The following is a 57671-nucleotide window of genomic DNA, read 5'->3' as shown; positions in this document are numbered from 1 at the left end:
GCTCCCAGGGCCGTGCCCAGACGGGTGATCTCGGCCAGTCCCCGGGTGATGAGCATGGCCGAGGTGTTGTCGCCGTAACCCATCCCCTGGGCCATCCCCACGGCCAGGGCCACCACGTTCTTCACCGCACCGCCCACCTCGGCGCCCAGCACGTCGGAGGAGGTGTAGGGGCGGAAGTAGGGCGCGTCGCACGCCTCGGCGACGGCGTCCGCGCGTGCCGCGTCCGTGCAGGCCACGACGCTGGCCGAGGGCTGCCGCTGCACGATCTCGCGCGCCAGGTTGGGGCCGGAGAGCACCGCCACCCGCTCCGGGTCGATGCCGGCGGCCTGGCTGACGACCTGACTCATCCGCAGGCCGGAGCCCAGCTCGATTCCCTTCATGAGCGAGACCACGGTCGCGTCGGCCGGGATGAGCGGCGCCCACTCCACGAGGTTGTCGCGGAGGGTCTGCGAGGGCACCGCGAGCACCACGACGTCCGCCCCGCGGCACGCCTCGGCGGCGTCGGCCGTGGCCCGCAGCGACTCCGGCAGGGTGTGCCCGGGCAGGTACTGCTCGTTGCGGTGGTCGGCGTTCACCGCCTCCACGAGCTCGGCGCGACGCCCCCAGAGCACCACCTCGGTGCCAGCATCGGCGAGCACCTGGGCGAAGGCCGTGCCCCAGCTGCCAGCTCCAAGGACGGCGGCGCGCGTCATCGTGCTCCTCCACGGGTCGGGTCGGGATCGAGGGTCAGCCTACGTGCTCCGCCCGCTCGTCCACGGCCCGTCCGAGGCGGTCAGCGGCGGGTGCGCCCCCCGGCCAGGCCCGCGGCGGGCAGCGAGTCCGGGTCGGCCACGAACTTGCGGAAGGTGGGGCTGGGCCGGAAGCGGGGGCCGGCCGTGGCCTCGATGCGGACCACGTCGCCCGTGCGGGGGTTGCGCCCCGTGCGCGGGGCACGCACCACGCGCTCGAAGGTGCCGAACCCCGTGAGCGTCACCGTCCCCCCGGCCGCCACCTCACGGATCATCGCGTCGACGAGGGTGTCGACCGCCCGCGAGGCCGCGTGGTGGCTACCCACGACGGGCTCGAGGATGGTGGCCAGGTCCGCTTTGTTCATGGCGCGCCCTTTCGGTCAGAGGGTGTGTGGGACGGGGACCGTGAGCCCCCTTCGTGGGGAACTGTGACACCCGATCGGCGCCTGACCAAGCCCCCGGGGAAACTGAAATCGAGCCGTGACCAAACCCGCTCGCGGACGTGACGGGGGCCACGCGCCCGGTGCTCGGGCCACCTCTGGCCGACCCTGGGTGCACCCAGGGTCGGCCGCCCCGTCGGACGACTCCTCCCCCGGACAGGCATCACCCGGACATGCAGAAGGACCCCGGTCCGAAGACCGGGGTCCTTCTGAACTGTAGCCCCGACGGGATTTGAACCCGCGCTACCGCCTTGAGAGGGCGGCGTGCTAGGCCGCTACACAACGGGGCCGTGTCGCTCTTTGCGACTGGAGGACTCTACCACAAGGGCTTGCCCTCTGCAGCATCTCGGTGATCCGAAGATCTCCTCGTGCTGCTGGCTGGGGTACCAGGACTCGAACCTAGACTAAATGAACCAGAATCACTCGTGCTGCCAATTACACCATACCCCAAGGGTTCTCGCGCCAAGATCGGTGAACCCGAGGGCTCCCTCACCTGTCGTGAGCGGCTCTCCCCAGCGGGGCGAACCGAGGCGATACCTTACACAACTCCGACGGGGGACGCCAATCGGCCGTCCCCCGTCGCGAGATCCGCGTCAGGCCAGCTGCCCCCGAAGGGAGCGCAGGCGTGCGAGCGTCGACGGACGACCCAGGATCTCCATCGACTCGAACAGCGGCGGCGAGACCTTCGCGCCGCTCAGGGCCACGCGCAGAGGCGTGAACGCCACCTTGGGCTTCAGGCCCATCCCGTCGAGCAGCGCCTCGCGCAGCGTGGCCTCGATGTCGGCCGTCACCCAGCGCGGACCGTCGCCGTCCTCCCCCAGGGAGACCGCCGGGGTGTCCGGCAGCTGCTCCAGAGCGGCCACGGCGGCCTCCAGCACCTGCGGCGCGTCCTCCTTGAGGCCCGCCACGGCGGCCTCGTCCCGCTCCAGCGCCTCGTCATCCACGAAGAAAGGCCGCACCAGCGGCACGGTCTCGCTGAGCACCGGCACACGGGTCTGCACCAGCTCGGCCACGTCCTTGAGGCGTGCCAGCTCCCCCATCGAGGGACGGTCCGGCAGCACCCCCGCGTCCTGCAGGTAGGGCAGCATCCGGCCGGTGAAGTCACCCAGCTCCAGCTGGCGCAGGTGGTCGCCGTTGATGGACTCGGCCTTCTTCTGGTCCCAGCGCGCCGGGTTGGGGTTCACGGCGTGCACGTCGAAGGCCTCGACGAGCTCCTCGGGGGTGAACAGGTCGCGGTCGCCCCCGATCGACCAGCCGAGCAGGGCCAGGTAGTTGATCATGCCCTCGCGCACGAAGCCCCGGTCGCGGTGGAGGAAGAGGTTGGCCTCCGGGTCGCGCTTGGAGAGCTTCTTGGTGCCGTTGCCCAGCACCAGCGGGAGGTGGCCGAAGGTGGGCACCTGCTCCGCCTCGCCGATGGCGATGAGCGCGCGGTAGAGCGCGATCTGCCGCGGGGTGCTGCTCAGCAGGTCCTCGCCGCGGATGACGTGGGTGATCCGCATCGCGGCGTCGTCCACCGGGTTGACCAGCGTGTACAGCGGCACACCGTTGCCGCGGACGATGACGTAGTCCGGGATCTGGCCGGCCGGGAAGGTCACCTCGCCGCGCACCATGTCGGTGAAGGTGATGTCCTCGTCCGGCATGCGCAGGCGCAGCACCGGCTCACGCCCCTCGGCACGGAAGGCGTCCTTCTGCTCCTGCGTGAGCTCCCGGTCGAAGTTGTCGTAGCCCAGCTTGGGGTCGCGGCCGGCCGCCTTGTGGCGTTCCTCCACCTCCTCGGGGGTGGAGAAGGACTCGTAGGCGTAGCCGGCCTCGAGCAGCTTGCGGGCCACCTCGGCGTGGTGGTCGTGGCGCTCGCTCTGGCGGTAGGGCGCGTACGGGCCACCCTCACGGACACCCTCGTCGGGGGTGAGACCCAGCCACTCGAGCATGTCGTGGATGCCCTGGGCGGACTCCTCGGAGTCGCGGGCGGCGTCGGTGTCCTCCAGGCGGAAGACGAGCTTGCCGCCGGTGTGGCGGGCGTACGCCCAGTTGAACAGGGCGGTGCGGGCCAGGCCCACGTGGGGCGTTCCGGTGGGGCTGGGGCAGAAGCGGACGCGCACGTCCGAGCCGGTGGCCTCGGCGTGCTCGGAGGCGTGGGCGGCGGGTGCGACGGTCTGGTCAGGGGCTGCAGTCATGGTGGCTCCAGCCTAGGGCAGCCGGCCCCCTCGTCCCCGGCCGGTCAGTGCCGCAGCAGGGCCTCCACGAGGGTCTCCTGCATCCACCCGACGAAGCCGTGGTGGATGCCCAGCTGCAGGGCCACCTCGTCGGCGTCGGAGAGCGTCTCCCCGCGCTCCACGGCGCGGATGAGCTCGGAGGTCTGGGCGTCCACGCGCTCGGCGTCGTGGTCCTCGTGGATGCCGAGCCGGTCGGCCAGTACGAGGCGCACGTCGGTGAACGCGGCCATGACCTGCCGGGCCTCGCGCGGGTTCAGGGCCATGACGCCGGACTCCCGGGACCGCTCGCAGGCCGCCACGAGGGCCCGCAGGTTGGCCACCTTGGTGGCGCGGATGCCGTCGTGGGCCAGGGCGGCGAAGTCCCGGGCCGCGGCCACGTCGCTGGTGTGCGCGGCGGGGAGCAGGCGGGACAGGGCCGGGTCGCCGCCGTGGAGCTCGGCCGGGTCCACCGGGTCGACGGCGAGCTCGGGATCGCTCGGGGTGAGGCCGGCGGTGAGCGCCTCGAAGCGGGCGTGCAGGTCGTCCTCGGCCGAGGCACCTCCCGAGGAGGTCGGGCCACCGGAGAGTTCGGGCAGCACGGCATCGGTCCCGGTCACGGCAGCCCCGGGCTCCTCCCCGAGGATGGTGATCACGGCCGTCGCGCCGTCGGCGAGGGCCTCGAGCTCGAGCTCGTCGAGGTGCGCCACCGCGGCGTCGCCCTCCCAGCGGAACGCGCGCGCCATCAGGTGTCCTGCCCGAAGGTGGCCCACAGGCCGTACTCCTGCATGGCCTGGGTGTCCACCTCCATCGCCTCGCGGGTGCCGGTGGAGACCACGCAGCGGCCCTTGGTGTGGATGTCCATCATCATCCCCTCGGCCACGTGCCGGGAGTAGCCGAAGTGGTCCATGAGCACGAAGGTCACGTAGCTCATGAGGTTGACCGGGTCGTTCCAGACGAGCGTGTACCAGGGCGCGTCGAGCTCGGAACGCCCGGCGAGCGCGAGGGAGCCCTCGGGATCGGACAGGCCGGGGGTGTGATGAGGTTCAGGCACTCCCCCACTGTAGAGAGCGGCGCGCGTCCCCGCCCACCGGCGCCGTGGCCCCGGCACAGGGGTGGGGGCCGCGACCTAGAATGTCGCCGCCCCGTCCCGCCCCCTGCCCAGGAGTCCCTGACATGGCCGCGCTGCCGCACGACCTCGTGCTGACCACCGTCCCGGGCGGGTCCGCCCTCTCCGACTTCCGCGCCACCGCGCTGCTGCGCCGGCTGCGCGAGGTGGTGCCCTGCATCGAGGGCGTCACGGCGCGGTACCTGCACCTCGTGGCCTCCACCGCGGAGCTCGACGAGGCCACCGCCGGCCGGGTGCGCGAGCTGCTCACCTACGGCGAGCCCGCCATCGAGGACACCTCCGGGAGCGCGGCCGTGGTGCTCGTGGCCCCGCGCCTGGGCACCATCTCCCCGTGGGCGAGCAAGGCCACCGACATCGCACACAACTGCGGGCTGGCGGTGGAGCGCGTCGAACGGGTGACGGAGTACCGCCTGGCCACCGCCGAGCCCCTCACCGACGAGCAGTGGCTGGCCTGCGCCGCCGTGCTGCACGACCGGATGACCCAGAGCGTGCTGGTCTCGGCCGACGACCTGGCGGGCCTGTTCGCAGAGCGCGAGGGGGCCGCGATGGAGCGGGTCGACATCGCCGGGCGGGGCCGCGAGGCGCTCGTGGAGGCCAACGCCGCCTGGGGCCTGGCCCTCAGCGAGGACGAGGTGGACTACCTCGTGGAGGCCTTCACGCGCCTGGAGCGCAACCCCACCGACGTGGAGCTCATGATGTTCGCCCAGGCCAACAGCGAGCACTGCCGCCACAAGATCTTCAACGCCGACTTCGTGGTGGACGGCCAGGCCCAGGAGAAGAGCCTGTTCGGCATGATCCGGCACACCGAGGCCGTGGCCGGCGAGGGCACCGTGGTGGCCTACAAGGACAACGCCTCGATCATGACCGGTGGCCGCATCACCCGCTGGCTCCCCGAGCAGCCCGGCGCCTCCCGCTACACCGAGCGCGAGGACGAGGTGCACGTGCTCATGAAGGTGGAGACCCACAACCACCCGAGCGCCATCTCCCCGTTCCCCGGCGCCTCCACCGGGGCCGGTGGCGAGATCCGCGACGAGGGCGCCACCGGTCGCGGCAGCGCCCCCAAGGCCGGGCTCACCGGCTTCGCCGTCTCCAACCTGCACCTGCCGGGTACCGACGAGCCGTGGGAGGCCGGCGGGGCCAGCGCACCGGACCACATCGCCACCCCGCTGGAGATCATGGTGGAGGGCCCGCTGGGCGCCGCCGCCTTCAACAACGAGTTCGGGCGCCCCGGTCTGGGCGGCTTCTTCCGCGTCTACGAGCAGACCGTGGACGGCGTCCGCCGCGGCTACCACAAGCCGATCATGAGCGCCGGCGGCCTGGGCGCCATCAGCGCCGGCCAGACCGAGAAGGTCCGCTTCGCCCCCGGCACCCTGCTGGTGCAGCTGGGCGGGCCGGGCATGCGCATCGGCATGGGCGGTGGCGCCGCCAGCTCGATGGCCTCGGGCACCAACGCCGTGGAGCTCGACTTCGACTCGGTGCAGCGCGGAAACCCGGAGATGGAGCGCCGCGCCCAGGAGGTCATCAACCACTGCTGGAGCCTGGGCGAGGACAACCCGGTGCTGGCCATCCACGACGTGGGCGCCGGCGGCCTGAGCAACGCGTTCCCCGAGCTGGTCGACGACGCCGGGCTGGGCGCCCGCTTCGACCTCGGCGCGGTGCCCGTGGAGGAGTCCGGCCTGGCCCCCAAGGAGATCTGGTCGAACGAGAGCCAGGAGCGCTACGTGCTGGCCATCGCGCCGGACTCCCTGGAGCGCTTCACGGCCTTCTGCGAGCGCGAGCGCTGCCCCTTCGCCGTGGTCGGCGAGGCCACCGCTGACGGCCAGCTGGTGGTCACCGGCGCCGCGGGTGCCGGCGGAGACCAGACCGAGGACACCGCGGTGGACATGCCGATGGAGGTGCTCCTGGGCAAGCCGCCGAAGATGCTGCGTGACGTGCAGCGTGTGCAGCGCTCCACCGACGCGTTGGACACCGCGTCGCTCACCGGTGACGCGCTGCGCGGCGCGGCCCTCGACGTGCTGCGCCACCCGAGCGTGGCCTCCAAGCGCTTCCTCATCACCATCGGCGACCGCACCGTGGGCGGGCTGAGCCACCGCGACCAGATGGTGGGCCCATGGCAGGTGCCGGTGGCCGACGTGGCCGTCACCCTGAGCGATCTGGTGGGACTGTCCGGCCAGGCGATGGCCAGTGGCGAGCGCATGCCGCTCGCGGCGGTGGACGGCCCCGCATCGGGCCGCATGGCCGTGGGCGAGGCGCTCACCAACCTGCTCGCGGCGCCGGTGACCCTGCGCGGCGTGAAGCTGTCCTGCAACTGGATGGCCGCCTGCGGCGAGCCCGGCGAGGACGCCGCGCTCTACGACACCGTGCAGGCGGTGGCCATGGAGCTGTGCCCGGCACTCGGTGTCTCGGTGCCGGTGGGCAAGGACTCACTGTCGATGCGCACCAAGTGGGAGCAGGACGGGACCCAGCACGAGGTGGTCTCCCCTGTCTCGCTGGTGGTGTCGGCCTTCGCCTCCCTGGAGGACGTGCGCGGCACGTGGACCCCGCAGGTGCACGCCGACGACGAGCTGGTGCTGGTGGACCTGGGCCGCGGTGCCAACCGCCTCGGCGGCTCGATGCTGGCGCAGGTGCGCGGCGAGTTCGGCGGCACCGTGCCGGACCTGGACGACCCCCAGCTGCTGGTGGGTCTGGCCGCCGCGCTCACCGAGCTGCGCGGGGCCGGCCTGGTGACGGCCTACCACGACCGCTCGGACGGCGGCCTGTGGGCGACCCTGGCCGAGATGGCCTTCGCCGGTGCCGTGGGCGTGGAGGCCGACGTCGCCGATGTGGCCGCCCTGTTCGCCGAGGAGCTCGGTGTGGTGCTCGGCGTCCCGGCAGGGCGTTCCGACGAGGTGCTCGAGCTGCTGGCGCGCCACGGGCTGGGCGAGGTCTCGACCACGGTCGGCCGCGCGACCGCCGAGCGCCGGGTGCGCGTCACGCTGGGCGGCGCGCCCGCCCTCGACGAGGGCGTGCACGAGCTGGCCCAGGTGTGGGACGAGGTGAGCTGGCGCATCGCGGCCCTGCGCGACAACCCGGCCTGTGCCGACGAGGAGCACGCCGCCTTCGGGGCCGACGACGACCCCGGCCTGCACGTGGCGCCCTCCTTCGACCCCGCCGAGGACGTGGCCGCGCCCTACCTGAACCTCGGCGCCCGGCCCAAGGTGGCGGTCCTGCGCGAGCAGGGCGTGAACTCGCACGTGGAGACCGCCTTCGCCTTCGACCGCGCGGGCTTCGACACCTACGACGTGCACATGACCGACCTGCAGACCGGCCGCTTCGACCTGGCCGACACCACGGGCCTGGTGGCCTGCGGTGGCTTCTCGTACGGAGACACCCTGGGCGCCGGCGAGGGCTGGGCGCGCTCGGTGCTGTTCAACGAGCGGCTCACCGAACAGTTCGCCACCTTCTTCGGGCGTCAGGACACCTTCGGCCTGGGCATCTGCAACGGCTGCCAGATGTTCGCCGCCTTGGCCGACCTCATCCCGGGCGCCGAGGCGTGGCCGCGGTTCACCCGCAACCTCTCCGAGCAGTACGAGGCACGCCTCTCGATGGTGGAGGTCGTGGAGAACCCGTCGGTCTTCTTCACCGGCATGGCCGGCTCGCGCCTGCCCATCGCGGTGGCGCACGGCGAGGGCCGGGCGAACTTCGAGGCCCGGGGCGACGCCTCGCAGGTCGTCGCCGCCGCGCGCTACGTGGACAACCACGGGCGGGTGGCCACCAGTTACCCGGCCAACCCCAACGGCTCGCCGGAGGGGCTCACCGCCGTCACGACCGCCGACGGCCGCTTCACCGCGATGATGCCGCACCCCGAGCGGGTGCAGCGCACCGTGCAGATGTCCTGGAGCGACGGCGACCCCGCCCAGGCCAGCCCGTGGCTGCGCATGTTCCGCAACGCGCGCGCCTGGGTCGGCTGATCCCCGGCCGACCAGCACCTGCCCGGGCCCCGCACCACCCCCGGTGGTGCGGGGCCCCATGCATAGGGTGAGCCGGTGACCAGTACCGCCCTGCTGACCGACCACTACGAGCTCACGATGGTGCAGGCCGCCCTGCGCAGCGGCGCCGCGCACCGGCGCAGCGTGTTCGAGCTCTTTGCCCGCAAGCTGCCCGAGGGCCGGCGCTACGGCGTCGTGGCTGGCACGGGGCGCTTCCTGGAGGCGCTGGTGGACTTCACCTTCGGCGAGGCCGAGCTGGAGCACCTGCGCACCCATCGGGTGGTGGACGAGCCCACCCTCGAGTGGCTGGCGGGCTACCGCTTCTCGGGGGACGTCCACGGTTACCCCGAGGGCGAGCTGTACTTCGGCCACTCCCCGCTGATGGTCGTGGAGTCCACCTTCGCCGAGGGGGTGCTGCTGGAGACCCTCGCGCTCTCGATGCTCAACCACGACAGCGCCGTCGCCTCGGCCGCCAGCCGCATGACCGCCGTGGCCGGCGACCGTCCCTGCATCGAGATGGGTAGCCGGCGCACCGCCGAGGGCTCCGCCGTGGCGGCCGCCCGCGCCGCCTACGTGGCCGGGTTCGCCTCGACCTCCAACCTCGAGGCGGGGCGCCGCTGGGGCGTGCCGACGGCGGGCACGGCCGCCCACTCGTTCACCCTCCTCCACGACGGGGAGCGCGAGGCCTTCACCGCCCAGGTGGAGTCCCTCGGCACCGACACGGCCCTGCTCGTGGACACCTACGACGTCACCCGCGGCGTCCAGACCGCCGTCGAGGTGGCCGGCACCGGCCTGGGCGCGGTGCGCCTGGACTCCGGCGACCTGCTCGGCCAGGCCCACGCCGTGCGGCGCCAGCTGGACGACCTGGGGGCCACGGGCACCCGCATCGTGGTCACCAGCGACCTCGACGAGTACGCCATCGCCTCGCTGGCCGCGGCCCCGGTGGACACCTACGGCGTGGGCACCCGCCTGGTGACCGGCTCCGGGCACCCCACCGCGGGCATGGTCTACAAGCTGGTGGCCCGGGAGGGCGAGGACGGCACGATGGTCGACGTCGCCAAGGCGAGCGCGCACAAGACGTCCGTGGGCGGCCGGAAGACCGCCGTGCGCCGCGTCGTGGACGGCGTGGCGCAGGCCGAGCTCGTCGGCATCGGGGAGGTGCCCCAGCACGACGGGGACGACCGGGAGCTCCTCGTGCCACTGGTGCGCGGTGGCCAGGTCGTGGCCCCCACCGGCCCCGAGGCGGTGGAGGCGGCCCGGGCGCGCCACGCCGCGTCGCGGGCGGAGCTGCCGGCCGCCGCCCTGCGCCTCTCGGCTGGGGAGCAGGCCGTTCCCACGGTGTTCGTCGACGAGCAGCCCGCCCCGGCCACCGGCCACGCCTGAGGCTCCCAGCAGACGGCTGGGCCCCCACCGCACACGGTGGGGGCCCCGCAGGGTCGGGCGGCCGTCAGTGCTCGGTGATCGCCCGCTGGATCTCGACCACGTAGTGCACCTTGCCGATGTAGTCCGGGTGGGTGCCGTCGCTGAGGAACCAGTCGTCGTGGCCCTCGGAGACGCCCTTCCAGTCGGCGATGGTGACCTTGGGGTCCAGCTCCTCGTCCTCCAGCCCGTCGAAGACGGCCTGGTTGTCGGCGTCCCAGCTGGTGTTGGAGTTGGGGCGCACGAGCACGACGTGCTTCACGGCCTTCTCCTTGGCCAGGTGGGTGGCGGCGTCGACGAGGTCGTCCTTGTTGATCCGGCCGTTGTTGCCGGTGTGGACCACGACCACCTCGCTCTTGATGTCGTGGGCCTTGGCCGCCTTCTCCGCGTAGCCCAGGACCTCGCTGGCCTGGACGCCGACGGTGGCCCGCAGGTCGAGGGCCCCGAACGCGCGGGAGATGACCGGACCGGCGGACATGGCCACGGAGTCGCCGAAGACGGTGACGTTCATGCACTGCGTGCCGTCGCCCACCTTGGTGCCGTCGGAGGGGACCGGCAGCGTGTCCGCGCCGAGCTTGGACTGCCCGAGCCACTGCGGGTCGGCTCCCTCGGCCACGCGGTCACCGCTGATCTTCGAGGGGTCGCAGGCAGCACCCTTGCCCCCCTCGGTGGGCGGCGGGGAGGTGGGCGATGCCGTGGGCGTCTCCTCCGACTGGTCCGGGACACCGGCCTGCGGGCCGTCGGGCGCCGGGGTCTGGTCCCCCGAGGGTGCGGTGCCGACGTCGGCGTTGCCCAGCACCTCCTCCACCTTCTGCTGCTCGACGGCCTGCGGGTCGGTGGTCGCGGCCACCGCGCCCAGGGTGGCCGTGAGGGCCACCACGGTGGTGGTCAGCCCGGCGGCCGCGGTCAGCGGTGCCCGGCCGGTGCGGCGCAGACGGTCCCACGTGGCGCGCAGGCCGTGCACACGCACCGGGTTCTCCACCAGGCGGTAGCTCAGCTCGGCCAGCAGCAGGGTCAGGCCCCAGCGCACCAGGTGCACCACGGGCTCGGGCCACTCCACGTCGATGCCGGGCCGGGTGAACGCGGCGATGGGCCAGTGCCACAGGTACAGGGAGTACGAGCGGGTGCCCAGGTAGCGCAGCAGCGGCAGGCTCAGCAGCCACTCCACCGGACCGGGGCGGGTGGCGGCCACGACGAGCACGACCACCAGGGCGGCCAGGGCGGCGAAGCCCCATCGGTAGAGCCACTCGGAGGTCTCGGCCTGGGTCACGAAGAACCAGCCGAGCCCGCCCAGGCCGGCCAGGCCCAGCAGGGTCCACAGCACGCCGGCGCGCTTGAGGGGCGCCCGGTCGCTGAAGCCTGCGCCACCCCGCAGGGCGGCCAGGGCAGCACCGGCGAGCAGGCCCATCGCGTGGGAGTCGGTGCCGAAGTAGAAGCGGCTGGCGTCCCCCGCGGCCGGCAGGTCGGCCGCGGCCGTGCCCATCCCCATCCACAGCGAGGAGGCCACCGCACCCACGAGGGAGATGGTGAACACGGCCCAACGGCGGGCCGAGGCCTTGGTGAACGCAAAGGTCAGCCCGGCCACCACCAGCGGCCAGACCAGGTAGAACTGCTCCTCCACGGCCAGGGACCACAGGTGCTGGAGCACCGGCGGCCGGCCGGCGGCCTCGAAGTAGCTGCGCTCCTGGAACACGTACCACCAGTTGGAGGTGTACGTGGCCGCGGCGAGCACGTCGCCCACGTAGGAGCGCACGGCGGTGCGGTCGAGCACCAGCATGGCCACCGAGACGACGAGCAGCAGGAGGAAGACCGCCGGGAACAGGCGCCGCACGCGGCGCCCCCAGAAGTGCTTGAGGTCCACCGTGGTCGGGCTCCAGCGCGTGATCAGCTGGCTCGTGATGAGGTATCCCGAGAGCACGAAGAACACGTCGACGCCCAGGAAGCCGCCGTCGAGGCCGGCGTCGAAGTGGAAGAGCATCACCGACACGACGGCCAGGGCGCGCAGCCCGTCCAGACCGGTGAGATAGCGGCGTCCCGAGGGGGCGCTCCGTGCCGTGGCCCGGGGCCCTCCTGCGCTGCTCGTCGAGACCTGCTGCCCCACCTGGGCTCCTTCCGCGAAGTCGGTCCGTCGCGGCCGACCGGCCCCGACACAGTGCTCCCGTCCGACGTCCGCCGGGCGGGAGCGTCACGCTACTCCCAGAGGCTGGACGCCCACTGGGACCGTGGTCGGATGGCGTGGCCTCATTCCGTGGCCGGCGGAACCTCGTCCTCCCCGAGCGGACGCTGCTCGGTTGCAGTGCGCTGGGCGGAGTTCTGCCACGACCAGGCGTACTTCCCGTCGTCGCTGGCCAGACCGCCCTCTCCCAGGTCGAGGGGGCGGAAGGTGTCGACCATCACAGCCAGCTCGTCGAAGTACTCCACGCCGATGGAGTTCTCGTAGGCCCCGGGCTGGGGGCCGTGGGCGTGGCCGCCCGGGTGGAGGCTGATGGAGCCCTGCCGGATGCCACTGCCCTTGCGTGCCTCGTAGTCCCCGTCCACGTAGAACATGACCTCGTCGGAGTCCACGTTCGAGTGGTAGTAGGGCACCGGGATGCTCAGCGGGTGGTAGTCCACCTTGCGCGGCACGAAGTTGCACACCACGAAGTTGTGCCCCTCGAACACCTGGTGGGCGGGCGGCGGCTGGTGGACGCGGCCGGTGATCGGCTCGTAGTCGGCCACGTTGAACACGTAGGGGTAGAGGCAGCCGTCCCAGCCCACGACGTCCAGCGGGTGGAAGGGCAACGTGTGCACAGTGCCGCCCTGGCCGCCGGTGGAGTCCTCCCCCGTGGCGCGGTGGCGGATGTACACCTCGGTCTCGTCGTCGGCCGCGGCACCGATGTCCTCGGCCAGCAGCGGCCCCTCCGGTCCGCGCAGGTCGCGCTCGCAGTAGGGCGCGTGCTCCAGCAGCTGCCCGAACCGCGAGAGGTACCGCTTGGGCGGGCCGATGTGGCTGGAGGCCTCGATGGCGTAGACGCGCAGCGGCTCGGAGTAACCCTCGTCGCCGGCGTCGCGCGGGATCCACCGGTGCGTGGTGGCGCGCGGCATCACCAGGTAGTCGCCCTGCCCCACCTCGAAGGCGCCCATGACGGTCTCCACGCGGGCGTTGCCGCGCTCCACGTACAGGCACTCGTCACCGATGGCGTTCCGGTACCAGGGGCTCGTGGTGTCGGCCACCACGTAGGACAGGCGCACGTCGGCGTTGCCCAGCAGCAGCCGTCGACCGGTCACCACGTCGACGCCCTCGGTGGGCTCGTCCCCGCCGAACAGGTCGTGGGGGCGCAGGTGGATCGGGCGCAGGGGGTGGTTGGGGGTCAGCGTGGCGTCGGGCAGGTCCCAGACGCGGGCGTCGCTGATGGTGGAGGGGATGTTGCGGTGGTAGAGCAGCGAGGAGTCCGACGAGAAGCCCTCCTCGCCCATGAGCTCCTCGTAGTACAGCCCGCCCTCGGGCGTGCGGTGCTGGGTGTGTCGCTTGGGGGGAACCGATCCGACGGAGCGGTAGTACGCCATGGCTCGTCCTCCGGGTGGTGGGGCGGTGTGGGCGCACCGGGAGTGATGTACGCCACGCGTACGTTAGCGTGCGCGGCATGGCGACCCCACCGGCGATGGAGCGACTCACCCGCGCGTTCGTGGACGACGCGGCGATCTTCCCCCCGGGGCTCTCCCCCTTGCCCGATGCCGTCGCGCAGCACCGCGTCTGGCGCACCGCCCCGCTCGGCTCCCGCCTGGGACCGCTGCTGCTCTCGGTCGACGCCGTGGCGCAGCTCCCGCAGGTGCTCGCGAACTCCCCTGCCACCTCCGACGCCGCTGCCCTCCCGGTGGGCATCGCCGCCCGCCCCGGCACCGGCACCGAGGCGGTCACCCGCGCCGTGGCCACGCTGCGCGGCCTCGGCGAGCAGGTGCGCCTCGAGGTGGTGGAGCGCGCCGCGGACGCCGACTGGCACACCACCGCCGACCACGGTGTGGACCTTGCCCTCGAGGCGCCCCGCGACCCAGCCACCCTGGAGTCCCTGCTCGACCGCCTGGCCGCCTCGGACCGCACTGGCGGGCCCCGGGTCGTGGCCAAGTGGCGCACCCAGGCATCCCCGGCGGGCCCCGTCCCCACGCCGCAGGAGCTCGCCGGGTTCATCACCTCCTGCGTGGAGCGCGACGTGCCCTTCAAGCTCACCGGCGGCCTGCACCACGCCGTGGCGCGCACCGCGCCGGCCCAGTCCGGCGAGGGCACCGAGGAGATGCACGGCATGCTCAACGTCGTGGTGGCCACCCACGGCGCCCTCTGCGGACTGGGTCCCGACGACGTCGCCGCCGCGCTGGCCGAGCGCGACGCCCGCGCCGTGGCCGACACCGTGCTGGCGCTCGACTCCGGCGCCGTCGAGGGCGTGCGCGCCGCGTGGACCTCCTTCGGCTGCTGCGGCGTCACCGACCCGCTCACCGAGGCCGCCGAGCTCGGCGTACTCGACCCGTCCACCATCGCCAGCACCCCCTCCCACCCCACCGACGAGGAGCCCGCATGACCGCCTGGCCCGACCTGCCCGCCGACCACCCCTTCGGCCCGCACAACCTGCCCTACGGCGCCTTCCTCACCCGCGACGCCGCGCAACCCCGGCTGGGCGTCCGCATCGGCGACGAGGTGCTGGACCTGCCGGCCGCCCTGCACGCCACGGGCGCGGACACCGGCGGCGCCTGGGCCGGCGCCCTGCAGGAGCCGACGCTCAACCGCCTGCTGGAGCTCGGCCACACCGCGTGGACCGGCGCCCGCGAGTGGGTCACCGGCCTGTTCGCCGAGGAGGCCGACCCAGCGGTGGTGCGCCCGCACCTGCTGCCGCTGGGCCAGGTGGAGATGGTGCTGCCCTTCCACCCGGCGGACTACGTGGACTTCTACGCCTCGGAGCACCACGCCACCAACGTGGGCCGCATCTTCCGCCCGGACCAGGCGGCCCTGACCCCCAACTGGAAGCACCTGCCCATCGGGTACCACGGGCGCTCCAGCACCATCGTCGTCTCGGGCACCGACGTGGTGCGCCCCAGCGGCCAGCGCAAGCCGAAGGACGCCGAGGTGCCCACCTTCGGCCCCAGCCAGCGTCTGGACATCGAGGCCGAGCTGGGCTTCCTCGTCGGTGGCCCGACGACCGTCGGCGAGCGCGTCTCCGTGGACGACGCGGCCGACCACCTCTTCGGTGTGATGCTCTTCAACGACTGGTCGGCGCGCGACCTCCAGGCCTGGGAGTACGTGCCGCTGGGCCCCTTCCTGGGCAAGTCGTTCGCCTCGTCGGTGGGCGCCTGGGTGGTGCCCATGGCGGCCCTGGAGCACGCGCGCACCGAGCTCCCCACCCAGGACCCCGAGCCGCTGGACTACCTGCGCGGTGACGGCAGCGGCCTGTTCGGCCTGGACATCGAGATGGAGGTGCGCCTCAACGGCACAGTCGTCAGCCGCCCGCCCTACCGGGAGATGTACTGGTCGCCGGCGCAGATGCTCGCGCACATGACCGTCAACGGCGCTGCCCTCTCGGCCGCGGACGTGTTCGCCAGCGGCACCGTCTCCGGCGACGAGAAGGCCGAGCGCGGGTCCTTCCTGGAGCTCTCGTGGAGCGGTCAGGAGCCGATGCAGCTCGAGGACGGCTCCGAGCGCTCCTTCCTCGAGGACGGCGACACCGTGACGATCACCGGCTGGGCACCGGGACCGGACGGCTCCCGCATCGGGCTGGGTGAGGTGACCGGGACGATCCGCCCCGCCACCGAGCTGGGCTGACGCGCTGTCGTGCGGCTGTCGCCGCACTGCCGCAGCGGACCCCGGCGCCTCGGGCACCGGGGTCCGCACTTCCCGCCGGGGCCCGAGATCGATACGGCCGGAAACGTTCACACGTCCAGAATCATCTGAGGGGAGCAGGACATGGACAGCACGAAGACCTTCGCAGTGGGGACCGCGCTGCTGCTGGGGGCAGCACTCGCGACGCCGGCGTCCGCCGCACCGGACGACCGCACCTCCGGCCCGGACTGGGAGCCGCTGCCGATCACCTTCGAGGTCGGCGAGGCCGACGGCCAGGGCGAGCGCCCCTGGAGCGTCAGCGTCGACGGGGACGTCACCCAGCCCAAGAAGGGCGAGGACGGCCTGGCGACGCTGAACCTGCTGGTTACCGACTACAACAACAACCTCAACAACGACCACCCGGACCACGGGCCGAGCAGCCTCGGGATCCAGGACGACGGTCTGACCGGCTGCCAGGAGGGCACGCCGGGCAAGATGCCGTCGGGCCGGACCAGCGAGGACGAGTCCTTCCGGTGGGTGGTCGACGAGGAGTCCACCGAGGACAACCCGATCGTCGACCCCGAGTTCGCCCCGGGCCACTACGAGAAGACCCAGACGAGCAAGCTGTCGCCGGAGACCCGGGCCCTGGAGGTCGTCACGGTCACGTGCCCCACCGAGAGCGACTGGGGCTACATGTTCGGCAACAGCTTCTTCGTCCGCACCAGCGACACGGAGTTCACGCGGGTGGCCACCGTCGTGACCGAGGGCACCTTCCACGAGGGCGGCGAGAGCGTGTTCCACACCGTCGAGGGCTGGGAGTTCCTGGAGCAGCTCGAGAAGGAGGAGCGTCCGGACGGCATGAGCGACGCCGAGTGGGCGGACAAGCTCGTCGCCGAGGGCGTGGTGCCGGCCGACAAGCGCTGGTACGTGGCCAACGAGGAGCCTCCCGGTGAGGACGACGACGAGGGCCCGATCGTCGACACCGGTGTGGAGGCGGGCGACCAGTCCGCGGCGTTCGCTGCCGGCCTGGCCGGTGTGGCGCTGCTGGGCGCCGGTGGCGCCACGGTGGCGGCCGCCCGCCGTCGCTGACGCCCGCCTGACACCTGAATCGACGGGACCTCCGGAGTCACTGGACTCTCGGAGGTCCCGTCGTGACAGGTCACGTTCACAGTCCGCGCACAATCAGGCGCCGACGCCCGGCCCCGGCTTCCCCCTCCCCGTGAGGCGCTTAGGGTCGAAGGGTCCCGGCAGGGGGTCGGGACGTGACACAGAGGGGAAAACCATGAAGCGCACGACTCTTGCCGTCCTCGCCGTCGCCACCATGGGGGTGACCGCCCCGGTGCAGATGGCGCAGGCCGCGCCGAAGGAGCCCAAGCTCCCGGCGCCGTACGAGAACACCTTCTCCGTGGGCGAGGCAGGCTCCGACGGAACCCGGCCGTGGACCAGCACCACCCGGGGCGACTACCTCGAGCTGCCCTACGAAAAGGACGGGCTGGTGCACCGCGAGGTGCACGGGTTCGACCGGTGGAACAGCGTGACGAGCGTCTCCGCGAACGAGGAGGACCCGGGACGCCACCGTCTGGGCGTGCAGAACGACGACCAGACCGACTGGATCTTCCGCGGCTGCCCGGAGAACGCCGAACGTGCCGGGAAGTCCTCCTTCTCCTCCGAGGACGAGTCCTTCCACTGGGTGGTGGACCCGGACTACGACTTCTGGAACGACGACAGCGACGACCCCGTCCCGGGCTCGTACGTGAAGGACACCACCCATCGACTCGGCGAGGACGTCCGCTCGGTGTCGGTGGAGGCGACCGGGTGCATCCCCGACCCCGGCGAGTTCGACGGCACCTACGCGCACAACACGACCCACTTCCTGCGGACGGGTGAGGGCGAGTTCACCAAGGTGGGCACCTCGGTGTTGGGTTCGACAGCCAACGAGGGGGGCTACGGCATGGAGTTCCACGCCGAGCCCGACTGGGAGTTCCTGGAGCAGCTCGAACACGCGGTGCGCCCGGACGGACTCACCGACGCCCAGTGGGCCGACCAGCTCGTGGCCAAGGGCGTGGTGCCGGCCGACAAGCGCTGGTACGTGGCCAACGAGGAGCCCACCGAGGGCCCCATCGTAGACACCGGCTGGACCGCCCCCGAGCGCTCGCACGACACCACCGCCCTCGGCCTGGCCGGTCTGGCCCTCGTCGGCGCCGGCGGCCTCACCGTGGCCGGCGCCCGCCGCCGCTGACCGTCCCCACGGAATACCCCTCCGGGGTATGTGCGTTCTCGTCGGTGGCGCCACCCGGCGCCACCGACGAGAGGAGCACCCATGGCCACCACCGAGTACAACGTCACCGGCATGACCTGCGGGCACTGCGAGGCGTCCGTCCGCGAGGAGGTCTCCGAGGTGCCCGGCGTCGAGTCCGTCGAGGTGAGCCACGAGACCGGTCGGCTGACCGTCACCGGCGCCGACGACGTGTCCACCGATGCCGTGCTGGCCGCCGTCGAGGACGCCGGCTACCGGGCGCAGCGGGCCTGATGACCGCGCCCTCCCTCCCGCGCACGTCCGCCGTCGAGCTGGAGCTCGGCGGTATGACGTGCGCCTCGTGCGCCCACCGCATCGAGCGCAAGCTCAACAAGCTCGAGGGCGTGGAGGCGACCGTCAACTACGCCACGGAGAAGGCCTCGGTCACCGTACCCGAGGGGTACGACCCGGGCCTGCTGGTGGCCGAGGTGCAGAAGGCGGGCTACACGGCCACGCTGCCGGCGCTCCCACCGACCCCGGGAACCGACTCCCCCGGTGAGGCCTTCGACGGCTCCGAGCACGCCGACCACGAGCTCGACGCCCTGCGCCGTCGGGTGCTCGTGTGCGCGGTGCTGGCGGTGCCGGTGATCCTCATGGCGATGGTGCCGGCCCTGCAGTTCCGGAACTGGCAGTGGGCCTCGCTCACCCTGGCCGCGCCCGTGGTGGTGTGGGGCGCCTGGCCCTTCCACCGGGCCGCCTGGACCAACCTGCGCCACGGCGCGGCCACCATGGACACCCTCGTCTCGATGGGCACGCTCGCCGCCTTCGGCTGGTCGCTCTACGCGCTCTTTCTCGGCCATGCCGGCACGCCCGGCATGAAGCACCCCTTCGAGTTCACCATCGGGCACTCCGACGGCGCGGGGAACATCTACCTCGAGGCCGCCGCGGGCGTCACCCTGTTCATCCTGGCCGGACGCTACGTCGAGAAGCGCGCCAAGCGCCGGGCCGGCGCCGCGCTGCGCGCCCTGCTGGAGATGGGGGCCAAGGAGGTCTCCGTGCTGCGCGACGGGCGCGAGGTGACGGTCCCGGCCGGGGAGCTGCGCGCCGGCGAGGAGTTCGTGGTGCGCCCCGGGGAGAAGGTGGCCACCGACGGGACGGTCGTCTCCGGCACGTCCGCCGTGGACGCCTCCATGCTCACCGGCGAGTCCCTCCCCGTCGAGGTGGGCCCTGGCAGCGAGGTCACCGGCGCAACGGTGAACGCCGGTGGGCGCCTGGTGGTGCGCGCCACGCGCGTGGGCGCCGACACGCAACTGGCCCAGATGGCGCGGATGGTGGAGGACGCGCAGACCGGCAAGGCCGCCGTCCAGCGGCTGGCCGACCGGGTCTCCGGCGTGTTCGTGCCGGTCGTGGTGCTCATCGCCCTGGTCACGCTCGGGGGCTGGCTGCTGTCCGGTGCCGGTCCGACGGCCGCGTTCACCGCCGCGGTGGCGGTGCTCGTCATCGCCTGCCCGTGCGCCCTGGGCCTGGCCACGCCCACCGCCCTGCTCGTGGGCACCGGCCGCGGAGCGGAGTTGGGCATCCTCATCAAGGGCCCCGAGGTGCTGGAGTCGACCCGCACCGTGGACACCGTGGTGCTCGACAAGACCGGCACCGTGACCACCGGGCACATGACACTGGCCGAGGTGGTGCCCGCCGCCGGCGAGGACGCCGCGGAGGTGCTGCGCGTGGCCGGTGCGCTGGAGGACTCCTCGGAGCACCCCATCGCCCGTGCCGTGGCCGATGCGGCGCGCACCGCGGGCGACCTGCCCGCCGCCTCGGGGTTCGCGAACGTCGAGGGGCTCGGCGTCACCGGCACCGTGGAGGGCCGCACGGTGGTCGTCGGCCGCCCCACCCTGCTCGCCGAGCATCACATGACGCTCACCGCCGACCTGGCCCGGGCCGAGGCCGAGCACCTCCAGCGGGGTCGCACCGTGGTGGCCGTCGGCTGGGACGGCGCTCCCCGCGGCCTGCTCGTGGTGTCCGATGCCGTGAAGCCCACGAGCGCCGCCGCCGTGGCCCAGCTGAGGCGCCTCGGGCTCGAGCCGGTGCTGCTGACCGGGGACAACGCGGCCACCGCCCGCCAGGTGGCCGACGAGGTGGGGATCGACACCGTCATCGCCGACGTGCTGCCGCAGGAGAAGGTGGAGCAGGTCCGGCGCCTGCAGGAGCAGGGGCGCGTGGTGGCCATGGTCGGCGACGGCGTCAACGACGCCCCCGCCCTGGCACAGGCCGACCTGGGCCTGGCCATGGGCACCGGCACGGACGTCGCCATCGAGGCCGCGGACATCACGCTGGTGCGTGGCGACCTGCGCAGCGTGGTCGACGCCATCGGGATGGCGCGGCGCACGCTGGGCACCATCCGGTCCAATCTCTTCTGGGCGTTCGCCTACAACGTGGCCGCCATCCCCCTGGCCGCGGCGGGGATGCTCAACCCGATGCTGGCCGGTGCCGCCATGGCCCTGTCCAGCGTGTTCGTGGTCGGCAACAGCCTGCGGCTGCGGGGCTTCAGGGCGGAGGCGCGGTGAGCGCCGGCGAACGACCGGAGGAGCCCGTGGTCGCGGCCGCCGGCCCGGCCCACCCGGTGGAGCACGGTCACGTCCACGGATACGTGACGGACAAGGACGCCTACCTGCGCCGCCTGCGCCGCGTCGAGGGACAGGTCCGCGGCCTGGCCCGGATGGTGGAGGAGGACGCGTACTGCATCGACGTCCTCACGCAGGTGAGCGCGGTGAGCAGCGCCCTGGAGAAGGTCGCGCTCGGGCTGCTCGAGGACCACCTGCGCACCTGCGTGGTCGACGCCGCACGCGCCGGTGACGAGGAGGCCGAGGCTCTCGTGAGGGAGGCCTCGGCGGCCATCGCCCGGCTGGTCCGGTCGTGAACGAGCGCGCTCGACGCCTACGCTGGAGCCCTCGCACCCGTCCCCGACCCAGGAGCAGCATGCGTTCACTCCCCCGACCGATCCGCCGCGGCGCGGCGACCGCCGTCCTCGTGGGCACCGCCCTCGTCAGCCTGCAGAACGCGGCCCAGGCCGACCCCCGGGAGGTCAGCGGCGCCGGGGGGACCAACCCCCGGGTCACCCTGGAGGTGCACCCCGCGGCCGGCGGGCAGGGGCACGCGTGGGACGTCCGCTTCGACGGCGCGCACCTGCAGCCGGCGGACGGCAACCCCCGCATCGAGTGGGTGGTGGACACCTACGCACCGGCCACGGGCGCGATGCCGGTGACGGTGGCCGAGGGCGCGGTGGCCGACCCGGTCTGCCGTCCCGGTGCCGAGCGCGCCAGCGGGGACGAGGTCTCGTCGGACAGCCGCCACCTGGGCGGGCGCCGAATCCCCGCCGGCACCGACCGCGTGATGGTCTACGGGGCGTACTGCGCCCCCGACGGCCAGGTGCACCGCTTCGAGCTCGAGAGCGACGTGTCCACCGGCCGCGACGGGTCCGTGGACGTGCACTCCTACCCGGTGGTCGACGGCCCCGCCGACGGCCCGAACCCGCGTCCGGACGGCCCGCCGGTGGAGACCGGCTGGTCGGCGCCCGAGCAGGGCGGTCTGAGCTCCCGCGAGGCCGCTGCGGCCACGGGGCTGGCGCTGCTCACGGCCGGGGGCGTGCTCACCGCGAGGGGCCGCCGGGCAGGCGCCTGACCACATCGACGACGCGGCCCGGGGAGGACGTCCTCCCCGGGCCGCGTCGCGCACCGCCTCGGCGGATCAGAAGTTGCCGCGCAGCTCCTGCTCGCGCTCGATGGCCTCGAACAGCGCCTTGAAGTTGCCGATGCCGAAGCCGAGCGACCCGTGGCGCTCGATGAGCTCGAAGAACACGGTCGGACGGTCACCGGTGGGCTTGGTGAAGATCTGCAGCAGGTAGCCGTCCTCGTCGCGGTCCACCAGGATGCCGCGCTTCTGCAGCTCCTCGATGGGCACGCGCACCTCGCCGATGCGGGCACGCAGCTCCGGGTCCTCGTAGTAGGAGTCCGGGGTGGCCAGGAACTCCACGCCCTCGGCCACCATGCAGTCCACGGTGCGGATGATGTCGTTGGTGGCCAGGGCAAGGTGCTGGGCGCCGGGGCCACAGTAGAACTCGAGGTACTCGTCGATCTGCGACTTCTTCTTGGCGATGGCCGGCTCGTTGAGCGGGAACTTCACGCGGTGGTTGCCGTTGGCCACCACCTTGGACATGAGCGCGGAGTAGTCGGTGGCGATGTCGTCGCCCACGAACTCGGCCATGTCGGTGAAGCCCATGACGCGGTGGTAGAACTCCACCCACTCGTCCATCTTGCCCAGCTCCACGTTGCCCACGATGTGGTCCAGGGCCTGGAAGAGACGCTTGGGGGCCCCCTCGCGCTTGGTGAAGCTGCTGGAGCGCGGGTGGTAGCCGGGCAGGTAGACGCCGGCGTAGCGCTCACCGTCGACCACGCGCTGCACGAGGGTGTGCCGGGTCTCGCCGTAGGTGGCGATGGCACCCACGCGCACGGTGCCGTGCTCGTCGGTGAGGTCGGTGGGCTCCTGCAGCACGGTGGCGCCGGCGGAGCGCGCGTGCTCGATGCACTTGTCGACGTCCGGCACCTCCAGGGAGATGTCAACGACGCCGTCCCCGTGCTTGGCGTGGTGCTCGATGAGCGGGGACTTCGGGTCCACGGCGCCCTTGAGCACGAAGTTGATGTTGCCGGACTTCAGCACGAAGGCCTTGTGGTCGCGGTTGCCGTTCTCCGGGCCGGAGTAGGCGATGAGCTCCATGCCGAAGGCCGACTGGTAGAAGTGCGCGGCCTGCGTGGCGTTGCCGCAGACGAAGGTGATGGCGTCCCAGCCGGTCACCGGGAAGGGGTCGGCCGAGGAGTCGTACTCCACGAGGCCGACGAGCTTCTTCAGCTGCTCGACCGAGAGGTTCTCGGCCTGCTCCTGGTCGGTCAGGGCGGTGAGGGTGGTGTCAGTCATGCGCGCCAATGTGCCTCACGCCACACCCGATGGCAACGAACGTCGCCCGGACTGCACACAGAGCACACTCTGCGCGCTCGATGCCGTGTCAGACTGTGCACTCTGCACACCACCGTCGATACTCAAGGGCAGGGTGACCACATGGCGACCCACAGGCTGGACGATCTGGACAGGGCGATCATCCGCACCTTCACCGACGACCCGCACGTGGGCGTCCTCGCGGCCTCCCGCCAGCTCGGCGTGGCCCGCGGCACCGTCACCGCCCGCCTGGCCCGGCTGTCCGATTCGGGTGTCATCGCCTCGTGGGCGCCGCACCTGGACCCCGCGGCGCTCGGCCATCCCGTGACGGCCATGGTCACCCTGCAGATCCGCCAGGTGGCGGGGCACGACGCCGTGGTGGAGCACCTGGCCGGCATCCCGCAGGTGCTGGAGGTGCACACCATCACCGGTTACGGGGACCTCTTCGTGCGGGTGGTGGCTCGCAGCAACGCCGACCTGCAGGACGTGCTCGACGAGGTGACCGCCCACGAGCACGTGGTGCGCGCCTCCACGAACATCGCGCTGGCCACCCGCATCGCGCACCGCACCCTGCCGCTCGTGGGCTGAGGCACCCCGGGGCCGGCCGGATGCGGGAGGTCCGTCACTTCGCGCGGTCGTAGGACTCCACCACGGCCACCGACAGCGGGAAGTCCACGGCGCTGGACGGGAAGAGCAGCTCGCCGGCCGAGCGCGCGGCCTGCCGCACGTGCTCGGCCACCTCGTCGGCCAGGTCGGCCGGGGCGTGCACGATCACCTCGTCGTGCAGGAAGTACACCAGCTGGGGCCGCTCGTCGGCCGGCAGGTGCCGGTACCCGTCGTCGAGGCGGCGCCGCAGGTGCCCCATCCAGCACAGCGCCCACTCCGCGGCGGTGCCCTGCACCACGAAGTTGCGGGTGAAGCGCCCCCACTCCCGCGCCATCGACCGGGCGCGGCGCTCCACCTCGGCGGAGGCGCCCGGCTGCTGGGCGGCTTCCTGGGCGCGGTGCCACCGGCGTGGTGGCGGCGGGGAGGTGCGGCCCAGCCAGGTGGACACCGCCTCGCCCCGCTCCCCTGCCGCCGCGGCGGCGTCCACCAGCCCGATGGCGCGCGGGTACGCCCGCCGCAGGCGCGGCATGAGGGCGCCGGCCTCGCCGGTGGTGGATCCGTACATCGCGCCGAGCATGGCCACCTTGGCGTGGTCGCGGGTGTCCACCACCCCGTCGTCCACGAGCGCGGCGTAGAGGTCACCGGCAGCTCCGGCCTCGGCCATCGCCGCGTCGCCGGCCATCGCGGCCAGGACGCGCGGCTCCAGCTGGGCGGCGTCGGCCACCACGAGACGCCACCCGGCATCGGCGCGCACGGCCGAGCGGATCTGCCGGGGCAGCTGCAGGGCCCCTCCCCCGCGGCTGGCCCACCGACCGGTCACCACACCACCGGCCACCCAGTCGGGGCGGAAGCGCTCCTCGCGCACCCAGTGACGCATCCACGCCCACCCGTTGGCGGTGTGCAGGCGGCTGAGCGCCTTGTACTCCAGCAACGGCTCGATGACAGGGTGGTCGATCCCGCGCAGCTCCCACTTGCGGGTGCTCGCCACGTCGAGCCCGGCCCGGCGCAGCGCGGTCACCAGGGTGGGGGCGGAGTCCGGGTTGAGGCCGGGCGCCCCGAGCAGATCACGGATCCGCTCCACGAGCGCGGCCATGCGGGCCGGGCGACCACCGTGCCGGTCGCGCTCCCCCAGCAGGGCGGTGAGCTGGGCGTCGTGGACGGCGGTGCTGAACGGCACCCCGGCGTGGTTGAGTTCCTGGGCGATGAGGCCGCCGGTGGACTCCGCGTGGCACAGCAGCGCCAGCCCGCCCCCGTTGCGCGCATCGGCCAGGGCCTCGCGCTGCGCCAGGTGCTCGGCCAGGCACTCCTCGATGCCGGGTCCGTCCCCGGCCACGTCGAAGAGCGTCTCGTCGGTGTCCACCGGCTGTGCAGGGACCAGGGCCGCCTCGGCGCGCTGCGCGTCCCACTCCGTGGAGGGGGCCGCGGCGTACGGCGTGTGCGCCACCGCCCGCGCCCGGCGCAGCAGGGCCCGCTGCAGGCCCAGGTCCACACCCCGGCGCACCCGGACGCCGGCCTCGAGCAGAGGGAGGTAGGTGGCCGCGGAGTCGGCCCACACCCAGCGCGGGGTGTCGTCCCCGGCGGTCTCGGCCACGGACTCGCGCGCCTGCACCCAGGCCGGCAGGTCCGCCCAGGGCACCGACCACCGCTCCCCCGCCTCGCCGTCGGTGACGGCCACCACCTCGACGCGGTCGCCGGTGCGCGCCACGACGAGGTCCACGACTCAGCGCTTGCCCACGAACCACCGGCGGATGGTCTCAATGCGCTGGGTCACCTGCTCCTGGGTGGCGGTCTCCAGGGCGGGCCCGCCGCACTGACGACGCAGGTCCATGTGCACGTTGGCGTGCGGCACGCCCTTCTTCTGCGCGTAGGCGCTCACCAGCTTGTTGAGCTCCTTGCGGGAGGCCTGCAGGGCCCGGTGCGCGGCGATCGGCTGATCGCCCTGCTCCTTCTGGGCCTTCCTGCCGCGCGCCGCCTGCTTGGCCTGCCGCTCGCGCAGCAGCTGCGTCATCTGCTCGGGCTCCAGCAGCCCGGGCAGGCCCAGGTACTCGGCCTCGTCCTCGCTGGCCACCTCCGAGCCCATGCCCCACTGCTGGGCGTCGAAGAGCACGTGGTCGAACTCCGCGGAGGACTCCAGCGCCTCGTAGCCCGGACCGAGCTCGTCGCTGAGGCGCTCGGACTGGTTGGCCCGGGCCAGCTCATCCTCCTCCGGCGCCCAGATGGCGTCCTCGCCGGAGGGGCCGGGGCGGTCCAGCGCGTGGTCGCGCTCGGCCTCGAGCTCAGCGGCCAGCGCCAGGACGGGCGTCACCGAGGGGAGGAAGATGCTGGCCGTCTCACCGCGCTTGCGGGTGCGCACGAAGCGCCCCACCGCCTGGGCGAAGAAGAGCGGCGTCTGCGTGCTCGTGGCGTAGACGCCCACGCACAGGCGCGGCACGTCCACTCCCTCGGAGACCATGCGTACCGCCACCAGCCAGCGGGAGTCGCCCTTGCTGTACTCCTCGATGCGGGAGCTCGCTCCGGCGTCGTCGGAGAGCACCACTGTGGGCTTCTCCCCGGTGAGGGCCTCCAGGTGGCGGGCGTAGGCGCGGGCGTTCTTCTGGTTGCTGGCGATGACCAGGCCACCGGCGTCCGGCACGTGGCGGCGCACCTCCGTCAGACGCTTGTCGGCGGCGCTCAGGACGGCCGGCACCCACTCCCCCTCGGGGTCCAGCGCGGTGCGCCATGCCTGGGCGGTGAGGTCCTTGGTGAGCGGCTCACCCAGGCGCGCGGCCACCTCGTCGCCGGCCTTGGTGCGCCACTTCATCGCACCGCCGTAGGCCATGAACAGCACGGGGCGCACCACGCCGTCGGTCAGCGCGTTGCGGTAGCCGTACGCGTAGTCGCTCGACGAGCGGCGGATGCCGTCGGCCCCCTCCTCGTAGCGCACGAACGGGATGGGGTTGGTGTCCGAACGGAAGGGGGTGCCGGTGAGTGAGAGGCGTCGCTCGGCGGGCGTGAACGCCTGCCGGATGGCGTCGCCCCAGCTGCGGGCGTCGCCGCCGTGGTGGATCTCGTCGAGGATCACCAGGGTGCGAGCCTCCTTGGTGCGCTGCTCGTGGAGGTCCGGGTCGGCGGCGATGCCCGCGTAGGTCATGGCGATGCCGTGGTAGTCGGCGCTGTGGGCCCGCTGGCTGTTGGTGAAGCGCGGGTCCAGGTGGATGCCCACGCGCGCGGCAGCATCGGCCCACTGGGTCTTGAGGTGCTCGGTGGGCGCCACCACGGTGATCTGGGTGACGGCCCCCTCGGCCAGCAGGTCGGCGGCCACCTTCAGGGCGAAGGTGGTCTTGCCGGCACCCGGCGTGGCGACCGCGAGGAAGTCACGGCCGCCCGCGGCGACGGTCTGCCGGTAGGCCTCGAGGGCCTCGGCCTGCCACGCGCGCAGCTTGGGGGCGGTGCCCCAGGCGGCGCGGTCGGGATAGGAGGGAGAGAGGTGGTCGGCTGCGGAGGTGCTCATCGACCGCCGGGCTCAGCTGCCGAAGCCCGCGCCGGAGCCACCCTGGCCGGAGCCCGAGCCGCCGTCCCCGCCGTCCTGCGGGTCACGCAGGCCCTCGTAGATCTCCTTGCAGACCGGGCAGACCGGGAAACGGTCCGGATTGCGGCCGGGCACCCAGATCTTGCCGCACAGGGCGGTGACGGGCTCGCCGCTCATGGCGCTCTCGAGGATCTTCTCCTTGCGCACGTAGTGGCTGAAGCGCTCGTGGTCGCCCGGCTCCATGGGAGCCGTCTGCTGCTCGGTGCGCTCCAGCAGACCCGTGGAGGTACCCGGGGAGGACAGGCCGCCCGGGTCGTCGGGCGTGCCCGGGTCCATCGGCTGGCTCATGGCCACCACCTCGGTGAGGGTGGTGGAGGCGTCCTGCGAGGGGGTCCGGGAGGTCCAAGGCATGTCGCCCATCGTACTGCCGGCCACCGACCGTCGGGCCGTCAGCACACGCACAGCGCCCCGACGGCCGGAGCCGTCGGGGCGCTGTCAGCAGGTGCTCGGTGCGGGGTGCGTGTCAGTCCTCGCGGCGGCCGCGGTGACCGCCGCCCCGGGAGCCGCCGCGGGAGCTGCCCTCACGACGGTCGCTGCCACCGCGGTAGCCACCCTGTCCGCGGTCGTCCCGGCGGCCCCGGTACCCGCCGCCGTCGCGGTCGCGGTACCCACCTCGGCGGTCGTCGCCACCGCGGTAGCCACCCTGGCGGCCACGGCCGCCGAAGCCGCCACGCCCGCCGCCCGGGCCACCACGGCCCCCGCGGTGCGCGGGGCGCGGCGGGGCCAGCATGCGGCGCAGGCGTGCCTCGTCGATCGGCTCGCGCACCGAGCTGTCGGCGCCGGTGATGGCCGTCAGCTCGGCGGTTCCGGGCTGCATCGCCTCCGGGGAGGCGTCCACGCCCGCGGAGTCCATGAGCCGCTGCACGGAGCGCTTCTGGTGCGGCAGGGCCAGGGTCACCACCACGCCCTTGCCACCGGCGCGCGCGGTGCGCCCGGCACGGTGCAGGTAGTCCTTGTGGTCGGCCGGCGGGTCCACCTGCAGCACCAGCGAGACGTCGTCCACGTGGATGCCGCGGGCGGCCACGTCGGTGGCCACCAGCACGGGCAGCCCGCCGTCCTTGAAGGCCGCCAGCACACGGTTGCGCTGCGCCTGGTTGAGCCCACCGTGCAGGGCCGCGGCGAACACCCCGGCCTCGCGCAGCTGCAGGGCCACGCGGTCGGCCCCCAGCTTGGTGCGCACGAAGACCACGGTGCGGCCGTCGCGGGCGCTGATCTCGTTGGTGATCGGCTTCTTGTGCTGCGGCTGCACCAGGAACACACGGTGCTCCATGGTGGTCACGGCCGCCTGGGCGTCGTCGGTGGAGTGCGTCACCGGGTCCACCAGGTAGTTCTCCACCAGCTGGTCGATGCCGTGGTCCAGCGTGGCGCTGAACAGCATCCGCTGACCACCCGAGGGCATGAGGTCCATGATCTGGGTGACCTCGGGCAGGAAGCCCATCTCGGCCATGTGGTCGGCCTCGTCGAGCACGGCGATCTCCACGGCCGAGAGGTCCGCGGCGCCCTTCTCGATGAGGTCGATGAGGCGGCCGGGCGTGGCGATGAGTACGTCCAGCCCCCGCTCCAGGGCGGAGATCTGCGGCGGGTACGGCAGGCCGCCCGCCACCAGCTTGTGCTTGAGACCGGTCACGTGGCAGAAGGGCTGCAGCGCGTCCGAGACCTGCATGGCCAGCTCACGCGTGGGCGTGAGGATGACCGCGCGGGGCTTGTTGCGCTGCGCGCTGCCGCCCTGCAGGCGGGCGATGGTGGGCAGACCGAACGCGAGGGTCTTGCCCGATCCCGTGCGGCCACGGCCCAGCAGGTCACGACCGGCCAGCGAGTCCGGCAGCGTGGCGGCCTGGATGGGGAACGCGGTCTGGATGCCGTCGCGGGCCAGACGCTCCACGAGCACCGCGGGCACGCCCAGCTCGGCGAAGGTGGGGCCGGGCTTCTCCGCCGGGGCCTCCTCGGCCTGCACGCTCTCAGCCTGCGGGGCCTCGACCGCCGGCGCGACCTCGGGGGTCACCTCGGCGACGACACGCTCCTGCTGCACCGGCTCCGGCTGCTCGACACCCTCCGGGTGCCGGTCGCGCCGGCCGAAGCGGTCGTCACGGCGCGGCGGGCGGTCCTCCCACCGGCGCTGACGCTCCACGTGCGGCGTGCGCTCGTCGCGGCGGTCCCGCAGCGGGCGGGCACCACGCTGCTGGTCGCGGCGCGGGTGCTCGTGACGCGGCCCGCTGCGGCGGTCGTCGCGGTCGTACCCACCGCGGCGGTCGTCGCGGTCGCGGAAGCCACCGCGGCAGTCGTCACGCTGGAAGCGGTCGTCCTCGCGCCGCTGGTAGCGACCACCCCGGTCGTCGCGCCGGTCGTCCCGCCCGAAGCGGCGGTCGCCCCCACGGTCGTCGCGACCACGAAAACCATCACGACGCTCGTCCCGCTCGAAACGGTTCCCTCCGCGGTCCTCGCGGTGCGCGCCGCGGCGGCTGTCACGACGCTCGTCACGCCGGTCGAACCCGCCCCGCCGGTCCTCACGCCACTCGGCGGCCTCGGCGTCGCGCTGGGCGCGCTTGCGGTCCAGCTTCTTCTTGGTCGCCTTCTTGGCGGCCTTCGCGTCCTCCTTGAGGATGCGCTTGGCCTTCGCCTGGGCCTTCTGGGAGCTGGTCCAGCGCTGCTTGGCTCCGGTGCGGCGGGAACCGTTGCTCGGCATCAGTGGTCGACTCGCTGCGAGCCAGTGCGGGTGGGGATGTTCATGAGGGCAATCGCTTCCGTCTTGGGGCCGGGGGCCTGGGCGCGCTCGTCGGCCTCGACGGCACGGCTCACGGCCTCGGCCACCACCTTCGAGACGTCCTTGTGGAAGACGCTCGGGATGATGTAGGTCGGGTTGAGCTCGTCGGGGGTCACCACGTCGGCCAGCGCCTGGGCGGCCGCCAGCATCAGGTCGTCGGTGACGACCTCGCTGCGGGCGTCCAGAAGGCCGCGGAAGACGCCCGGGAACACGAGCACGTTGTTGATCTGGTTGGCGAAGTCGCTGCGGCCGGTGGCCACCACGGTGGCGTGCTTGGCGGCCTCGTGCGGGTCGACCTCGGGGGTCGGGTTGGCCATCGCGAACACGACTGCGTCGTCGTTCATGGTGGCGATGTCGTCGCCGGTGAGGATGTTGCCCGCGGAGACGCCGATGAACACGTCCGCCCCCTTGAGGGCGTCCTTGAGGGTGCCGCGGTGGCGCTCCGGGTTGGTGTGGTCGGCGATCCACTTGAGCTGCTCGTCGTCACCGTTCCTGATGTCGTCGCGCTCGGGGTTCACGATGCCGTTGATGTCGGCCACCGTCACGTGCTTGGCGCCGGCCTTCATGAGCAGGCGCATGATCGCCGTGCCGGCCGCGCCGGCACCGGACTGCACGATCTGCACGTCCTCGATCTTCTTGTCCACCACGCGCAGGGCGTTGGTGAGCGCGGCCACCAGCACGATGGCGGTTCCGTGCTGGTCGTCGTGGAAGACCGGGATGTCGAGCTCCTCGCGCAGGCGGCGCTCGATCTCGAAGCAGCGGGGTGCCGAGATGTCCTCCAGGTTGATGCCGGCGAAGGTCGGGGCGATGGCCTTCACGTGCGCCACGATCTCGTCCACCCCCTGCGCGTCCAGGCAGATGGGGAAGGCGTCCACGTCGGCGAAGCGCTTGAACAGGGCGGCCTTGCCCTCCATCACCGGCATCGCGGCCAGCGGGCCGATGTTGCCCAGGCCCAGCACGGCGGTGCCGTCGGTGACCACGGCCACGGTGTTGCGCTTGATGGTGAGGCGCCGGGCGTCCTCCGGGCGCTTGGCGATGGCCTGGCAGACGCGGGCCACACCGGGGGTGTAGACCAGCGAGAGGTCGTCGCGGTTGCGGATGGGGTGCTTGGGCTCGACGGTGATCTTGCCGCCGAGGTGCGCCAGGAAGGTGCGGTCCGAGATGCGCTCGATCTCCACGCCCCGCACGCCCTGCAGGGCATGGATGATCTCGTCGTTGTGGTCGGTGCTGGTGCCGGCCACCGTGAGGTCGATGGTGAGCGCCTCCGGGGTGGAGTCGCTGATGTCCAGGGCCGTGGTCATGCCACCGGCCTCGGCGACGGCGCTGGTCAGCTCGCCGATGGTGGTCGCTCGCGCAGGGGCGGACAGGCGGATGGTCAGGGCATTGGACGCCGAAGGCACAGCACTCATGTTCCCCATTGTGGCCCATGGACACCCGCCGCGGGCCCCGGCGGGTAGTCGCCGCGCACGGACGTTGCGAGGATCACCCCGAACCGGCGGCGTACGGCCAAATCCGTCCGCTACTGTGGCCGGCATGACAGTGACCACCCTCACGGACGAGACCTTCGAGAGCGCCCTCACCTCCGCGGACGTCGCGATCGTGATCCTCTCCGACGACTTCTGCGCGTCGTGCGGTTCCTACGGCGAGGTCGTGGAGACCGTGGCCGGCCGCCTGCAGGAGCAGGCCTCGTTCTTCCGGGTGACCCGCGAGTCGGCCCCCGAGGTCTTCGCCTCCAGCGGGGTCACCCAGGTGCCCACCACGGTGGTCTTCCGTGAGGGCATGCTGCTGCACCTGGACTCGGGCACGCACACCGAGGAGAACCTCGAGAAGCTCGTGCACCTCTTCGCCGAGGCCGACCTCGAGGAGATGCGCCACGCCGTCGAGGAGCAGGGCACCACCGTCATCGGGCAGGACTGACCCCTCCCCCGCACCAGGCACCACGAAGGCCGCCCCGGACGCCCCGGTGGCGGCCTTCTACAGTGTGCGCCGCTCGACCGACGAGAGGAACCGTGACGATGGTGGTGAACGAGCGTCTGTCCCGACTGCGCCTGGTGCTCGGTGACGACGGGCTGGAGCGCCTGCAGGAGGCCACCGTGCTGGTGCTGGGGCTCGGCGGCGTGGGGTCGAGCTGCGCAGCGGCACTGGCTCGCGGTGGGGTGGGCTCGCTGGTGGTGCTCGACGAGGACGTGGTGGAGCCGAGCAACATCAACCGGCAGACGGTGGCCCTCGTCTCGACGATCGGGCGGGTCAAGGCCGAGGTGATGGCCGAGATGGTCGCCGACATCAACCCGGACTGCCGTGTGGTGCCCCGGCAGCTGTACATCAGCCCCGAGCGCGTGGCCGAGGACCTGGACCCCCTGCCGCGGCCCGACTACGTCATCGACTGCATTGACACCATCTCCCAGAAGCTGGCCATCGCCCAGTGGTGCGCCGAGCGGGGGCTGCCGCTGCTGTCGTCGATGGGGGCGGCCAACAAACTGGACCCGACCCGATTGGCCTTCGCCGAGGTGCAGGACACGCGCAACTGCCCGATGTCGCAGGTCATCCGCCGGGAGTGCCGGCGCCGCGGGATCACCGGACTGGAGGTGCTCTTCTCCGACGAGCGCCCGGTCCAGGTGGCCGGCACGGGCCGCACGAAGGCGCAGACCCTGGGGTCGATGAGCTACCAGCCGCCGATCATGGGGCAGATGCTGGCGGGGCTGGCGATCCGGCGGTTGGCCGGGCTGGAGGCGATGGTCGAGCCGCCGCGGTGGGTCGCTCGTGGGGCCTGATCCCTCGGCCGGGACCGGCGCCGCCGCCCCCGTCGAGGGGGCCGGGGTGCTGCTGGACACCCACCACCACCTGGACTTCCTCCCACCCTCGGCCCGAGGAGTCTTTCTGGCCGGGACGAGGGAGCGGGGCGTGCGGGTCGTGGCGCAGACGCTGATCCCCTCGGGCCATCGGGAACTCGCCGCCGAGGCGGGCGAGTGGCCGGAGCCGCACGCGCTGCTCTCCGTGGGCTTCCACCCGTGGTTCATCGGCGAGGACGACCACGCGGACGCCGAGCTGGCCGTCCTCGAGCGGGCCGTGCGCAGCACGCGGTTCGTCGGCGAGATCGGTCTCGACCTCAGCCCACGGCGCGCAGAGGCCGTGCCCCGGGACCGGCAGGTGCGCGTCCTGGCCGCCGTCCTGGACGCCGTGCACCGGGCCGCCGCGGACACCCCGGAGCCGTACGTGCTGTCCGTGCACGCCGTGCGGTCGGCCGACGTGGTGCTCGACCTGTTGGAGGGACACGGCGACGGCGGCGAGCGGGTGGTCCCGGTGCTCCACCGCTTCGGCGGCACGAGCGACGACCTGACCCGCCTCGTGCGGATGGGCGGCTGCGTCTCCGTGCACCCGGCCATGCTGGGCACCAAGAAGGGCCGGGCGTACGTGCGGCAGGTGCCCGCCGACCGGCTGCTCCTGGAGACCGACCTGCCCACGGCGCCCCGCCGCCTCGGCCGGGCCCCCGATGGGCCCACCGAGCTGGGAGCGTCGGCGGCCGCCGAGGTCGCCGCGACGCTCCGCTCGACCGTGGACACCCTGTGCGCCCTGCGCCGGGAGGACGTCACGGCCGACATCGCCCGCACCCAGCGCCGCCTCTATGGGATCGAGGGCGACACCGCCGGACAGGCCTGAGCCGCTTCCCGGACACACCTTCCCCCACGCATGACGAAGGCCGCCCCGGACGAACCGGTGGCGGCCTTCGCTGGCTCCTGCCCCACATCGATGACGTGACACTGGTGGTGGAGATGGCGGGAATCGAACCCGCGTCCGTCGTCACACAACCAGGGCTTCTCCGGGCGCAGTGCGCTGTGGCTTTTCTCGGCCCCGGAGCTCGCACGCACACGTCCTCCGACAGGCCCAGCCGAGTTGGAGTCCCGCGCAACACCTCGGCGATGCTGCGCAGCAAGTCCCCTAGCTGATGCCAGGCACTGAGTCGGGAACTAGCTCAGGCTGACAGACTTCGGGCTCGCTCAGGCGGCGAGGGCGAAGTCGGTGCGCTTGGAATTGGCACCTATTGGTGTGCAAGGAACGTTTACGAGATGACCTTGCCTTCTCGGCCCGCTTCCCCTGGAACCATGATCGACGTCGAAACCGATCATCCCCATGGGGTCACGTCGTCGCTGTGGAGTTGTCAAGGAACTCCCCGCCGAGGCGGGTGTCGTGCATCGTACCGGTCCAACGTGGGGGCCGGCCAGCGCATTCCCGGCCGCCCGGGGCGCGCGGGGCTCAGCGTCCGCGCTGCATCTGGTAGCGCAAGCTCATCTGGGCCTGCTTCTCGCGCTCGTCCTGCTTCTCGCGCAGGGCGTGGCGCTTGTCGTACTGCTTCTTGCCCTTGGCCAGGGCGATCTCCACCTTGACCCGGCCGTCCTTGAAGTACAGCTGCAGCGGCACGATGGTGTGCCCCGCCTCGCTGGAGCGGCTGATGAGCTTGTCCATCTCGTGGCGGTGCAGCAGCAGCTTGCGACGCCGACGCGCGGCGTGGTTGGTCCACGAACCGTTGAGGTACTCCGGCACGTGCACGTTCTCCAGCCACAGCTCGCCGCGGAGCTCGTTGACGAAGCCCTCCACCAGGGAGGCGCGCCCCATGCGCAGGGACTTCACCTCGGTGCCCAGCAGGGCCAGACCCGCCTCGTAGGTGTCCTGGATCAGGTAGTCGTGCCGCGCCTTGCGGTTGGTCGCGATGACCTTGTTGCGCGGGTCGTCCTTGACCTTCTTCTTGCCGGCCACCGTTCCTCCTCCCGTCGGCGTACGTGCGTGGTGCGTCGTCAGCGGTGCGCCCGCCCTGCGGGGCACCCGTCCCCCGGCCGGGGGACGTTGAACCGTACACGGGCAACGACGTGGGGCGCACCCGGATTCCCGGGGTGCGCCCAACGCACGGTGACGTCGGGCCCCTCAGGCGCGCCGCTCCTGCACCCGGACCCGTCGGCTGGCGAGCAGCCCGCCCAGCACGGCACCCAGCGGGCCGCCCACCGCCACCAGCCCCAGGGCCAGCCATGGCAAGCTGCCCAGGGAGATCGTGTGGTTCACCAGCGGGTTGGCCCCGGCCACGGAGAGCAGGACCCCGGCCAGCCCACCTGCCGCGGCCACGCACCCCACGAGGAGGGCCACCTGCAGCACGGCTGCGCGCAGCCACCGGGCACCCAGCCCACTGGCCCGGAGACCTGCGAGCAGGGGCATGAGGCTGCGCACCAGCCCACGCATGCCCAGTCCGCAGACCAACATCGTGAGCAGCGTGAACGCGCCCGCCGCCAGCTGCACCCCTGTAGCGATGGGGATGGGATCGGCGACATGAGTGGCCCACACGGCGTACGGCGACCTCCCGTGATCCTCGGCCCAGTGCGCCGCCTGCCGGTCCTGTTCGGGGGTGAGGCCGCTGTGCACCCACAGCACCTCGGTGTCCGCCGAGCTCTTCGGTTCACCGAGTTTCACGGCCTGGAGCCACTTCAGGTTCTGACCGACCACCAGCACGGGGCCGTGGGCGTCCGACGCGTCCGTCACCACCGGCAGACCCGCCCGGGAGGCCAGTGCCTTCTCCTGGTCCGGTGTGAGATCCCCGAACAGTCTCTCTGCGTCCGCCACCTGCGCCACGGCCCACCACGGCACCTCACGACCCTCCTCGCCAGGCGTGAAGCCATACCACACCGTCACCGGCTCCCCGAGCCCGAGATCCTGCCGGAACTGCCCGGCAAGGTCCTCAGGCGGGCGCTCACCCGGCTCGAGAGGCCTGATAGCCGCCATGCCCGGGGGCATGCCGGTGCTGCTGCTCGCGTTGAGGTGGGTGATCAGCCCGGCGGCGACGGCGAAGGTCGAACCGACCACACCGCTGAGCAGGGCGACCACCACGACCAGACTCGTGAGCCCTACGGCCTGCCGCGCGACCAGCCGGCGGGCCAGCAGGCCGGAACCCACGGGTCCGGTAGCCCGCACGAGCCCGAGTGCGGCACCGGCGAGCAGGGCAGTGCCCAGGCAGCTGGCCGCCAGCACCAGCAGGATGCCAGTGAACCCCTTGCCCTGCAGGGTCCCCACGAGCGCCAAGGCGCACAGAGCGGCACCGGCGACGGCCATAACACGCGCCGAGAGGGCACGACGCCGGCTCCTGCGACGACGCTGCTCCACCGGCAGGGCCGCCAGCACCAGCACCACGAAGGCAGCCGTGAGCGCACCGATCCAGAGGGGAGGGCCCCACCACCGGAACGGGGGCAGCGGCGCGTCCCCGTCCGCCAGCACGGTGGTCCGCACCACGGCTGTGGCGGCCAGGGCCCCGAGCCACGCCACCACGAGTACCACACCGGTCGCCAGTCCGGCGGCCAGCACCGTCGCCCTGTGCAGGTCCCTGGTGGGGAGCCCCACCCGGCGCAACGGGAGGGTGGTGCGGCGTACCGCACGGAGCAGGAGCCCGCCGGTGGCGAGGGCACCCATCCAGACGGCCAGGACAGCCGGGAGCCGCCGTTCCAGCCAGGCCCGGCCACTGAAGGCCGTGGCCTGGGCCCGGACCTCCGCAGCCGTGTGGGACGGGTCGAGCTCGCCGGACTCCACGTGGCGATCGAGCCTCGTCACCGCACCGGCGGGGTCGGAGCTGCTCCAGAAGACCTCGCGGTAGCCCTGCAGGCCGGACTCCTGCGCCTCCTGCGGTGTCACCTTCCAGCGGGCCCACGTTCCCGGAGCGGCCACCACCAGAGGTGCCGTGCGTTCCCAGACCGGGCTGACCACACCCACCGGGGTGAGGTTCAGCTTGCCGTGAACAGCCGACAGCCGGTCACCGACCCGCAGCCCGGAGGCCGCACTGACCACCACCTCACCCGGTCGAGCGGGCCACCGTCCCTCGCGCAGCTCGAGGACACCCTCGATGGACGCGTTGGGCAGGGGTTGTTCCTGGTAGGTGAACCCCTGCTGACCGGCGGGGGTTTCGAGGTCGATGACGGAGAGGATGCGCACCGCGTCGACGTGCACGCCGCGGAGGGTCACGGGGAGGTCTGGACCGGCCTGGCCGGGGTCGAGCAGGGCCGGCACGGTGGTGGCCCCGTCGCTGCCGCCCAGGGCAGCCGTGACCTTCTGGTCCGGACTCAGGTGGCGGGCCTCCAGAGAGAGGTAGGCCGTCCACCCCAGGAGTGCCGCGACCAGCAACGGCACCATCGCCGCACGGAAGGAGCGGGTGCGCAACAGCAGGGGTACGAGTGCCCCCACGGCGCCGTTCACCGGAAGCTCCCGTCCACCAGGTGGTACTCACGGGACACGTGGTCATGCACGGAGAGGTCGTGGGTGCAGACCACCACCGCGGCCCCGTCACGGGCCAGGTCGGCCAGCAACTCGAAGACGGATTCGGTGGTGCGGCTGTCCAGCGAACCGGTGGGTTCGTCGGCCAGCACCACCTGCTTGCCCCCGGCGATGGCCCGCGCGATGCCTACCCGCTGGGCCTGACCACCGGAGATCCGGGCCGGCACCCGGCCGGCCAGGTCGGCCACACTCACCCGGTCCAAGGCGTCCAGGGCCGCACGTCGAGCAGCGCGCCCGTCCATGCCCCGGGCCCGCAGCACCACCTCCACGTTCTCCAGCACGGTGAAGTCCGGCACCAGGTTGTGGTCCTGGAAGACCAGTCCCACCTTCTCCAACCGCATCCGGGCCCGATCGGCCTCGGACGCCGCCACCACGTCCACCCCCGCCACCCGGGCACTGCCGGCGTCGGCCTGCTCCAGACCGGCCAAGATGTTCAACAGGGTGCTCTTGCCCGACCCGCTGGCACCCGTCAGGGCCACACACTCCCCTGACTCCACCGAAAAGGTGACGCCGTCCAGAACCCGCACCGTCTCCCCCGGGGAGACGAACGACTTCTCAAGCCGTTCCACGTCGATCACTGTTCGTCCTCCTTGGACACGGTGGTGGCGCCACCCCGAGGGCAGCGCCACCTCACCGGTTGATGGGTGTCAGCAGCCCCGACCGAGGGCGTAGGAGGACACCTCGTCATTGTCTCTCCACGAGAAGCTGGGGTCGTACGTGTAGGGCCCCGACTGCCAGCACTTGCCCGACCGGTTGATGTCGTGCCAGAACGCCACGCCCCAGCGCGTCTCGTTCTTCATCGAGCTGAGCTCGTCGTTGGCCACCGTCGACATGTTCCACGAGCCCGTTGTGGACCGCGTGCCCAGCAGTCCCTGGTAGTTCACGTCCTTGTAGAGCTTCAGGTCCGCGGACGCAGCCACGGGGCCCGACACGAGGGCCGCCGCGACGACGGTGGCGGAGATGATCTTCTTGAGCATGACGAATCACGCCCCCTTCTGTGTGTGGATGCCGGGGCGATCGCCCCGATCGCCCCGATCGCCCCGATCGCCCCGAATAGTGACTCATGCAACAGTCGCCAACCGCTCATTCCGGTAACAGTTTGGTCACGATTTCGCGCCCGCTGCCGGACCGATCGTCGTCAGGTCGCCAGACAGGAGGGGGCGCACCCGGATTCCCCGGGTGCGCCCCACGTCGGCGCGAGCGAGCCGGTTCAGGCGCGCAGGGCCGCCATCTGCCGCATGAGACCCTCGGGCAGGTCCGCCCCGGCCCCGGACTCCAGCGCCTCGAGCACGGCATCGCCCACCTGAGCCGTGGACTTCCCCATGGCCGGGTTGGCCAGGGCCGGCAGCTGCCCGATGACGTGCACGGCCGCGCGCTCCACGGCGGTGGCGGCCTCCCCCTCGCCCAGGTGGGCCAGGCACAGCGCCAGCGAGAGCACGGCGCCGACCGGGTTGGCCACGCCCTTCCCCGCAATGTCCGGCGCCGAGCCGTGCACGGGCTCGAACATGCTGGGTGCCGAGCCGTCCAGGGTGAGGTTGCCCGAGGCCGCCATTCCGAGCCCGCCCTGCACCACCGCGCCGAGGTCGGTGACGATGTCGCCGAAGAGGTTGTCGGTGACCACCACGTCGAACCGGCTGGGGTCGGTGGGCAGGTGCATGCACAGGGCGTCCACGTGCACGTAGTCCCACTCCACGTCCGGGTACCGCGCGGACACGGCCTCCATGACGTCGAGCCACAGCCGCCCGGCCTCCACGAGCACGTTGGTCTTGTGACAGAGGCTCACCTTGCGGCGGCGCTGGGCGGCCAGGGCGAAGGCGTACTCCACGGCGCGCTCGGTGGCGAACCAGGTGGTGGTGGCGTCCTGCACCGCCGTGTGCGCGGGGGTGCCGCGGTGCACGGCGGACCCGGCCGAGGCGTAGGCCCCCTCGGTGTTCTCCCGCACCACCACGAGGTCGCAGTCCTCGGGCCGCAGGCCCGCGATCGGGCTGGTCACGCCGGGGTAGAGCCGCACCGGGCGCAGGTTGACCGCCTGCCGCATCTCCCGGCGCAGGGCCAGGATGATGCCGCGCTCCAGCACGCCCGAGGGAAGGTCCGGGTGCCCCACGGCCCCGAACACGATGGCGTCGTGCTGCCGGATGCGCTCGGCCAGCTCGTCGGTGAGGAGCTCGCCGGTGGCGCGGTAGTGCTCGGCGCCCAGGGGGTACTCGGTGCGGGTGGTGGTGAAGCCGAACCGCTGCTCGGCGAGGTCGAGCACGCGGAGCGTCTGCTCCGTCACCTCCGGACCGATGCCGTCGCCACCGATGATCGCCAGGTCGTGGTGTGCCATGGGCGCATGCTTCCACCGCACGGGGACGACCGGTGCCCCGCACACGGTGTTGTGCGCTTCCTCACAGGCTGTTGTGTCGGCGCGAGCCGTGGGTAGTGTGCCGCCCATGCACTTCGTGTCGCTCCTCCTTCGCTGCCGCAGCGAGGCCCTCTAGTCCGGGCCCCTCGCTGCGGAGTCGTCGTGCACCCCGGACGCACAGACCCAGCGAGGAGCCCCCGTGACGAGCGAGCACACCCCCACCACCCCCCGCACCCTGGCCGACAAGCTCTGGGACGACCACGTCGTCCGCGCCGGCACCGACGGTGCACCGGACCTGCTGCACATCGACCTGCACCTGGTGCACGAGGTCACCAGCCCCCAGGCCTTCGACGGCCTGCGCGCCGCCGGACGCACCGTCCGCCGCCCCGACCTGACCGTGGCCACCGAGGACCACAACGTCCCCACCCAGGCCGGCCCGGTCACCGACCCCACCAGCGCCGAGCAGCTGGACGCCCTGCGCGCCAACTGCGCCGAGTTCGGCATCACCCACCACGGCCGCGGGTCCACCAGCCAGGGCATCGTCCACGTCATCGGCCCCGAGACGGGGCTGACCCAGCCGGGCATGACCATCGTCTGCGGCGACAGCCACACCTCCACCCACGGGGCCTTCGGCGCCCTGGCCATGGGCATCGGCACATCCGAGGTGGAGCACGTGCTGGCCACCCAGACGCTGCCGCTGACCCGCCCCCGCACGATGGCGGTGGAGGTCACCGGCGAGCTGCCGGCCGGCGCGACGGCCAAGGACCTGGTGCTGGCGATCATCGGCCGCATCGGCACCGCCGGCGGCCAGGGCCACGTCATCGAGTACCGGGGCCCGGCCATCGAGGCGCTCTCCATGGAGGGCCGCATGACGGTGTGCAACATGTCCATCGAGGCCGGGGCGCGCGCCGGCATCATCGCGCCGGACGAGACCACCTTGGACTGGGTGCGCGGCCGCGAGCACGCCCCCGCCGGCGCCGCGTGGGAGGACGCCGTGGCCGACTGGGCCCGGCTGCGCACCGACGAGGGCGCCACCTTTGACACCGTGGTGCACGTGGACGCCTCCGAGGTCTCCCCGCAGGTCACCTGGGGCACCAACCCGGCCCAGTCCGTGGCGCTGGACCAGGCCGTGCCGGACCCGGCGGCCTTCGAGGGCGCCGCCCGCGAGGCCGCCGCCGACGCCCTGGCCTACATGGACCTGCAGCCCGGCACCCCGGTGCGCGAGGTACCCGTGGACGCGGTGTTCGTGGGCAGCTGCACCAACGGACGCATGGAGGACCTGCGCGCCGTGACCGACGTGCTGCGCGGGCGCCGAGTGGCCGACGGCGTGCGGATGCTGGTGGTGCCCGGCTCCACCCGGGTGCGCCTGCAGGCCGAGGCCGAGGGCCTGGACCGCGTCATCACCGAGGCCGGGGGCGAGTGGCGCCTGGCCGGGTGCTCGATGTGCCTGGGGATGAACCCCGACACCCTCGCACCCGGCGAGCGCTGCGCCTCCACCTCCAACCGCAACTTCGAGGGACGCCAGGGGGCCCGCAGTCGCACCCACCTGGTCTCCCCCGGCGTCGCCGCCGCCACCGCCGTGGCCGGCCACTTCGCCGCCCCCGCCGACCTGACCGCCTGAGGAGGAGATCCGCCATGCAGACCTTCACCACCCACACCGGCGCCGGCATCCCCCTGCGTCGCAGCAACGTGGACACCGACCAGATCATCCCCGCCACCTACCTCAAGCGCGTGCGCCGCGACGGCTTCGAGGAGGGCCTGTTCGCCCGCTGGCGCGAGGACCCGCAGTTCGTCATGAACCGTGAGGGCTACCGAGAGGGCTCCGTGCTGGTGGCCGGCGAGGACTTCGGCACGGGCTCCTCCCGCGAGCACGCCGTCTGGGCGCTGATGCAGTACGGCATCCGCGTCGTGCTTGCCCCCCGCTTCGGCGACATCTTCCGCGCCAACGCCGGCAACCAGGGCCTGCTGGCCGCCGTCGTCGCGCCGGCCGAGGTCGAGGCGATCTGGGCGGAGCTGGAGGCCGAGCCCGGCCGCGAGGTCACCGTCGACCTGCCCGCCCGCACCGTCACCTGCGGGGCGGTGAGCACCACCTTCGAGGTGGACGACCACGTGGCCCGCCGTCTGGCCGAGGGCAAGGACGCCATCGCGGTCACCCTGGGCCACGCCGAGGAGATCGACGCCCACGAGGCGCGCCGCCCCACCCACCGGCCCACCACGCGCGGCACGGTGACCACCCCCTCCCGCGAGGCCGTGGAGGCCCGGTGGCCGCAGCGGCCCAGCGCCATGCCGCACCGCCGCTACTCCCCCGCCCCGGCCGTGCACCTGCCGGACCGCACCTGGCCGGACCGCCGCGCCACCCGTGCGCCCCGCTGGTGCGCGGTGGACCTGCGCGACGGCAACCAGGCCCTGATCGACCCGATGAGCCCCGAGCGCAAGCTGGAGATGTTCCAGCTGCTGGTGGAGATGGGCTACAAGGAGATCGAGGTCGGCTTCCCCGCGGCCAGCCAGACCGACTTCGACTTCGTGCGTCACATCATCGAGAACGACCTGGTGCCCGCTGACGTGCGCATCCAGGTGCTGGTGCAGGCGCGCAAGCACCTCATCGACCGCACCTACGAGGCCATCAGCGGCGCCCACAGCGCCATCGTGCACCTGTACAACTCCACCTCCACCCTGCAGCGCCGCGTGGTCTTCGGCGCCACCCAGGACGAGGTGGTGGACATCGCCCTGCAGGGCGCCCGCTGGTGCAAGGAGGCCGAGGCGCGGCTGCCCGAGGGCACCGAGGTGACCTACGAGTACTCCCCGGAGAGCTACACCGGCACCGAGCTGGAGTTCGCTGTCCGCGTGTGCAACGCGGTGATGACGGTGCTGGTGCCGACACCGGAGAAGCCGCTGATCGCCAACCTGCCGGCCACGGTGGAGGAGTCGACGCCCAACGTGTACGCCGACTCGATCGAGTGGATGAGCCGCCACCTGCACCACCGCGAGGACGTGGTGCTGAGCCTGCACCCGCACAACGACCGCGGCACGGCCGTGGCCGCCGCCGAGCTGGGCTTCCTGGCCGGCGCGGACCGCATCGAGGGCTGCCTGTTCGGCAACGGCGAGCGCACGGGCAACGTCTGCCTGGTGACCCTGGGCATGAACCTGTTCAGCCAGGGGGTGGACCCGGAGGTCGACTTCTCGGACATGCCCCGCATCCGGGCCACGGTGGAGCGCTGCAACCAGCTGCCGGTGGCCGAGCGCCACCCATACGGCGGTGACCTGGTGTTCACCGCGTTCAGCGGATCACACCAGGACGCCATCAACAAGGGGTTCACCGCCCTGGAGGCCGAGGCCACCGCGGCGGGCGTGCCGGTGGACCAGCACCCGTGGGCGGTGCCCTACCTGCCGGTGGACCCGCGCGACGTGGGCCGCAGCTACGACGCGGTGATCCGGGTGAACAGCCAGTCCGGCAAGGGCGGCGTGGCCTACGTGCTGCGCACCGAGCACTCCCTGCAGCTGCCGCGGCGCATGCAGATCGAGTTCTCCCGCGCCGTGCAGCAGCGCACCGACAGCCAGGGTGGCGAGATGACGCCGGACGCCATCAAGGAGTGCTTCGACGCGGAGTACCTGGAGCGCACCGGACCGCTGGAGTTCCACGACGCCGACATGCGCACCGGCGACGACGGGCAGGTGGCGCTGCGGGCCTCGGTGACCCTGCGCGGGGCGCAGCAGATCCTGGAGGGCCACGGCAACGGGCCGGTCATGGCCTACCTGGACGCACTGCGCCGGGCCGGTACGGACGTGCAGGTGGTGGACTACTCGCAGCACTCGCTGTCCACCGGCGGTGACGCCCGCGCCGCCGCGTACGTGGAGTGCCAGGTGGATGGGCAGGTGTTCTGGGGCGCCGGCATCGATCCCAACACCACGGCGGCCTCGCTGCGGGCCATCACCTGCGCGGTGAACCGGGCGGCCGCGGCCAGCGAGACCGCTCCGGCGGAGCCGGCCGAGCCGGTGGCCGTCTGACCGGGACCGTACACGTCGGAGGGGCGCACACCACGTGGTGTGCGCCCCTCCTCGTCACGGCCGGGTGGCCGGGCGCCGCGTCAGTCGGCCTGCTTGTCCTGGCCGCGCTGCCAGCGGATGCCGGCCTCGATGAAGCCGTCGATGTCGCCGTCGAACACGTTCTGGGTGTTGCCCACCTCGTGGCCGGTGCGCAGGTCCTTGACCATCTGGTAGGGGTGCAGCACGTAGGAGCGCATCTGGTCGCCCCAGCTGGCCTTGATGTCACCGGCCAGCTCCTTGCGCTCCGCGGCCTCCTCGGCCTTGCGGATGAGCAGCAGGCGCGACTGCAGCACGCGCAGCGCGGCGGCGCGGTTCTGGATCTGCGACTTCTCGTTCTGCATCGAGACCACCACACCGGTGGGGATGTGGGTCATGCGCACGGCGGAGTCGGTGGTGTTCACCGACTGCCCACCGGGGCCCGAGGAACGGAACACGTCCACCTTGATCTCGTTCTCCGGGATCTCGATGGAGTCGGTCTGCTCGATGACGGGCACCACCTCCACCGCGGCGAAGGAGGTCTGCCGGCGGCCCTGGTTGTCGTAGGGCGAGATGCGCACGAGGCGGTGCGTGCCGCCCTCGACGGCGAGGTTGCCGTAGGCGTAGGGCACGTTCACCTCGAAGGTGACCGACTTGAGGCCGGCCTCCTCGGCGTAGGAGGTGTCGAGCACCTTGGTGGGGTACTCGTGGCGCTCGGCCCAGCGCAGGTACATGCGCATGAGCATCTCGGCGAAGTCCGCGGCGTCTACGCCTCCGGCACCGGCGCGGATGGTGATGACGGCCTCGCGCTCGTCGTACTCGCCGGAGAGCAGCGTGCGCACCTCGAGCTTCTCCACCGCGGCCTGGATGGAGGCGAGCTCCTTCTCGGCCTCGGCGCGGGTCTCGGCGTCGGACTCCTCCTCGGCCATCTCCACGAGCACCTCGAGGTCGTCGATGCGCGCGTCCATGCCCTCCACGCGCTCGACCTCACCGCGCACGCGGGACATGGCCGAGGAGACCTTCTGGCCGTTCTCCGGGTCGTCCCAGAGGTCCGGCGCGCTGGACTGCTCCTCCAGGTCGGCCAGCTGCTCCTTCAGCTTCGGCAGGTCGATGACCTCCCGCACCGACTCCATGGTCGTGCGGAGTTCCCGGATCTCTTGCGCAAAGTCGACAGCCACAGCGGGGCAGTCTACGCGGTGCGCCGCCGCCCCTCCCCCGTCGAACGACGGCGCGGCCCGGGATCACCTCGGGGTGGGTGCTCCCGGGCCGCGTCGGATGGGGGTCGGTCCCTCAGAACTCGAAGACCAGCCGCGCCGGCACCGACCCGGAGAGCACCTCCTCGAAGCACTCGTTGACGTCCTCGAGGCGCCGCGACTGCGCGATGACCGTGGTGCGCCCCATGGCGTGCAGCTCGAAGCACTCCGCCAGGTCGTTGCGGGTGCCCACCAGCGAGCCGTGCACGCTGATGCCCCGCAGGACCGTCTCGAACACCGGCAGGGTCAGCTGGTTGTCGGCCGGCAGCCCCACCAGCACCAGGCGACCGGTGGGGTTGAGGGCGGCGTGCGCGGCCGCCATCGCGGCCGGGCTGGGCACCGTCACCAGGGCGATGTCGGCACCACCCAGCGCACCCACCTGCTGCCCGAGGTCGCCACGGGCGTCCACCGCGTGGTCGGCGCCCAGCTGCTCGGTGGCCAGGTTCAGTTTCTCGTCGGTGACGTCCGCGGCGATGGTGCGGCACCCGAAGGTCCTGGCGTACTGCAGACCCAGATGGCCCAGGCCGCCGGTGCCCACGACGAGCACCGACTCCGCCGGCTGCGGACGGGCCGACTTCAGGGCCGCGTAGGTGGTCACACCCGCGCAGGTGATGGGCGCGGCGTCGAAGGCGCTCACCCCCTCGGGCACGCGGACCACGTGGGAGGCGTACCCGATCGCGTGCTCGGCGTACCCACCGTCGATGGTGTAGCCCATGTACTCCGGGGAGGTGCAGTAGGTCTCGTGCCCACCCACGCAGTAACGGCACCGGCCGCAGGCCCGCCCCAGCCAGGGCAGGGCCACGCGCTGCCCCACCATCGCGGAGTCCACGCCCTCGCCGACCTCCTCGACGATGCCGACCCCCTCGTGGCCGGGGATGAGCGGCGTCTTGGGCTTGACCGGCCAGTCACCGCGCGCGGCGTGGATGTCGGTGTGGCACAGCCCGCTGGCCTCGATGCGGACCCGCACCTGCCCGGCGGTGGGCTCGGGGAGGTCGAGTTCACGGATCTCCAGCGGGGCGTTCAGGGCGGGGACGACGGCAGCCTTCACAGCACTCTCCCTTGGTGGGTGGACGGTGGCCCCCACGGACCACCTCCTCCGACCGTAGCGCTGTCACCGCCCCCGGCCCACCGAGCACGAACCGGGGCCCGCACCAGTGGTGCGGGCCCCGGGACGGGCGTGACGCGAGTGCGTCGTGCGGGTGTCAGCCGATGCGGAACGCGGAGCGCTGCAGCATGGGCATGACCTCGCGGCGGACGGCGGCGGCCGAGTAGCCCTTGGGACGACCGGAACGGTTGGTGGAGACGGCCATGCAGGCGTCCATGACCTTGGCCTGGCCGTCCAGGAGCAGGTTGCTCTGCTCGTCGTAGGGGCGCCCGGTCATCATGAACGCCATGCGACGCCAGCCGTCACGCGAGGTGAACGACATGGCGCTGGAGCCGAAGCCACCACCGTCGTGGCCGTACACCTTGCCCTTGCCGGTCCAGACGTCGTCGAGCACGAACACGCCGTAACCGGCCTGGGCCTCCTTGGCCGCACCCACCGGGGTGATCATGCGGTCCACCATCGTCCTGGACAGCACCTTGTGGCGCATGAGCAGCGCCCAGAAGTCGGTGATGTCCGCGGAGGTGGCCATCGCGGCGGCCGAGGCCGAGAAGATGGAGAGGTTGTTCTTCTCCAGACGCTCCTTGCGCTTGCCCAGGATGGCCACGTCCTCCAGCTGGAGCTTGGGGTTCTCGACCTTGGCGGAGTTGAACAGGAACGTCTGGTTCATGTTCATGCGGGTGTAGATGCGCTCACGCAGGACCTTGTCGATGGGCTTGCGGTAGACCTTCTCCAGCATCATGCCCAGCACCACGTAGCCGGTGTTGGAGTAGGACCAGCCGGTGCCCGGCGCGAAGTGCCAGGGCAGCTTCTTGGCCTCGCGGATGATCTTGGCGTGGGTCCACTGGTCGTTGGTGAAGTCCTCCCACCAGTCGAGGGTGAAGCCGTGCTCCTCGACGTAGCGGGTCACGTAGTCGTTGATGTGGTCCGGCATGCCGGAGGTGTGGTTGAGCAGCTGGCCGATGGTGACACGGCCACGGCCCTTCCACAGGCCCGGCAGCACGTCGTCGATGGTGGTCTTGAGCGACCAGGTGCCCTTCTCCACGAGCTCCAGCACGGCCGTGGCCACGTGCGGCTTGGTCATGGAGCTGATGCGGGCGCGGGCGTTCTCGCGAGCCAGCTCCTTGCGTCCCAGGGAGAAGCGGCCGGCGGCGATGTCCATGCGGCCGTACTTGCCGGACACCGAGCAGACGGCACCGACGACAGGGCGGCCGATGGTGCTCTGGAGCGCCTTCTTGAGGGCGACCGCGTTGGGGCCGGTGGCGATGGTCTGCGGCGTGACGGTCGCCGCACCGGCGGGAGCGGTCATCGCAGCGGTCGCGGCCGTGGCGGTGGCCAGGCCGGCGAACTGGCGGCGGGACAGGGCGGTGCTCATGGCGTTCTCCTGTGTCGTGGGATCAAGGTCCTGGCCCGTGTGGGCCGCACCCATCCTCATCAGTGCGCTGGTGCGCGCACCACCCGCCCACGGGATGAGATCGGGCGCCCCCGCCGCCCCTGCCGAGGGGACCACGGGGGCACCCGGCCGCGTGGGGCCTCAGCCGAAGAAGGGCGCCACCTCGGCGTCGTAGCGCGCCGCGCCACGGACCACGACGGGGTCCAGGCCGCCGCCGCTGGCCGAGGTCCGGGCGGAGGTGTGGGAGGTCGCCCGCAGCGCCGCCTTGCGGAGGGCCTCACGGTTGAGGTCCATCGTGCCCTTGCCGCCCCACCAGTAGGGACGCCCGGTGGCGACGTAGGCCATCCGGCGCCGCCCGTCCCGGGTGGACAGCGCGTGGGCCACCGATCCCCAACCGGCCCCGGTGTGGCCGTAGAGGTTGCCGGTGCCCGCCACGTCATCGGGCACGACGCGCAGGCCCAGGCCGTAGGAGTACTCCTTGGCGGCGCCGTAGGGGGTGCACATCTTGTCGACCAGGTACTGGCTGATGATGTTGCCGCGGAAGAGGTTGTACATGAAGTCGGTGACGTCGGCCGAGGTGGCCATGACTGCGCCGGCGCCGGAGAAGGTGCTCAGGTTGACGCGCTCCAGCCGGTAGCGCCCCTCGGGCTCCACGATGTAGTCCGACAGCTGCGGGCTGGGCACGGAGAACCCACGCTCCAGGCTGGTCTGCCCCATGCCGGTGCGGCGGAAGACCTGCGTGCGGAGCAGGTTCTCCAGCCGCTTGCCGGTGACCTTCTCCAGCATCATGCCGACGACCACGAAGCCGGTGTTGGAGTAGGAGTAGCCCTCGCCCGGCGTGAAGCGCCAGGTCATGCCGCGGGCGATGCGCACGAGCTGGGCATCGGTGTACTGGCGCGAGCAGGCCTCCTCCAGCGCCGCCGGGGACTGCTCGTACATGTTGTTGCCCGGGGTGATGACGTCCAGCGCGTCCGGCATGCCCGAGGTGTGGCTGAGCAGCTGGCGCAGGGTGACCCGGCCGCGGCCCGGCCAGAGGCCCGGGAGCACGTCGTCGATGGTGGTCTGCAGGGTCCACGTGCGCTTCTGGATCTGCAGCATGACCGCGGTGGTGACGAGCATCTTGGTGATGCTGGAGACGCGGCCGCGGCAGGTGATGGTGGCCGCGGCCCCCGAGACCGACTGGCGACCGGCCGCGGCGTCGAGCGCCCCGTGGCGCCCTCGCACGGAGACCACCGCACCCACGGCGGTGTGGCCGATGAGGGCGCGCAGGCGGGCACGCACGGCATCGCCCGCGGGGGTGTCGAGCGGTGCGGCGAGGGTGGGTGCAGGAGCGGCGACGCCGGCGGCGACGGCCCCGGCGGTGAGACCGGCGAGCTCCCGGCGGCTGATGGTGGTCATGGTGTCCTCCCAGTCTGTGTCCGGACGCCGCGGGAATCGTCTGCTGCTCCCCCACCCCCGTGGCGTCCGTGGTCCCCGGCGGGCCTCCCACGGTAGCGGGGTGTGGCGCGTCTCGGTGCGCACGCGGGATGTGAACGCGGCGACCAGGAGGGGCGGGGATGCCGGACGGTCAGCGCTCGCTGCCGGTGCTGCCGCGGGCGGTGGACTCCACGGTCACCGTGGTGCCGTGCGGCACCCAGGCCCGGACGACGTCGGTGACCGGGAAGTGCACCTGGCTGGTGACCCGGACGGTGGCCTGGCGGCCGTCGCCGCTGGGCGTCGCCGCATCGAGGGTCCACGCCTCGATGCGGCGCGAGGGGACCTGACGCTCCATGGCGTCGCGGGCCTCGCGCTGCACCTGCTGGGGGTCCAGCGGCGTGTCGACGTCGGCGTAGTAGCCCTCCTCGGAGAGCGCGTCGGCCGCACCGCGGGCCGCGGCGTCGGCAACGTTCAGCGTCTCGATGCGAGCCAGGTACACGTTGGTGCTGTCGATGCCCACCATCACCATCGAGACGATGACGGCGACGAAGCCCATGAGCATCACGAGCATGCCGCCGTGCTCGGAGCGGTCGTGCCGGGGGCCGGCGGGCGTGGGACGCCCGACGGAGCACGGTCGCAGGAGCGAGCGGAGAGGGTGCTTCACTGCTGCTCCCGGTAGCGGTCGACGGGTTCGGTGTGGGTGGCGGTGAAGGTCATCACCGACGGGGCGTCGATGCCGAAGCTGGCCACCGCGGGGAGCTCCACCACCACCTCGGCAGTGGCGGTGACGGCGGCGTCCGCCTCCGGGTCGCCGCAGCCGCTGCAGGCGACGGTGAACTCCCCCGTACGACCGAAGTCCTCCGCAGTCAGGTCGCCTGCGGCCAGGGCACTGGCCTCGGCGTCGGGCGCGTTGGTGGCGATGCCGGCCACGGCGACGCGCGCGGTCTCCCGCGCGGCCGCGGTGGAGGCGAAGGCCGCGGACTGGATCTCTGCCAGGAGCACGATGAGGTAGAGCACCGGCAGGAGGACGAAGGCCACCACGCCGAGGTACTCCACCATCGCGCTGCCGACCTCGGGGTCCGTGCCTCCCCGGGTGCGACGGAGGACGACGCGCGCCCACGGATGGCGGCTCACGTCCCCTCCCGGAGGGCACGGCCCCGGACCTCGAGGTCCTGGCCGATGCCCCACGGGCCGACGAGCGGGAGGTCGGCGCGGACGTCCACGACCACCACCTGCCTCCCGCCGACGACCTCGTGGTGCTCGGAGACCTCGCTCACCGCCCGGCCGACGAGGGCTTGGTCCGCCAGGTAGTGCGTGCGGGCCACCCCGTCACCGGGCGCGGCCCCCGCGCGGGCACCGTGGCGGGCCCCCTCGACGGCGAAGGCGGTGAGCGAGTTCTTGACGTGCAGGGCGAAGGCCAGCTGCAGCACGGCCATGACCGTCAGGAGGGCCAGCCCGCTGGTGAGTACGAACTCCGTGGTCGCGGAGCCACGCTCACCGGCCCTCCACCGGCTCACGGGCCCTGGACCCCGTTCACCGCACTGGTGAACAGACCGTTCAGCGTGGGGCCGGCCACGGCCCACAGCGCCGTCACGAGGCCCGCCGTCATCATCGTGATGAGCACCCAGCCGGGCACGTCGCCGCGCTCGGTGTCCTGGGTCATCCGCGTGTACGCCGTCACGAGACGGGCGTAGATGCTCTGGAAGGTGGTCATGCTTGGTCTCCTTGGGTGTGTGCTGCGAACGGGAACGGTTCCCGTCGAGGGGTCCCCCGCAGGGAACGGGAAGGGAGCCGTGGCTCCCCACGGCCACCGGGACGGTGACCGAGCTCGTGGGGCCCCGGTGCGGGGCAGGCGGGCGGCGCATCAGAGGTTCACCTGCAGTGCGGCCAGGCCCGGGAACATGGCGAAGACCACGGTGACGGGGAGCACGAGGAAGACGACCGGGATCATCATGAGGATCTCGCGCCGGCCGCCCTCGGCGATGATCGCCTGGCGTGCGGCCTCCCGGGCGTCGGTGGCCTGGGCACGGAGCACCTCGGCCAGGGGTGTGCCGCGCTCCACGGCGATGATGACGCCGTCCACGAAGCGCGCCACGCTGGGGACGCCGGTGCGGTCGGCGATGCCCTCGAGCGCGACGGGCAGGCTCGCCCCTGCCCGTGCCTCCGCGAGCGCCTGGGTGAGCTCCCGCGAGAGCTCACCGCGGCTCAGGCGCGCCACCCGCTCCAGGGCGGCCGAGGCGGACTCACCGGCCGCCACCGCCAGCGCCAGGAGCTCGGCGATGGCCGGGAACTCCTCCACCACACGTCGCTCGCGCCGGGCCAGTCGCCGGGAGAGCAGGTGGTCGCGGAGCAGCACGCCGGCCACGGCCCCGGAGAGCCCCAGTGCCGGCGCCAGCAGGGGCGCCGCCCGGCCCGTGCTCCACAGGAGGACACCGAGCGCCGCGCCGGCCGCGGCGAACACGCAGGCCAGGACGGCCTGCTGGGCGCGGTACCCCGGGACGTCCGGGACGAGCCCGGCCCGCTCCAGGCGCCGCACCAGCACCTCCTCGCCGCCGAGCCACTCCCCCAGCCGCGCCCCCAGCCGCCGGGTGACCGGGTCGACCACATGGTGCACGGTGAGCTGTTCGTGCGGGGCCAGGTTGAACAGGCGCACCGGCGCGGGTTCGTCCCGGACGTAGGGGTCCACCCGCATCGCGAGGGAGGGGGTGCGCCACCGTGGAACTCCGTACAGCACCAGCAGGAGCCCGAGTCCCACGAGCATGCCCACGGCGGCGCCCGGCCACGACCAGCTCATCGCAGCACCCGCTCGGCTTGCGGGATGCGCCCGAGCCGCATCATCAGTGCGTAGGCCCCCACGGAGACCCCGGCCCCGGTCACGAGGACTACGACGCCCGTGACCGACTCGTAGGCGGCCAGTGAGCTGCCCCTCGTGGCGAGCAGCGCCAGCACTACCCACGGGGCGGCCAGGCCCAGCCGGGCCGCGTTGACCGTCCAGCTCTGGCGGGCCTCCATCTCGGACCGGGTGTGGGCCTCCTCGCGCAGGAAGGCACTGAGGGTCCGCAGCACGACGCCCAGGTCGCTGCCACCCACCTCGCGGGCGATGCGCAGGGCCTCCACCAGACGGTCGCCCACAGGGTCGGCCAGGCGTTCCTTGAGGGCGTCCAGGCTCACGTGGAAGCGGCCCGTGGCCCGGTAGTCGTGGGCGAAGGCCGCGAAGGCGGGACGCAGCTCCTCGGGACCACGGACCGCGAGCTGCGCGAGGGCCTCCGGGAGCGCCATGCCGGCCCGGACACCGCTGGCGACGTGGTCCACGCAGTCGGGCCAGGCATCCCGCAGGCGCGTGCGGCGGCGACCCGCCGCCCCGGAGAGCACCATCCACGGCGTGGCGACCGCGATGATGCCGAACGCGAGGGCCACCGGCAGGACGCCGGTGAGGCCCGCCACCAGGACGAACACGACGAACCCCGCCGCGAGCGTGGCCAGCACCAGGCCGCTCGGGGTGACGCCCGTCCAGCGGGCGACCGCGAGATCGTCGGCCACCCGGTCCCGCCAGGTCGTGCGCGTGACCGCCTGCCGGGGGCGCGCCGGCCAGCACGAGTCCCACACGAGCGCGAGCCCGAGACCCGCGAGCGCCCCCACCAGCCAGCCGGTCACGACGCCCCCAGGATCTCGCGCACGTCGAAGCCCGCTCGGGCGAAGCGCTCGGCGTGGGGCGGGAAGCCGTCACCGCGGACCAGCTCGCCCTCCACCCGGGTGAAGATGTCGGCGATCTCGATGACGTCCCCCTCCGCGCGACCCGGGAGGGCGCAGATCTGCTGCACCCGGCGGCGCCCGTCACGCTCCAGCGCGCAGTGGACGACGAGGTCGACCGCGTTGGCCACGGTGGGCACCACGAACGAGCTGGCCACGTTGGGACCAGCGAGCAGCGGCAGCGTGCACATCTTGAGCACGGCCTCTCGGGCGCCGTTGGCGTGGACCGTGGCCATGCCCGGCAGGCCCGAGTTCAGGCCGATGAGCAGGTCGAGCGCCTCCTCCTGCCGCACCTCGCCGACGATGATGCGCGAGGGCCGCATGCGTAGCGCCTCCTTGACCAGGCGCCGCAGCGTGATCTCCCCGGTGCCCTCCAGGCTCGGCTGGCGGCACTGCATCGCCACGGTGTCCCGCAGGGGCACGTGGAGCTCGAAGACCTCCTCGGCGGTGACCACCCGCTCGTGGGGAGGGATGGCCGCGGCGAGACAGTTCAGCATCGTGGTCTTGCCGGCCTGCGTGCCGCCGGAGACGAGCACGTTGAGTCCGCTGGCGACCGCCGCCCGCAGGAAGGAGGCCGCCGGTGCGGTGAGGCTGCCCAGGGCCACGAGGTCCTCGAGGTGGTGGGCGCGGGAGACGAACTTGCGGATGTTGACCGACCAGTGGCGGCGCGTGATGTCCGGGATGGCCACGTGCAGGCGCTCACCTCCGGGCAGGGAGGCGTCCACGAACGGCGAGCTGAGGTCGATGCGGCGGCCGCTCGACTTGAGCATGCGCTCGACGAGGTCCTGCACCTGCTGGTCGGTGAGCAGCACCGGGGTGAGCTCCGAGCGTCCACCCCGCGCGACGAACACGTGCTGGGGCGAGTTGATCCAGATCTCCTCCACCTCGGGGTCGTCGAGGTACTGCTGCAGCTCGCCCAGGCCGCTCACGGCATCGACGAGGTGTCGGCGGACCGCGGGCTCGTCGACGATGAGGCGCCCACGCCCCGCACCGGCAGCCTGCTGGTGGGCCTCGACCACCTCGTCAACGAGGTCGCGCACCTCCTGCACGTCGGTGTCCGGGTCGAGTTCCCGTCGACGCACGACGTCGCGCACGCGGTCCTCCAGGGAACGCAACGTGGGACGGTCCTCGGCGACGGGCCCGGCGGGGGTGGGCGCGACGTCCTGCAGGGTGTGCGGCATGGCGGCTCCGGTTCGGCTCCGGTGGTGATGTGAGGGGAACGTGGGGCACGCTACGGAAGGACCGCACCCCCGCGTCCGCCGTTGTCCACAGGCCCCGAGAGCCACCCTGAACGTTTGCTGGGCGGATCGTTATGGCCCGTTCACCCACGGGCAGCGGGGGCGTGCTGGCAGCCACCCGGGAACGCGATTTCCCGGGAGGACGGACTGGAACCCGGCCCTCCACCACGCCAACGGGCCCGCCGGCGTTGACCAAATCCTTGCCAAGCCGACGCCATCTCGTGACCTTCCCGGGCGTGCCGGAGCAGCCGGCGACGTCGTCGGTGGGCCTTCCTGGAGTCACCGCATGGACACCTCGAACACCTCCCCCACCCACCTCGCCTGCAAGCGCGCCCTGGCCACCGGCGGCGCCGGCGGGCTCGGCTCCGGCATCGGGCGCGCCCTGGCCGGAGCCGGCACGCACGTGGTGCTCGCCGACATCGACGGCGAGGGCCTGGAGCGCGTGGTGGGCAAGGTGCAGGACGCCGGCGGCAGCGCCGAGGCCTGGGAACTCGACCTCTCAGATGCCGACGCCCTGGCGGCGCTGTCCCTGGACATCGACATCCTGGTGAACAACGCCGGGATCCAGCACGTGCAGCCCCTGCACGAGTTCGACGTGGCGAAGTGGCAGCTCATCCAGCAGCTCATGCTCACCGCACCGTTCCTGCTGACCCGCGCCGCCCTGCCCCACATGTACGACGCCGGCTGGGGCCGCGTCGTCAACATCTCCAGCGCCCACGGCCTGCGGGTGAGCGAGTACAAGGCCGCCTACGTGGCCGCCAAGCACGGCCTGGAGGGCCTGAGCAAGGTGACCGCCCTGGAGGGCGCCGGCAAGGGCGTCACGAGCAACTGCATCAACCCCGGCTACATGTGGACCCCGCTGATCCAGGCCCAGATCGCCGACCAGGCCGCCAGCCACCACATGAGCGAGGACGAGGTGGCGGAGAAGGTGCTGCTGAAGAATTAGGCCCTCAAGGAGTTCGCGTCCGTGGAGGCCATCGCCGATGCCGCCCTGTTCCTCTGCGGTCCGCACTCGTCCTCGATGACGGGGGCGAACCTCGTCATCGACGGCGGCTGGACGGCCCAGTGACCTGGGCCGCCGGCTGACGCCCGAGCCGAGACCCCGCGGCCCACCTGGGCGGGCTGGGATACGGTCCGGGGCGTGCTGGCCCTGCTCTCCCCCGCCAAGTCCCTCGACCTCGACTCCCGCCTGCCCACCCGGGTGCACACCCAGCCCCGGCTGCTGGAGCACGCCGAGCAGCTGGTGGAGGTGATGCGGACCAAGTCGCCGGAGGACCTCTCCGAGCTGATGGGGATCTCCGCCGAGCTGGGGCAGCTCAACGCCGAGCGCTACGCGGACTTCCACACGCCGTTCACGCGCAAGAACGCCCGACCGGCGGTGTTCACCTTCGCCGGCGACGTCTACCGGGGGTTCAACGCCGGCCGCCTGGACACCCGCGACCTCACCGAGGCGCAGAAGACCGTGCGCATCCTCTCCGGGCTGTACGGCGTGCTGCGGCCGCTGGACCTCATGCAGCCCTACCGCCTGGAGATGGGTACGCGGCTGCGGACCGACCGGGGCGACACCCTGGTGCAGTGGTGGGGCGAGGCCATCACCGAGCAGGTGGCCGCCGACCTGGCCGACTCCCCCGGCCCGGACGTGGTGGTCAATCTGGCCTCCGGCGAGTACTCCCAGGCGGTGGACCTCCGCCGCCTCGAAGCACGCGTGGTCACCCCGCGCTTCGAGGACCGCTCCCCGGCCGGCGAGTGGAAGGTCATCTCCTTCCACGCCAAGCGCGCCCGCGGCGCCATGGCCTCGTGGATGGTGCGGCAGCGGACCCGCAGCGTGAAGGCGCTCACCCGCTTCGACGCGGCCGGCTACGCCTACGCACCGGAGGTCTCCACCCGCGACGAGCCGGTCTTCCGCCGCGAGGCCTGATTACTTCCTGCTAGCCTGCGCCCTCGAAAGGGAGTAGTCCCCAACACCTGCGTCGACAGACTGGCCAGCACCATCGGCCCGGCGCAGGAGGCCACCACCGGTGGCGGACGAGACTTTCGACCGGAACGACGCACCCCTCCCCCGCCCGACGGGGCCTGAGACGTGTGCCCGGTCGAAGGCGTCCACGGGACAGCGTCCACCGCCTTTGACCGGGCGGAAAGAGACCCCCTGATGGAAGCCTTCCTCCTGAGCACCGCGGTGATCTTCATCGCCGAGCTGGGCGACAAGAGCCAGCTCATGGCCATGACCTTCGCCGCCCGCTACAAGGCCCGCGACGTGCTCATCGGCATCACCGTGGCCACCGCGATCGTCCACCTGGCCAGCGTGGGCATCGGCTACTTCATCGGCGACGCGTTCGCCAACTACCGGCACTGGATCGCCGTCGCCGCCGGTGTGGCGTTCCTCGGCTTCGCCCTGTGGACCCTGCGCGGCGACGAACTCACCGACGAGGAGGCCGACAAGGCCCGCCACGCCACCGGCGCCGCCATCCTGGCCGTGGGAACGGCGTTCTTCCTGGCCGAGCTGGGCGACAAGACGATGCTGGCCACCATCACCCTGGCCACCCGCGAGGGCTGGCTGGGCACGTGGATCGGCAGCACGCTGGGCATGGTGGCCGCCGACGCGCTGGCCATCGTCGTGGGCGCGGTGCTGGGCAGGAAGCTCCCCGAGAAGGTCATCACCTATGGCGCCGCGGCGCTCTTCGCGCTGTTCGGGCTGGTCCTCATCGCCGAGGGCGCCGGCCTGTTCTGACCGTCGCAGCGCAGACCGAAGCGGCCCCCCGAGAGGCCGGTCCCGTCAACGGACGACGTCAGGGCAGTAGCCGGGTCCCTCCCACGTCTCACGGTCTCGCCCGGTCCGCTGCTCCCAGAGGTCCTCGGGCGTCATCTGCTCAAGGATCCGGCTGGCCTCCTCCTCGCCGAGACGATCCGACAGCTCCATGACGACGTCCATCCCACCCGGGGTGCGGGCTCGGCCGACCTCGACCAGCTCGACCGAGCACCCGGCATCCTGGATCGCTCGCGCCACGGGCTCGGTGACCACGATGAGCCGCGTACCGGCCGGCATGTAGACGTCCGACCCGTCCCACCCCTGCGGGGAGGGGTCCATGCAGGGGTGAACCAGGCTCAACATCCCGCCCGGCATGCGCTCGAAGGACACGTGGTCGTCATGGAAGCCACGGCTCACCCCCGGCGAGGTCCCCGTCACCTCGAGGTGATACCAGTAACCTGGGTGAATCTCCTGCAATGCAGGGCTCGGCTCGGGCGCGGCATGAAACCTGACGCCGGTGGCACCGGTCGCTTCGACCACCTGACGGAGATCGTCGTGAACCACCGTCCACATCTCGTGACCCGCCGCCTCGGGCACCGGCCCGGCACTAACCGTCGTCATATCCAGCGCGGCCGACGACCGACTGACTGGCGTCAACCCCTCCACAGTGATCTTCAACCCGCTACCGGGGTCCAGGTCCACGAGGAAGAAGTGAGGTTCAGTGCGCTGTTGCATCAGAAGTAGATCCTGTACCCAAACTCGCGAGCCAGAAACCGTCCATATTGCTCGATCTGATACATCGAGGCGTGTGGATACGTGGTACGGAACCACTCCCAGTGCGCATTGAACCTACGCGCATCCGCCAAATGCTTGCTTGACCACACCCATGAGCCGTATTTGGGATTGTGAATATTCAACCCCCGAGAAGAAAAGTAACCCTGAAACTTCTGAGGCAGATTATGGTGCGCATGGTAATCTTTTGGTGATGAGATGTTCCCGGTGCCGGCCCTGACTCCGGGGTTGTGAGGGAAATTCCCACCAGTGAACTTCTTGTAACTCCCACACTGCACCCATACGTCGTCACCCTCCGACCGACCGGCCCAAGATTCGTAGGTAGTCGGCACTTCCTGTTCCCGCAGGTCCGCAGGTGCCGGTTCGTCGCGATTCATTTGACGACCCGGACTTGTCAGGCTCATCCGATCTGAGGGTGTAGTCGTGGTCTGAAGCCGCCGGCTTCGAGGAGGGATCGGGCGACGTAGTGGGTCAGGTTGCGGAAGCCGAGGGCGGACCCTCGGAGG

Annotated in this window: 48 protein-coding genes, 2 tRNA genes, 1 other RNA gene and 2 pseudogenes (1 of these 53 running past the window's edge); 20 read left to right on the top strand and 33 right to left on the bottom strand. The window is 72.3% G+C overall.

Features of this window, described 5'->3' with window-relative positions:
- The 7 genes from CYJ76_RS04850 to clpS all read right to left on the bottom strand — a co-directional run.
- A protein-coding gene (locus CYJ76_RS04850) for an NAD(P)H-dependent glycerol-3-phosphate dehydrogenase (protein ID WP_101849413.1) crosses the window boundary here: on the bottom strand, positions 1-692 show its 5' portion. The gene continues 310 nt to the left of window position 1, outside the view; the window shows 692 of its 1002 coding nt (coding positions 1-692); it begins with the start codon at positions 690-692; its stop codon lies beyond the left edge, outside the window.
- Positions 693-772: 80 nt separating this feature from the next.
- Positions 773-1093 (bottom strand): HU family DNA-binding protein, encoded by a 321-nt coding sequence (locus tag CYJ76_RS04845; protein WP_101849412.1) that lies wholly within the window; start codon positions 1091-1093, stop codon positions 773-775.
- Positions 1094-1385: 292 nt separating this feature from the next.
- Positions 1386-1458: transfer RNA gene (locus CYJ76_RS04840), tRNA-Glu, on the bottom strand.
- An 85-nt stretch (positions 1459-1543) separates the two neighbouring features.
- Positions 1544-1618: transfer RNA gene (locus tag CYJ76_RS04835), tRNA-Gln, on the bottom strand.
- 143 nt (positions 1619-1761) lie between these two features.
- The gene (gene gltX / locus CYJ76_RS04830; RefSeq protein WP_101849411.1) at positions 1762-3342 is read right to left on the bottom strand and encodes a glutamate--tRNA ligase; all 1581 of its coding nucleotides are present in this window, start codon (positions 3340-3342) and stop codon (positions 1762-1764) included.
- 44 nt (positions 3343-3386) lie between these two features.
- Positions 3387-4103 (bottom strand): DUF2017 family protein, encoded by a 717-nt coding sequence (locus CYJ76_RS04825; RefSeq protein ID WP_070704645.1) that lies wholly within the window; start codon positions 4101-4103, stop codon positions 3387-3389.
- Positions 4103-4384 carry an ATP-dependent Clp protease adapter ClpS gene (gene clpS, locus CYJ76_RS04820; protein ID WP_101849440.1) on the bottom strand — a complete coding sequence of 94 codons (282 nt, stop codon included), beginning with the start codon at positions 4382-4384 and terminating at the stop codon, positions 4103-4105. Before clpS ends, CYJ76_RS04825 begins: the two co-directional genes overlap by 1 nt.
- A 149-nt stretch (positions 4385-4533) precedes the next feature.
- Here clpS and purL point away from each other — a divergent pair, with 149 nt between their 5' ends.
- Both purL and CYJ76_RS04810 read left to right on the top strand, forming a co-directional pair.
- Complete coding sequence (gene purL / locus CYJ76_RS04815) at positions 4534-8436, top strand: phosphoribosylformylglycinamidine synthase (RefSeq protein ID WP_070704648.1); 3903 nt, start codon at positions 4534-4536, stop codon at positions 8434-8436.
- A 75-nt stretch (positions 8437-8511) separates the two neighbouring features.
- Positions 8512-9837 carry a nicotinate phosphoribosyltransferase gene (locus tag CYJ76_RS04810; RefSeq protein WP_101849410.1) on the top strand — a complete coding sequence of 442 codons (1326 nt, stop codon included), beginning with the start codon at positions 8512-8514 and terminating at the stop codon, positions 9835-9837.
- A 64-nt stretch (positions 9838-9901) separates the two neighbouring features.
- Here the strand turns inward: CYJ76_RS04810 and CYJ76_RS04805 are convergent, their stop codons facing one another.
- Both CYJ76_RS04805 and CYJ76_RS04800 read right to left on the bottom strand, forming a co-directional pair.
- Entirely contained in the window at positions 9902-11974 is a 2073-nt protein-coding gene (locus CYJ76_RS04805; protein WP_070705845.1) for an acyltransferase family protein, read from the bottom strand.
- A 140-nt stretch (positions 11975-12114) separates the two neighbouring features.
- Positions 12115-13419 (bottom strand): homogentisate 1,2-dioxygenase, encoded by a 1305-nt coding sequence (locus CYJ76_RS04800; RefSeq protein ID WP_070705844.1) that lies wholly within the window; start codon positions 13417-13419, stop codon positions 12115-12117.
- Between the two features lie 77 nt (positions 13420-13496).
- Between CYJ76_RS04800 and CYJ76_RS04795 the strand changes: the two genes are divergently transcribed.
- The 8 genes from CYJ76_RS04795 (at position 13497) to CYJ76_RS04760 (ending at position 21569) form a co-directional block, all read left to right on the top strand.
- Complete coding sequence (locus CYJ76_RS04795) at positions 13497-14423, top strand: hypothetical protein (protein WP_141494152.1); 927 nt, start codon at positions 13497-13499, stop codon at positions 14421-14423.
- On the top strand, positions 14420-15658 hold the full coding sequence (gene fahA / locus CYJ76_RS04790; protein ID WP_101849408.1) for a fumarylacetoacetase: 1239 nt from the start codon (positions 14420-14422) through the stop codon (positions 15656-15658). Before CYJ76_RS04795 ends, fahA begins: the two co-directional genes overlap by 4 nt.
- A gap of 141 nt (positions 15659-15799) precedes the next feature.
- The gene (locus tag CYJ76_RS04785; protein WP_070705720.1) at positions 15800-16744 is read left to right on the top strand and encodes a hypothetical protein; all 945 of its coding nucleotides are present in this window, start codon (positions 15800-15802) and stop codon (positions 16742-16744) included.
- A gap of 193 nt (positions 16745-16937) precedes the next feature.
- Positions 16938-17894 (top strand): hypothetical protein, encoded by a 957-nt coding sequence (locus CYJ76_RS04780; protein WP_070705719.1) that lies wholly within the window; start codon positions 16938-16940, stop codon positions 17892-17894.
- Between the two features lie 81 nt (positions 17895-17975).
- Entirely contained in the window at positions 17976-18185 is a 210-nt protein-coding gene (locus tag CYJ76_RS04775; RefSeq protein WP_070705718.1) for a heavy-metal-associated domain-containing protein, read from the top strand.
- On the top strand, positions 18185-20455 hold the full coding sequence (locus CYJ76_RS04770; RefSeq protein ID WP_070705717.1) for a heavy metal translocating P-type ATPase: 2271 nt from the start codon (positions 18185-18187) through the stop codon (positions 20453-20455). The genes CYJ76_RS04775 and CYJ76_RS04770 overlap by 1 nt, the downstream gene beginning before the upstream one ends.
- Before the next feature lie 26 nt (positions 20456-20481).
- Complete coding sequence (locus CYJ76_RS04765; RefSeq protein ID WP_070705721.1) at positions 20482-20808, top strand: metal-sensitive transcriptional regulator; 327 nt, start codon at positions 20482-20484, stop codon at positions 20806-20808.
- A gap of 59 nt (positions 20809-20867) precedes the next feature.
- Positions 20868-21569, top strand: coding sequence for a hypothetical protein (locus CYJ76_RS04760; protein ID WP_070705716.1), 702 nt, complete (start codon positions 20868-20870; stop codon positions 21567-21569).
- Positions 21570-21635: 66 nt separating this feature from the next.
- On the opposite strand, the gene hppD is transcribed toward CYJ76_RS04760, so the two are convergent.
- Positions 21636-22859, bottom strand: coding sequence for a 4-hydroxyphenylpyruvate dioxygenase (hppD, locus tag CYJ76_RS04755; protein WP_070704351.1), 1224 nt, complete (start codon positions 22857-22859; stop codon positions 21636-21638).
- A gap of 141 nt (positions 22860-23000) precedes the next feature.
- Between hppD and CYJ76_RS04750 the strand changes: the two genes are divergently transcribed.
- Positions 23001-23465: an Lrp/AsnC family transcriptional regulator gene (locus CYJ76_RS04750; RefSeq protein ID WP_101849407.1), complete on the top strand. Its 465-nt coding sequence runs from the start codon at positions 23001-23003 to the stop codon at positions 23463-23465.
- Positions 23466-23499: 34 nt separating this feature from the next.
- On the opposite strand, the gene CYJ76_RS04745 is transcribed toward CYJ76_RS04750, so the two are convergent.
- The 5 genes from CYJ76_RS04745 to CYJ76_RS04725 form a co-directional block, all read right to left on the bottom strand.
- A complete protein-coding gene (locus CYJ76_RS04745; protein ID WP_101849406.1) occupies positions 23500-25200 on the bottom strand; it encodes a bifunctional 3'-5' exonuclease/DNA polymerase in 1701 nt (566 codons plus the stop codon).
- Positions 25201-25203: 3 nt separating this feature from the next.
- Positions 25204-26973: a DEAD/DEAH box helicase gene (locus tag CYJ76_RS04740; RefSeq protein WP_101849405.1), complete on the bottom strand. Its 1770-nt coding sequence runs from the start codon at positions 26971-26973 to the stop codon at positions 25204-25206.
- Between the two features lie 12 nt (positions 26974-26985).
- Positions 26986-27402 carry a DUF3039 domain-containing protein gene (locus tag CYJ76_RS04735; RefSeq protein WP_083323516.1) on the bottom strand — a complete coding sequence of 139 codons (417 nt, stop codon included), beginning with the start codon at positions 27400-27402 and terminating at the stop codon, positions 26986-26988.
- A gap of 112 nt (positions 27403-27514) precedes the next feature.
- Positions 27515-29734: a DEAD/DEAH box helicase gene (locus tag CYJ76_RS04730; RefSeq protein WP_101849404.1), complete on the bottom strand. Its 2220-nt coding sequence runs from the start codon at positions 29732-29734 to the stop codon at positions 27515-27517.
- Positions 29734-31221 carry an NAD-dependent malic enzyme gene (locus tag CYJ76_RS04725; RefSeq protein ID WP_070705184.1) on the bottom strand — a complete coding sequence of 496 codons (1488 nt, stop codon included), beginning with the start codon at positions 31219-31221 and terminating at the stop codon, positions 29734-29736. The genes CYJ76_RS04730 and CYJ76_RS04725 overlap by 1 nt, the downstream gene beginning before the upstream one ends.
- A 124-nt stretch (positions 31222-31345) precedes the next feature.
- Here CYJ76_RS04725 and CYJ76_RS12415 point away from each other — a divergent pair, with 124 nt between their 5' ends.
- From CYJ76_RS12415 to CYJ76_RS04710, 3 genes are all read left to right on the top strand, one after another.
- The gene (locus tag CYJ76_RS12415) at positions 31346-31729 is read left to right on the top strand and encodes a thioredoxin family protein (RefSeq protein WP_180802214.1); all 384 of its coding nucleotides are present in this window, start codon (positions 31346-31348) and stop codon (positions 31727-31729) included.
- Between the two features lie 98 nt (positions 31730-31827).
- Entirely contained in the window at positions 31828-32583 is a 756-nt protein-coding gene (locus CYJ76_RS04715) for a tRNA threonylcarbamoyladenosine dehydratase (RefSeq protein ID WP_101849438.1), read from the top strand.
- A complete protein-coding gene (locus tag CYJ76_RS04710; protein WP_202820453.1) occupies positions 32573-33469 on the top strand; it encodes a TatD family hydrolase in 897 nt (298 codons plus the stop codon). The genes CYJ76_RS04715 and CYJ76_RS04710 overlap by 11 nt, the downstream gene beginning before the upstream one ends.
- 105 nt (positions 33470-33574) lie before the next feature.
- Here the strand turns inward: CYJ76_RS04710 and ssrA are convergent.
- The 6 genes from ssrA to CYJ76_RS04680 all read right to left on the bottom strand — a co-directional run bounded on the left by ssrA (position 33575) and on the right by CYJ76_RS04680 (position 39437).
- Positions 33575-33940, bottom strand: a transfer-messenger RNA (tmRNA) gene (ssrA, locus tag CYJ76_RS04705).
- A gap of 123 nt (positions 33941-34063) precedes the next feature.
- On the bottom strand, positions 34064-34564 hold the full coding sequence (smpB, locus tag CYJ76_RS04700) for an SsrA-binding protein SmpB (protein WP_101849403.1): 501 nt from the start codon (positions 34562-34564) through the stop codon (positions 34064-34066).
- A gap of 165 nt (positions 34565-34729) precedes the next feature.
- On the bottom strand, positions 34730-37033 hold the full coding sequence (locus CYJ76_RS04695; protein WP_101849402.1) for a hypothetical protein: 2304 nt from the start codon (positions 37031-37033) through the stop codon (positions 34730-34732).
- The gene (locus CYJ76_RS04690; RefSeq protein ID WP_238138151.1) at positions 37030-37680 is read right to left on the bottom strand and encodes an ABC transporter ATP-binding protein; all 651 of its coding nucleotides are present in this window, start codon (positions 37678-37680) and stop codon (positions 37030-37032) included. The genes CYJ76_RS04695 and CYJ76_RS04690 overlap by 4 nt, the downstream gene beginning before the upstream one ends.
- 78 nt (positions 37681-37758) lie before the next feature.
- Positions 37759-38088: a hypothetical protein gene (locus tag CYJ76_RS04685; RefSeq protein WP_202820452.1), complete on the bottom strand. Its 330-nt coding sequence runs from the start codon at positions 38086-38088 to the stop codon at positions 37759-37761.
- A gap of 233 nt (positions 38089-38321) precedes the next feature.
- Complete coding sequence (locus CYJ76_RS04680; protein WP_101849400.1) at positions 38322-39437, bottom strand: 3-isopropylmalate dehydrogenase; 1116 nt, start codon at positions 39435-39437, stop codon at positions 38322-38324.
- Between the two features lie 217 nt (positions 39438-39654).
- Between CYJ76_RS04680 and leuC the strand changes: the two genes are divergently transcribed.
- The 3 genes and pseudogenes from leuC to leuA all read left to right on the top strand — a co-directional run bounded on the left by leuC (position 39655) and on the right by leuA (position 43460).
- Positions 39655-41076 (top strand): 3-isopropylmalate dehydratase large subunit, encoded by a 1422-nt coding sequence (leuC, locus tag CYJ76_RS04675; RefSeq protein ID WP_101849399.1) that lies wholly within the window; start codon positions 39655-39657, stop codon positions 41074-41076.
- Between the two features lie 14 nt (positions 41077-41090).
- Positions 41091-41609, top strand: a pseudogene (gene leuD, locus CYJ76_RS12820) (3-isopropylmalate dehydratase small subunit); the annotation flags it as partial.
- 129 nt (positions 41610-41738) lie between these two features.
- Entirely contained in the window at positions 41739-43460 is a 1722-nt protein-coding gene (gene leuA / locus CYJ76_RS04670; protein WP_238138155.1) for a 2-isopropylmalate synthase, read from the top strand.
- Positions 43461-43540: 80 nt separating this feature from the next.
- On the opposite strand, the gene prfB is transcribed toward leuA, so the two are convergent.
- From prfB to CYJ76_RS04615, 11 genes are all read right to left on the bottom strand, one after another.
- The gene (prfB, locus tag CYJ76_RS04665) at positions 43541-44653 is read right to left on the bottom strand and encodes a peptide chain release factor 2 (protein ID WP_070703950.1); all 1113 of its coding nucleotides are present in this window, start codon (positions 44651-44653) and stop codon (positions 43541-43543) included.
- A gap of 112 nt (positions 44654-44765) precedes the next feature.
- Complete coding sequence (locus tag CYJ76_RS04660; protein ID WP_070703948.1) at positions 44766-45776, bottom strand: zinc-dependent alcohol dehydrogenase; 1011 nt, start codon at positions 45774-45776, stop codon at positions 44766-44768.
- Positions 45777-45930: 154 nt separating this feature from the next.
- Positions 45931-47205: a serine hydrolase domain-containing protein gene (locus CYJ76_RS04655; protein ID WP_070703946.1), complete on the bottom strand. Its 1275-nt coding sequence runs from the start codon at positions 47203-47205 to the stop codon at positions 45931-45933.
- A gap of 159 nt (positions 47206-47364) precedes the next feature.
- Positions 47365-48621 carry a serine hydrolase domain-containing protein gene (locus CYJ76_RS04650; protein ID WP_070703944.1) on the bottom strand — a complete coding sequence of 419 codons (1257 nt, stop codon included), beginning with the start codon at positions 48619-48621 and terminating at the stop codon, positions 47365-47367.
- A gap of 169 nt (positions 48622-48790) precedes the next feature.
- Positions 48791-49303, bottom strand: a complete 513-nt coding sequence (locus tag CYJ76_RS04645) for a pilus assembly protein TadG-related protein (protein ID WP_070703942.1) — start codon at positions 49301-49303, stop codon at positions 48791-48793.
- On the bottom strand, positions 49300-49773 hold the full coding sequence (locus CYJ76_RS04640) for a hypothetical protein (protein ID WP_070703940.1): 474 nt from the start codon (positions 49771-49773) through the stop codon (positions 49300-49302). Before CYJ76_RS04640 ends, CYJ76_RS04645 begins: the two co-directional genes overlap by 4 nt.
- Positions 49770-50156 carry a TadE family protein gene (locus CYJ76_RS12410; RefSeq protein WP_070703938.1) on the bottom strand — a complete coding sequence of 129 codons (387 nt, stop codon included), beginning with the start codon at positions 50154-50156 and terminating at the stop codon, positions 49770-49772. The genes CYJ76_RS04640 and CYJ76_RS12410 overlap by 4 nt, the downstream gene beginning before the upstream one ends.
- The gene (locus tag CYJ76_RS04630) at positions 50153-50353 is read right to left on the bottom strand and encodes a hypothetical protein (RefSeq protein WP_070703936.1); all 201 of its coding nucleotides are present in this window, start codon (positions 50351-50353) and stop codon (positions 50153-50155) included. Before CYJ76_RS04630 ends, CYJ76_RS12410 begins: the two co-directional genes overlap by 4 nt.
- 150 nt (positions 50354-50503) lie before the next feature.
- On the bottom strand, positions 50504-51433 hold the full coding sequence (locus tag CYJ76_RS04625) for a type II secretion system F family protein (protein WP_070703934.1): 930 nt from the start codon (positions 51431-51433) through the stop codon (positions 50504-50506).
- Complete coding sequence (locus tag CYJ76_RS04620) at positions 51430-52293, bottom strand: type II secretion system F family protein (RefSeq protein WP_070703932.1); 864 nt, start codon at positions 52291-52293, stop codon at positions 51430-51432. Before CYJ76_RS04620 ends, CYJ76_RS04625 begins: the two co-directional genes overlap by 4 nt.
- Positions 52290-53570 (bottom strand): CpaF family protein, encoded by a 1281-nt coding sequence (locus CYJ76_RS04615; RefSeq protein ID WP_083323455.1) that lies wholly within the window; start codon positions 53568-53570, stop codon positions 52290-52292. The genes CYJ76_RS04620 and CYJ76_RS04615 overlap by 4 nt, the downstream gene beginning before the upstream one ends.
- 343 nt (positions 53571-53913) lie before the next feature.
- On the opposite strand from CYJ76_RS04615, the pseudogene CYJ76_RS04610 reads away from it, so the two are divergent.
- The 3 genes and pseudogenes from CYJ76_RS04610 (at position 53914) to CYJ76_RS04600 (ending at position 56355) form a co-directional block, all read left to right on the top strand.
- Positions 53914-54696 (top strand): annotated as a pseudogene (locus CYJ76_RS04610) (3-hydroxybutyrate dehydrogenase).
- A 72-nt stretch (positions 54697-54768) separates the two neighbouring features.
- The gene (gene yaaA / locus CYJ76_RS04605; protein WP_070703930.1) at positions 54769-55545 is read left to right on the top strand and encodes a peroxide stress protein YaaA; all 777 of its coding nucleotides are present in this window, start codon (positions 54769-54771) and stop codon (positions 55543-55545) included.
- 231 nt (positions 55546-55776) lie between these two features.
- Entirely contained in the window at positions 55777-56355 is a 579-nt protein-coding gene (locus CYJ76_RS04600) for a TMEM165/GDT1 family protein (RefSeq protein WP_070703928.1), read from the top strand.
- Between the two features lie 45 nt (positions 56356-56400).
- Here CYJ76_RS04600 and CYJ76_RS04595 read toward each other — a convergent pair whose 3' ends face one another.
- Positions 56401-57108, bottom strand: a complete 708-nt coding sequence (locus CYJ76_RS04595) for a hypothetical protein (RefSeq protein ID WP_101849397.1) — start codon at positions 57106-57108, stop codon at positions 56401-56403.
- Positions 57109-57671: the final 563 nt, after the last annotated feature.

The organism is Kytococcus schroeteri (genome assembly GCF_002847825.1).
Taxonomy (GTDB): Bacteria; Actinomycetota; Actinomycetes; order Actinomycetales; family Dermatophilaceae; genus Kytococcus; species Kytococcus schroeteri.
Note: the sequence above shows the minus strand (reverse complement) of the source record. Positions and strands in the feature narration are given on the sequence as shown.

Bases quoted from the DNA above. Each gene is read 5' to 3' on its own strand.
- CYJ76_RS04845 (WP_101849412.1), bottom strand. From the start codon at position 1,093: ATGAACAAAGCGGACCTGGCCACCATCCTCGAGCCCGTCGTGGGTAGC.
- gltX (WP_101849411.1), bottom strand. From the start codon at position 3,342: ATGACTGCAGCCCCTGACCAGACCGTCGCACCCGCCGCCCACGCCTCC.
- CYJ76_RS04825 (WP_070704645.1), bottom strand. From the start codon at position 4,103: ATGGCGCGCGCGTTCCGCTGGGAGGGCGACGCCGCGGTGGCGCACCTC.
- purL (WP_070704648.1), top strand. From the start codon at position 4,534: ATGGCCGCGCTGCCGCACGACCTCGTGCTGACCACCGTCCCGGGCGGG.
- CYJ76_RS04800 (WP_070705844.1), bottom strand. From the start codon at position 13,419: ATGGCGTACTACCGCTCCGTCGGATCGGTTCCCCCCAAGCGACACACC.
- CYJ76_RS04795 (WP_141494152.1), top strand. From the start codon at position 13,497: ATGGCGACCCCACCGGCGATGGAGCGACTCACCCGCGCGTTCGTGGAC.
- fahA (WP_101849408.1), top strand. From the start codon at position 14,420: ATGACCGCCTGGCCCGACCTGCCCGCCGACCACCCCTTCGGCCCGCAC.
- CYJ76_RS04785 (WP_070705720.1), top strand. From the start codon at position 15,800: ATGGACAGCACGAAGACCTTCGCAGTGGGGACCGCGCTGCTGCTGGGG.
- CYJ76_RS04780 (WP_070705719.1), top strand. From the start codon at position 16,938: ATGAAGCGCACGACTCTTGCCGTCCTCGCCGTCGCCACCATGGGGGTG.
- CYJ76_RS04775 (WP_070705718.1), top strand. From the start codon at position 17,976: ATGGCCACCACCGAGTACAACGTCACCGGCATGACCTGCGGGCACTGC.
- CYJ76_RS04770 (WP_070705717.1), top strand. From the start codon at position 18,185: ATGACCGCGCCCTCCCTCCCGCGCACGTCCGCCGTCGAGCTGGAGCTC.
- CYJ76_RS04760 (WP_070705716.1), top strand. From the start codon at position 20,868: ATGCGTTCACTCCCCCGACCGATCCGCCGCGGCGCGGCGACCGCCGTC.
- hppD (WP_070704351.1), bottom strand. From the start codon at position 22,859: ATGACTGACACCACCCTCACCGCCCTGACCGACCAGGAGCAGGCCGAG.
- CYJ76_RS04750 (WP_101849407.1), top strand. From the start codon at position 23,001: ATGGCGACCCACAGGCTGGACGATCTGGACAGGGCGATCATCCGCACC.
- CYJ76_RS04740 (WP_101849405.1), bottom strand. From the start codon at position 26,973: ATGAGCACCTCCGCAGCCGACCACCTCTCTCCCTCCTATCCCGACCGC.
- CYJ76_RS04735 (WP_083323516.1), bottom strand. From the start codon at position 27,402: ATGCCTTGGACCTCCCGGACCCCCTCGCAGGACGCCTCCACCACCCTC.
- CYJ76_RS04730 (WP_101849404.1), bottom strand. From the start codon at position 29,734: ATGCCGAGCAACGGTTCCCGCCGCACCGGAGCCAAGCAGCGCTGGACC.
- CYJ76_RS04725 (WP_070705184.1), bottom strand. From the start codon at position 31,221: ATGAGTGCTGTGCCTTCGGCGTCCAATGCCCTGACCATCCGCCTGTCC.
- CYJ76_RS12415 (WP_180802214.1), top strand. From the start codon at position 31,346: ATGACAGTGACCACCCTCACGGACGAGACCTTCGAGAGCGCCCTCACC.
- CYJ76_RS04715 (WP_101849438.1), top strand. From the start codon at position 31,828: ATGGTGGTGAACGAGCGTCTGTCCCGACTGCGCCTGGTGCTCGGTGAC.
- CYJ76_RS04685 (WP_202820452.1), bottom strand. From the start codon at position 38,088: ATGCTCAAGAAGATCATCTCCGCCACCGTCGTCGCGGCGGCCCTCGTG.
- CYJ76_RS04680 (WP_101849400.1), bottom strand. From the start codon at position 39,437: ATGGCACACCACGACCTGGCGATCATCGGTGGCGACGGCATCGGTCCG.
- leuA (WP_238138155.1), top strand. From the start codon at position 41,739: ATGCCGCACCGCCGCTACTCCCCCGCCCCGGCCGTGCACCTGCCGGAC.
- CYJ76_RS04655 (WP_070703946.1), bottom strand. From the start codon at position 47,205: ATGAGCACCGCCCTGTCCCGCCGCCAGTTCGCCGGCCTGGCCACCGCC.
- CYJ76_RS04650 (WP_070703944.1), bottom strand. From the start codon at position 48,621: ATGACCACCATCAGCCGCCGGGAGCTCGCCGGTCTCACCGCCGGGGCC.
- CYJ76_RS04630 (WP_070703936.1), bottom strand. From the start codon at position 50,353: ATGACCACCTTCCAGAGCATCTACGCCCGTCTCGTGACGGCGTACACG.
- CYJ76_RS04625 (WP_070703934.1), bottom strand. From the start codon at position 51,433: ATGAGCTGGTCGTGGCCGGGCGCCGCCGTGGGCATGCTCGTGGGACTC.
- CYJ76_RS04615 (WP_083323455.1), bottom strand. From the start codon at position 53,570: ATGCCGCACACCCTGCAGGACGTCGCGCCCACCCCCGCCGGGCCCGTC.
- CYJ76_RS04600 (WP_070703928.1), top strand. From the start codon at position 55,777: ATGGAAGCCTTCCTCCTGAGCACCGCGGTGATCTTCATCGCCGAGCTG.
- CYJ76_RS04595 (WP_101849397.1), bottom strand. From the start codon at position 57,108: ATGCAACAGCGCACTGAACCTCACTTCTTCCTCGTGGACCTGGACCCC.